The following is a 57,671-nucleotide window of genomic DNA, read 5'->3' on the forward strand; positions in this document are numbered from 1 at the left end:
ATCTATTCTCTGTGGAACCTTAGCGTCCAGTGTTTCCCTCCCTCTGCCAATATTAGCCTAAATGAAGGAGTCGAGGTAGCTAGAAAAAGATCCTCCAAAAAGTGATCAGGTCGCCGAGGCCAGTAGGCTTGTCTGGCTCGGCGTCCTTGGTGGGGAAGGCGGTCCGGGGCGACTGCCCAGGTTTGAGAGAGGCCTCGGTGTGGAAATGTTGGGCCAGCATCTCTTCTTCCCAGAAATCGTAATCGTCCCAGTCGGGAGTTTCCTGAATTGTCGATTCCATCTCGGAGAAGTTAGCTTCCCTAAACAGCTCGTCCATCTCGCGCCATAGCTCGTAATGCTCGCCCAAGCCATGACGAGTCAGAAATGCTTCACGTTCTTGCTCGTTATCGGCGATATCGAGGTACTCTTCCAGGCTGCCAATGATATTGGCGACTTTTTGGAACTCGGCGCGCTCCGATTCGCTTGCTTCGCGGTCGCCCTGCGGGAACTCCAAAAGCTTTGCCCGAATAAAACCGCCAAATGACCGGTCGCTTTCCATATACTGCGCCATCACCTCCGCGAGCGCTTCGTTATGAATAAAAGTGGCCTTGGATTTTGACTCCGGCTGGTTCTGCTCTAGGTAGTTAACATAGTAAGAGACCTGCTCTTTGGGCAGCATGCTGGTGAGCTGGGAAACCTGGAGGAATTTCTCGCGGCTCGAGCTGTTGAGGAAAAATTTAGTCAGACCGTGACTATAGTCGTGGGCGATAATATGCATCTGTTGCTCTGGGTTCAAGAGGTTGAAGCGTTCGTCGCAAATGAGTTCTCGCCCGCGCAAGTGGGCTATCGGCACACGACCGCTCTCGAGTTTGTAAGCCGATAGATCTTCGGTCCGGACGTCGCTAATAAGAGCGTTGAATTCGTTGCGGCCGATCGGCAGTTTTTGACGCTCAAAGTGATTCAGCAAGTCGTCGACGGCTCTTTCTGTCGGCAGCCTCTCCCTAGTAGCCTCGGCTTCGGTCCAGGCTTCAAAACCCATTAGCTACTTGAGGCGTCAGTTGGACCTGGCGGACTTTCTGCTTCCGGTTCGGTTTGGGAAGTTGCCGTAGTTGTTTGCTGACCCTGGGCAGGGTTGGTTTCGACTTTGACGATTAGCTCCTCTGGCTCGGGAACATGTGCGTCGTTGGCCTTGGCGATTGAACGGGCGATGACGTTAGAGACAGAGCGCTGGTCGCGGCCGGCGAATATCTCCCGAATCTTATCTACGCCCATTCGGTTAATCTCTTGTGCCACTTTGCCTAAGGTCTCGGGACTAAAATTCTTGCCCAGGGCCTTAGTCATCTTTTCTAGCTCAGGTCCCAAATGATCGGCGATAACTCGGCCGAGGTCGGCGTTACCAGAAGCAACAGCTTCGCTTAGGGCCTTAGAGAGCTGGTTGTAATCAATATTAGCCGTGCTGTTGGCGGCCTGGTTGTGGAAAGAAGCACTTTGGTTATAGCGATCTCTCGCGACTGATTCGGCCGCTTCTCTGGTGCCGCCACGACGATTGACCTCGCCAGCTTGGAGAACCTGCTCAGCCAATTTTACTAAGCCCTGGGCGTTGGAGTTGAATATCTCCTTGGTCAGCTGGTCGTTACTCATGGGGTTACCACCGGCGGCGCCGATCAGGGCGGTGCGCAATCTTTCCGCTTCGCCACTGCCTTCGAAGGTGGCTGGGTCAAGGGCACCTAAACCGTGGAGTGATTCCATAATCTCTGACTCTAGCTGCTGGTTGAGATGCGGCGCCACCTGGGAGGCTTGGCCGAAGACCTGTTTCACCCAACCCTGGAGGCCATCCTCAGCTACCTGCCGTGCTCGTCTCGGGTCGGCGCCGGCAAAAGGCGGCGGCGTAGCCCCCCTGGCGGCGGGAGGATCAGGCGTTGGCACACCACGATCTCCGTCCGGGTCTACTTTCTTCCTTTTCGCCATAGATAGATCGAGCGGATCCCGTCCCTCTTCTTCCAGCCAGCGAACGCCTTTAGCTACCTCAGTCATTTTTTTCTCGTAACCGGAGACCTTCATGAGGTCATGGATGTGCCAGCGGTTTTCTGTCCCTAAGGTTTTCTCGATGAACTTAACCATGTCCGATTGCGCGCCTATGGAACCAAACTTCTGTCGCAGACGTTCAAATTCCCGCGCGACAAGCCGGTCTTTGTCGGCGGTGAGTGCTGCCTGTTTGGTGGGATCTTTCTCGTTGGTTATTTTTTCTTCCGCTGCCTTCGCGGCGGCCGCTTTCATGTAGGTCATAAGGTTTTGCGAGGCGTCACCCTCGTTGTAGACCGCTTTACGGTGGCCGTCTCCTAGGCCGCCGTAAAACCAATCGCGCAGTTCCTCCATGTTTCGAGCTTCCTTTAGTTCGTCGAGAGCTAGGCCCTTAGCTACAATAGCCTCATCTTCGAAGCCGCGGATATAACTGGGGAGCCGGTGGGTTTTTGTCATTGCGGCGATGTAATCATTTTTAGCGTTACGATCCATGCGCGATTTAATCAAGTTTTGGAGATGTTCCGGGTTGCCGGCCAGCGTGGTGTATCCTCGAACATTTTTCATCCACCCCGGCTGTTTGTAGTCTCTGCTCCTCTCGGTCGCAGGCTTCAAGAAGTTGTCGTCATAGTACTTCGATGCTTGCTTCGCAGCTCCCGTCAGCTCGCGGTATCTCCGTATTTCCTCAGGCGTAAGCGGGATCTTCTTTTTTGCCTTTTCTTTCAGTACATCATGCAATTTTAGTCGTTGCGCCTCGAGCTGACCTTTCTTCATAGCGGCCGGGATACCTTTAAATCTCTCATAGCCACCACCCTTGAAGAACTGGTGCGTATCTTGAACGCCTTGGGCGATTCTCGGTGCTTGGGCGAGCGTTTTCTTTAAAATGTTTGCGGCGTCAATTGTCCCTTTGGTAATCATCTTAGGCAGGTGCAGTGTCAAGTGCGCCGCCCCTAGAACCAAGGCCATTGACAAGATGCCTTCAACGGTCCAGGCAGAGCCAAGCAGCGCTCCGGCGCCCAATAGGTTAGATATGGTTACCGTTATCGCCATCCCAAAGAGCAGAATCGGCCAGACAAATAGGTGCCGCAAAAACATATCCCACCACTGGAAGAAGTATTTTTGGAACTGGGGGACGCCGTAGGCTAAGAAGGCTAGCGGCGAGATCATCGTTAGGAAATAAAGAATGACCGCTCGTTTAAGCATCGCGAAGCAGAAGGCGACGATAATAAAGATGAAGTATATAAATATTCCTATAGCAACAAATAGCACCGCCCAACCCGCGCCAAGAGCGATCGCTGCCCCACCAGCAACGAGCGCCGTGATGCCGACGTCGATGAACTGCTTGCCAATAGCTTGAGGGAAGGCGGCGGTTAAGGAAGCAACCGTGGTAACGCCGGCGAATTCGAGAGCTAAGTGCGACACTGCTTGGGTTACGTCCGCTAAGAAACGGATAATCAGCAAACTGGCATTGGCGCCAATTACTCCTAGAACCAAGCCCGGCAACATCTTTTTAGCAGCGTAAGTATTGATGTTGAGGTGAAGAATGTTGGCGAACGCGATAGCCAGTAAGGCCAAGACGACGACGATATTAAGTAGCGAGCGGGCGTACTTCCAGACAACAACGACGACGTTGTTGTTGTCTCTCAACGCTCCCTCGTAGCCACCCTTCTTAATCTCATCGGCTGGTGGTGATTTGACGGTTTTCACTGGCGGTGTGGGTTGCGCCCAGGCGGTGGGCGCAATAAAGGAGCGGACACTCTCTGTTAGCGAGGATCCGCCTGGCGGTCCGATAGACCGGACGGCAACCGTTGCCGGAACGCTCAGCTCAGAGTAACCGCCAACGGCCTGGAAGAACTGTTCAACAAAACCGGCCACTCCTTTGAAAACCCCCTCGAGCAAGCAAGTGAGTAGTTTCTTTAACATATCGCTAACGCCAAGGCCTAACTCATTCACGATCGAGAGAATGCCGCAGGGGTTGCCGGCATAGACGTCGGTTGTTGTGGCGCGGTGAGTGAAGATGGGGTTTAGGTCTGGCACTGCCTTACTCGTATCCGCATCTATCTTGAATTCGAGGTCAGCGGCCCACAAGTCCTCCCGACCGCGGTTAATTATGCCTAAGTAAAGCGCGTCGGTGGTGTCGCTCTCGGCGTTTCCCAGAGCGTCCTCAAAAGTTCTATCGGAAGTGATGCCGTATTTGGGATGGGCGGTGTAGTTCGGCGTGTCTCCCAAGATGGCACCGTCGTTTGTGAGCGTTAGGAACGAGGTGATGATGCACGATCCGGAGTAAACGCTAACTTTAGGCCACTCCCACTTGCCGTCACTCGGGTTAGTAGCCAAGTCGAACTTGTGCGCGGCAACGAAGAGGTGATCTTTGCCCTGACCTTCGTAAGCGCACCAGAGCTGCATCTCGGCTACTGACTCGTTAAACTCGGGTAGGGTCGTTTGCTTGCCACTGAATTTTTCGTTTTTCGTCGCTGCTTCCGAGCCGGCGTAGTCGATATCGAAATCGGCCTTGATATTAATCTCTCGCTTCTTACCGGTTACGAAGCCTTGGACTTTTTGGCCGCGTAATTCACGCAGGTTTAGCAGCAATTTTACTTTCCACTCGCCAAAACCGCTTGTGGCGTCTCTGCCTACCGAGGCGTTCCAGGAATAGATCGATTCTTCGCTGTCTCCACTTGCCTGGGCGGTTCTTCGGAAGACGACGTCGGCAAAGATGCCGGTCTGTTTGTCGACCGCAATAAAGCCATGCCACGGCTGGCCGCTAGTAGCGACTGAGGTGCCGGTATAATAGAGGACGTAGTCGGTGTTACTTCTTAGGTGAGTCTCGCTGGCCTCGTCCTTAAGGATAACGATTTTTGTTCCCTCTCGAAAATCGAGTTGGGCTGACGTGAAGAAGCAGCGACGGCCGGTGGTGGCGTAACGGATGAATTTAACCTTCTTATTGGGCGCGTCTTTGTCGCCGTCCGTACGGAGAACGCTTTTCGGCTTGTCGAAAGGCAGGTCGGAGTCAGCCTTACCGCAATGTAGTTCTACCTGGGTTAGTTTTGTCTGGGCGCACGCTTGGTGGGTTATGGCTTCTATCTTGGCCGTTATCGTCGTGTGGAAAGTATAAACTCCTCCCTTCATCCGAAGCGAGGCGCCGGTTGTCCAACTAACTTCTTTGTCGCCTTCTTTGCCACGAGTCACGGCCGTTGGGGTGATGGCTGTTTTATCTCCCTTCTCATCCTTGGCGTACATCTCAACTCTATCGATCTTCTTGACGGATTTTGGCGTGACGAAAGCGAGCGAAATACTGACTCCTGTCTCGTCAAAAGTTTGGTCGACAGTGTCCTGAGCGGTAAACTCGGTAATTTTTAACCCAGCTTCGTGGGCCTTACCGGTGGTGGTTGTGTTGCAGGTTTCGTTCTTCGGCGGGTCGGCTGCAGTAACGGATTGTGGCACGAGAGCACCTAGACCAATTAGGCCAAAAGCGGCCATCAAAAGCAAAAGTCGTTTTAATCTAGAAGACAGCCCCTCCCACATCGTCCCTTCTATCTTACTGCAGTTGCCGGGCGAAGCAACTTCGACGCGCCAGGGAAGGATTAGCTGCCAGGCCCCTGCTTGTAAAGCGGGTCCAGAACCTTGAGACGCTCTTCGGCTTCCAGCGAATAAGGGCTCGCTAAAACTGCAATGTCGCGGCTGTCCTTATTCAGCTCAAAAGCTCGTAGCACTACTGCCTTGACTAGCTCGGGGTGGGTTTTGCCGTATAGCTTGGCGAGGCCAACCAGCTTGAAAGCGTCGTCTTGCCGCTCAAGGTAGTCGGTGAGTGTCGCCTGATCGGTCGCGATTGCCTCGGCCTCAAGACGGCCGATCTCATTACTAAGCCGTCGGCTATTGAACAGCCCCCAAGAACCTAACCCGGCGATAATAATGACCGCTGCCAGGTAGAACCAGAACCGGGCCGTCATGGAAGCATCGTGCGCTTTATCTCGTCGGTAACGTAAGGCGCAAAATCCCCAATCATAATGAGCTGGCGCTCAAGCGCTTCCCGCAGAACGTATTGAGCTTTCTGGGTCCGCTCCTCGGAGGCGTTGTCGCGGATATTAGATTTCTCGTATTCGAGTAGCGTTGAAGCAAAATCATTCCAGAAGAACTCGTAGAGCTCATCGAGCGCGAGGTTGAATTGGAACTTCTCGAAGTACTTAAGATTGTTTCTTTCTAGCGTCTCGAGATTTGCCAGGAATTTCTTCTCGGTTTCATCGAGTTCGCCTTGCTTAACTATTTTGGCGCCGTCGCTGACCTCGGCTACGAAACGGCTGGCGTTCCATATTTTGGTGACAAAATTGCGATACTTTAGGATTTTTTGTTCGCTAAAGCGCTGGTTCTGTCCGGCCGCCGAGCTTCCAAGAAGACCCATCCGAACAGCATCGGTGCCATATTTGTCGATTAAGGCCATTAGATCGAGGACGTTACCCTTACTCTTACTCATCTTCTGACCGCTCTCGTCAAGGATTAGGCCATGAAAGTAGACGGCTTTGAAAGGGACGTCTTTCATTAGAGCCTGGCTCATCATGATCATCCGGGCGACCCAGAAGAAAAGAATATCAGCCCCAGTCATCAGGAAGTCGGTTGGGAAAAAGGTTTTTAGGTCCTCTGAGCTCTTGTCAGGCCAGCCGAGTGTTGAGAACGGCCAGATGCCGCTCGAGAACCAGGTATCGAGCACGTCTTCGTCCTGAGTCAGCTCATTGCTGCCACAATGAGGGCAGGTCTTCGGTTTTTCTAAGGCGACGATAGGCTCCTTACACCCGGGCTTACACTGCCCCTTGTCAGTACCAACACAGTACCAAGCAGGGATCGCATGCCCCCACCAGAGTTGGCGACTAATGCACCAGTCGTGCAGATTTTCGAACCAGTGAGAGTACGTTTTCTCAATGCTTTTGGGGTGAAATTTGATAGCGCCTGACTTAACTGCTTTGACGGCCTCATTTTTTAGCTCGGTTGTTTTCATGAACCACTGGGTCGAGAGGCGGGGCTCAATGACGGCGCCGCTGCGCTCGCTAATCGGCTGACGCAAAGTGTAATCGGTGACCTTCTCCATAAGTCCCATCTCTATCATCTCCTTGGCGATCAATTCCCGCGCCTCACCAGCTTTCATGCCGGCAAACTTACCGGCTACCGCGGTCAGCTTACCGTACTGGTCGATGACTTCGATTGAAGGCAGTTTGTGACGTTGACCGATCTCGAAATCGGTTCGGTCGTGAGCCGGCGTGACCTTAACTGCCCCGGTACCAAACTCGGGGTCCACTACGTCGTCGGCGATAACTGGCACCGTTTTCTTCTCGCCAGTCACGAGCGTCACTTCAACTTCTTTGCCGACAAAATCTTTGTAGCGGTGATCGTCGGGATGAACGGCGATCGCGGTATCGCCGAACTTGGTTTCGGGGCGGGTGGTAGCAAGCGTTATCGGGCCGTATTTAATCCAGTAGAGCTTGCCCGGCACTTCTTGATAATTTACTTCGTCGTCGGAAACGGCCGTTTGCAATTTGGGGTCCCAGTTAACCAAATACTTACTGCGGTAGATTAGCCCCTGTTTATGGAGCTCAACAAAAGCCGTCCTGACCGCTTGTTGGGAGTGTTCGTCCATCGTGAATCGCCACCGGCTCCAATCGGCGCCCAAGCCAAGGCGGCGCATCGATTGCTGGAGGCGTGGCATATAGTGGTCGATCCAATCGAGAACTTCTTTCAAGAACGCTTCTCGCCCAAGCTGAGTACGGCTTTGGCCTTTCTCTTTCTGAATCTTTTTCTCCACCAAGGCTTGAACGGCGATGGCGGCGTGGTCGGCGCCTGGCAGAACTAGGACCTTTTTGCCCAAGCGGCGCTGATGACGTCCCATGACGTCTTGAGTGGTGTAGCTTAGGCCGTGACCGAGGTGTAAGTCGCCCGTGACGTTCGGTGGCGGGATAACGATCGAGAATGGTTCGCCGCTGCCTTTAGGCTCAAAATCGCCGGCACGCTCCCACTGCTCGTAGCGTTCGAGTTCGTTGGTGTGGTCGTATCTTGTCGGTATCTCTTTCATCCAATACCTAATTCTAGGTTAGGATCAGCCTCAACACTAGCCCAGTCATCCGCTCGGCCAAAGAGATGGTGATAAACCGCCGCCGCGCCGATCATGGCGGCGTTGTCGGTACAGTATTTAAAATCGGGCACAACGAATCTTATTTGTGGCTGTTCTTGGTTCAAGGCATGCTCAAGCGAATGGCGCAAGTGTTTATTGGCGGCGACACCACCGACAAGGCAGACGGTTTTGACGCCCGGATTTTCCTGCAAGGCCCGTAGCATCTTGCGCTTAATCGTTTCCGAGACAGTTTTTTGAAAACTTGCGGCAATGTCAGCTGCGGTATGGCGCGGCAAAGGGTCGGGGAGTTTGGCGACCTGATGCGCCACGGCGCCCTTAAGGCCAGAGAAAGAGAACTCGAGCGAGTCCTGTTCATTCAGTGAAATGGGAAACGGAAAAGCCAACTCATCGCCGTGAATCGCCAGCTCACTTAACGCCGGACCGCCCGGGTACGGTAAACCAAGTAAGCGGGCAACTTTGTCAAAAGCCTCACCCGCTGCGTCGTCACGCGTTCGGCCAAGATGTTGGTAGTAAAGGTGACGCTCCATCAAAACCAGGTCAGTATGTCCTCCGGAAACGATAATGATGAGTGCCGGCAATTCCGGCGGGGCCTTCTGCTCGAGCCAAGCTGAGTAGATGTGACCTTCTAGGTGGTTAATCGCAAAAAACGGTAATTTCTTCGCCATAGCGATGGTTTTCGCCGCGCTCATGCCAACCAGTAAGCAGCCAACTAGACCAGGCCCAACGGTAACGGCGACAGCGTCGTAGTCCAAGCGCTTGGCTTTGGTCGCTTCGTGCAAAACGCGCGGTAGGTTTTCGGTGTGAAGTCGAGCCGCCGTGTTAGGGACTACTCCACCGGTCTCAGCGTGAACGTCAATCTGCGAGGCAATGACGTTGGTGTGGATAACCGGCTGAAAGTTTTGCGCCTCAATTAGCGCTGCGGCGGTCTCGTCGCAGCTAGTTTCGATCGCCAAGATTCGCATAGGGCCATTTTAACCTGAAGTGCTGACGCAAGCCAGGTTTAAGTCGCGCGGCGTTTCCAGGTAGAATAGGGGGGTGATTAAATCCCTTTTTCAAACAAAACCGTGGGGCGAGTTCAAAGAGAAGTTCGGCTGGAAGGCCGAAAGTACTAGTGGGCTAATTGGCTTGGAAAGAACTATCGGCTTCGGCAAGAGCCTGCTTTATTTCCCGGAGCTGCCGCTAAACGAGCAGACTGCAGGTTTAATCGATGAGATAAAGACTGGCAAAAGGCCAACGGGGAGAATTTTCAGTCGCTTTGAGTTCTTGGAATTATGGACGTCGGAACGAGCCAAGCAGCTCTTGGAGACGGGTCTTGTGAAGGCGTTTGAGGATGTTCAGCCGGATTACCGGCAGTGGGTCGTTCTCGACAAGTCAGAGGCCGAGCTTTTGAAGGATATGAGGCCTAAAGGGCGCTATAACATCAAAGTTGCCGAACGGCACAAATTGAAAGTGGAGTGGGGTACTGAACCAGAAAAGTTGGAGTCGTTCGTGCGCCTCTACCAAGGGACGGCGAAGCGAACGGGTTTTTCTGGCAGGGGCGACGAGTATTTTCGAGCCCTCGTAGCGACTTTAAATGAGTGCGAGTTGGGGGAAGTAGTAACTGTCAGCCATGAGGGCGAGGTCCTGTCGGCGGCGATAATTGCCTATTACGGCGGCGTTGCTAGTTACCTTTACGGAGGAAGCGGCGGCGACCGGGCGTTGATGGCCCCGTACCTCATGCACTGGGAGGCGATAAAGCGCGCGAAGAAGAAGGGTTGCGCCATCTACGACCTGCTGGCGATCGCCCCGCCTGGTGAGGAAAAGCATATTCACGCCGGGCTGACCCGTTTCAAGACTCAATTTGGCGGTCAGTCTGTCCGGATGCTTGGATCCTGGGACTTGGTTCATAACAGGTTATGGTATAGACTGTACAGGTTCGCTGAAACTAGACGTAGGAGAGCAATCTAATGAAAGAACCTGTCCAGTCTCTGCTCACAGCGGTCGCTGTTCGCAGTAAACTTCACGCGTTCGCCGAGAAGCGACGCCGGAGGGCTATTTAACCAATGTTCAACAAGCGGGCCCTCAGGCGCCTGGCGCCAGACTGGCTCATCAATTTTTACCACCTCAGTCGTGGCGTTTTGGCGTGCTACTACTACGGCAATCCGAGCAAGAGCTTACGGGTCATTGGCGTTACCGGCACTAACGGCAAGACCACAACTTGCCATTTAATCACTTCAGTCCTGGAAGCGGACGGTCGCAAAGTGGGCATGGCAACAACAGTTAGCTTTAAGATTGGCCGTGAGCTGACGGAAAATAACCTTAAAATGACAACAGCCAGCCCGTTTCTAATTCAAAAATTACTGCGCGATATGGTTAAGGCCGGCATTAAAGACGTTGTGCTGGAAGTTACCTCAATTGGTCTCGTGCAACACCGTTTGTGGGGAATCAATTTTCAGACGGCAGTTTTCACTAACTTGACCCACGACCACCTGGATTATCACGGCTCAATGGAGCGTTACCGCCGCGCTAAGGAACAACTTTTCTCGCGTCGCCCAACCCTATCGGTGATCAATGTTGACGACCCGGCGGCGGAACATTTCATCCGCCACACCGCCAATAAAACCCTAACTTATAGCGTCAAAAACCGAGCCGACCTAATGGCGAAGAAAATTTACGCCCGGCCTGGCGGCACCGACTTTGTTTTGCTGGCTGGCTCGCGTCAGGCAACTATCAACCTCCCGCTGCCCGGAACCTTCAACGTCTATAACGCCCTCGCCGCCGCCGCGGTTGGATTAGGCCTAGAAGTGCCGCTCGAGCGGGTTGTCGACGGCCTGCGACAGGTTCAGCCGGTGCCTGGCCGAATGGAAGTTATTGAAGCCGGCCAAGCGTTTACGGCAATTGTTGACTACGCTCACACCCCGGACGCGATGCTCAAAGTCTACGAGACGGTCAAGCCGACAGTGCGCGGCAAACTTATTGTGGTTTTTGGCGCCACTGGTAGGCGCGATAAGGCCAAGCGGCCGATACTCGGGGCTTTGGCCGGCAAATTTGCCGACTACGTCGTTTTGACGACCGACGATCCGTACGATGAGGACCCGCACGCGATTATCGATGAAGTTGCTGAAGGTGTGCCGCGAGGGCGCCCGCGACGTGGCGGCCGGCCACGGATTAACCGAGAGAGCGAGATACCTATTAAGTATAAAGACTCTGGTGAAGATATCTGGTGGTGGCGTCTTCCCGACCGACGCGAGGCCATTGCTAAAGCTTGTGAGCTGGCTCGGCCGCAGGACGTAATATTGGTCCTCGGCAAAGGGGCGGAAAAAGTCATGGTTGTCGGCGACCCGAAATCGAGCACTGGCTACAAGTTTATCCCGTGGTCCGACCGGCAGGTATTGGAAGAGCTTCTGGTTAAATACCAGATAGGGTAATTTGTTACAATCGGCACGAATGGCTCATTCGGAAAAAATTCTCCTCCTAGACGCCAATGCCTTAATCCACCGGTCTTATCACGCTCTGCCACCGCTAACGACGCCGAAAGGTGAACAAGTCAACGCCGTTTTTGGCTTCGCCACGGCCTTACTTAAAGCCATTAAGGACGAAAAACCGGATTACGTCGTTGCCTGTTTTGATGTTGGCAAAGAAACCTTCCGCAACGAGATATATGGCGGCTACAAGGCGCACCGCAAGGAGACTGACGAAGCTCTAACGCTGCAAATTCCCCGAGTGAGAGAGATCGTCGAAGTTTTAAACATCCCATTATTTGCCCAGAAGGGCGTTGAGGCGGACGACCTGATCGGTAGCTTGACGAAAATCGCTGCCGACCAAGGGCTCCAGTCGATCATCGTGACTGGGGATAACGACGCGCTCCAGCTCGTGAACGGCTCAACTTCTGTCTACAGTCTTCGGCGCGGCGTGACTGACACGCTGACCTACAACCGTCAAACCGTCTTTGAAAAGATGGGAATTTTCCCCGAGCAGATCGTTGACTATAAAGCTTTAGCCGGAGACTCTTCGGACAACATCCCCGGCGCGCCCGGCATCGGCCCCAAAACCGCCGTTGAGCTACTCCAAAAGTACCGGACCCTCGACAATGTTTATGAGCATTTCGAGGAGCTTAAAGAGCGTACCCGGCAGATTTTAACCGACAATAAAGAGACGGTAATGATGAGCCGAAAACTCGGAGAGATTAAATGCGATCTTGATATCGCCCTCGACCTTAAAGCCGCTGATGTGGCCAATTTTGATTTCACCAAAGTCGTGACCTTGTTCCACGAGCTCGATTTCAAGTCACTCTTGTCCAAGTTACCTCAAGGAAGCTTAGCGACGACCCAGGGCGAACTCTTTGGCACAAAACAACCTAAAGCCACGCGAATTGAGCCCAGCCTACCGTACGAAGCGGTTACGTCTATGGCGCGTTGGCGCGAGTTGCAAGCGGTTCTTACGAAACAGCCCCGCCTCGTGATCGATACCGAGACGGTCACTTTTGACGACGAGCTGATTGGTGTCGCTTTTGCTTGGGGAGATAGCCAAGCAGCCTATCTACCGCTCGCACCAGCATATCCTGGGGGCTTACCGATTGAGGATGTTCGCAGCTCGCTCCAGGCGGTGCTCGGCAGCCCTGAGATAAAAAAGATCGGCCATAACCTGAAGTATGACCTAGCGGCGTTGCGCCGCGCTGGCTTCACGGCCAAGAACGTCTGGTTCGACACCATGCTCGCTTCGCAGCTGGTGAATACGCAACTTTACAGCCACGGCCTAGACGCCTTAGCGTTCTCCGAACTGGGCCTCCGTAAGATCCCAACCAGCCAAATTCTCGACGGTAAAAAGAACGGCCTCATGACCGACGCTTCGCTTGAAGACCTGGCGGCGTATGCCTGTGAAGACGTTATTGTCACCTGGCGACTCTGGGAGAAGCTCTTCCCGAGCCTGGAAGAAGTCAGTCTAAAGCGGGTTTTCTATGAGATTGAGATGCCGCTCGTGCCGGTACTGACCGAGATGGAGCTAGTCGGTATCAAGATAGACAGGCAATACCTGGAAAAATTACGCGGCAAATTGGTTAAAGACTTGGCGAAAATCGAGATAGGTATTCGCAAATTAGCCGGTCGTGATTTCAACGTCGCCTCGCCCTCACAGCTGCAGGAGATATTGTTTACCGACCTAAAGCTCCCAGCGACAGGCATCAAGAAGATTAAGAGCGGTTACTCAACGGACGCCGACTCTTTACTGAAATTGCGCGGCGCCCACCCAATAATCCAACAAATATTGGAGTACAGAGAGCTTGCCAAACTTTTGAACACCTATGTGGAAACGCTACCGAAGATGACCGACGACGCAGGCAGGCTGCATACTTCGTTCGGACAAATTGGTGCCGCGACCGGACGGCTCAGTTCAAATAACCCAAATTTGCAGAATATCCCCATTCGTAGCGAGCCTGGTACCCAGGTCAGGCGGGCATTTGTGGCCGAGAGGGGCAAGGTCTTACTCGGCATCGATTACTCGCAGATTGAGCTTCGTATATTAGCGCACTTGTGTGAAGACCCAGATCTCATTGAAGCTTTTCATAAAGGCGATGATTTTCACGCCGCTGTCGCTGAATCGCTCGGCGTCGACCGGCGGGCGGCCAAAGCGATCAACTTCGGCATAATCTTTGGCCTTGGCGCTAACGCTCTAGCCAATGACCTTGGAATCAGCTCGAATGAAGCGCGGCAGTTTATTGACAGTTACTTCAAGGCCTTCCCGGGCGTTGCTAAATTCATCGAGAAGATGAAGCAGCAGGCTCGTGACCAAGGCTATGTCTCAACAATCTACGGCCGCCGCCGCTACTTACCAGATATTCACGCGCCGAACATGATGTTGCGGAGTGCTGCCGAACGGATGGCGATGAACATGCCGATCCAGGGCACCGAGGCCGACATCATGAAACTAGCGATGGTCGAGGTCGCCGCGAAGCTGCCAAAAGGAGCGTCGATGCTCCTGCAGATTCACGATGAGTTACTTTTCGAGGTTGAACCCGAGGCTGTTGAGGGAGTTGCCACGCTCGTTAAAGACATAATGGGTAGCGTTGTCGAGCTGAAAGTGCCGCTTACCGTTGACGTAAAAACCGGCCCAAACTGGGCCGACTTGAAACCCTTGTCCGCTGAGGACTAATGTAGGGCTATGCGCTTACGGGTGGGGGTGCCGTTGACAGCAAGACTAAGAGGAGCGGCGTTTGTGTTGAAGCCGAAATTGGCCTGGATTCTCCAAACCCGCCGCCGAATCACTGTCTTCGTACTCGCGACGATGATTGTTGTCGCCTCCGTTTCTTACGGCGTTACCGTGCTAAAAAACAACTACCGCGCCTTTGATGGCGATACTGCCGAAGACCTTCCCGGGTACGACTACGTCGAAAACGTCTCGATTGATATGTTCGAGCAGGGTTTTGCGGCGATACCCAGCGATCAGCTTTCAGCTCTCGAAAAGTCCTACATTACCACCGAGCTAGCTGGTGCCGATTACTTTAGATTAGCAACTGCCGCGGAACGTCAGGAGTTTCTTCAGTCTTGGGCTCCCGCAGTTTCCTCTTGGAAACAATTTGTCGAACAGGCCGACACCCCAACATGGGAGTGGCTGGGGTGGCTTCAGGATTATTGCGACGACGGAGAGAAGACCGGTACCCTCCCACCAAGCTTTGTCGGAAAAGCCCAGGCTCAGCTATCAACTTGCGTTAAGTTTGCTCTCACCGAAGCAAAAACGCCAAATCTGGTGGCTGCCCGCAAGGAATTCGAGCTAACGCTCACAGACTTTGAGGTTAACTGGAGCGGATTTTTCAATATCGCTAGAGAAAGATGTATCGCCAGAGGCCAAGAGCCTTTTAATGTGTGCGCCGCCCATGCCAAGTTTCTTAAGGTTAACTGGAGTGATGATCGGCTCGACTTGCTTTACGAACGATACTGGCCTGATCTTGCATCGCGGCGGAATAGCCGATTCTTCAATTACGAAGAAGTCCAACGTATAAAAACGGTCGTAAAATACTTTACCTTGAAGGACGAAAAAGAGCTCAAAGAAGCGTGGATTGAGCTTGGGAAGTTAGAGCTTGAGATGATACTCTGGGCGACGCCTGGGGGAGTCGTATCGAAGGGAATTATGACACCTTTCAGGATTAGCGGAAGAGCAGTAACAGCGTTAGCAGGCAGTCGAACTGCAGCACCTTGGGTGTATGGCGCAGCAATTCAAACTGCCCGGCTTTCGGATAAATTCATCAACGCTGCAACTACTGGATTGAGCAAAATAAACATCACAAAAATGTTTGCCAAATCACATATCCCCACTGTACCGATCAAAAAAGCCGCCAATTCCACGATCAATGTTTCGCCCTACTACTATCAGAACGCGATTGGTTTAAAAATTTCCGAAACACTAGGAAAGTTTCTGGAGGATCAGGCAGTTTATAATGCCGTTAAAGCTAGTGGTAGGGTGGCAAACTTAACAGAATATAAGGCGCTGATTGATAAATTACTCGCTCGCTCGTACGTTGTTTCGCCGAAGCAGATTGCGTACGAAGCAAAGGCAGTTGCTCAAGAATCTTGCCCTCCCTACGGCTTGGCAAGGTCTAAAACCTCGGAGACATTTTATAATGAAACTGTTTGGACTAATCAAATAAAGGGCGGCGCGCTCACGGTGCATGAACCGAAATTAGTAATGCACGAGACGGGGCATCAACTTTCTGCTTGGCAGGCTAGGCCCGCAATCAAGAATAAATACGTATTCGAGACCTCAACTTGTAAATCTTGGAATATTTTCGAGGAATCAGCGGCTAATACTAGTACAGAGCTATTGGCCGAACGGGCCACTTGGTACAGGGGCAATAAGGGAACGTTGGATACCTACGGGGCTGTAGGCTCTATCGAGCGAGCCAGCATGGGCTGGCAAACAGCAACCATCAACGCCCTGGGTAGGAGGTATAATCTTTCCGTTGAGCAGGCCGAAAATCTTTGGCTCAAGTATTATTATGGTTACGGCTTAGATAAACTTGGCAAAGATTTGATGTCAGGTCTACCGAGTAGTATTAGGACTGGACATACGTCAATGCTTGATTTTGCTATGGATTACTTTGAGCGGGGTGATTACCAGGGTGCGATAGATATTATCAATCGGTTGAGATGGAAATGAGAAAGTACCTATCTATCTCGTTGTTCGTAGGGATTTTGGCGCTTGTTGGATTGGCCATTTCACGCTCCCACGCAGACGAGGGCGGAATCTTGACCCCAAAGGTTGAAGTTGCTTATCGTGCTGGCACTACTGAAGAGGCGCCGAGCGAAGAATCAACAGGCGCAACTATTATCGCCACTTTGCCGGATAATGTTGAATGTGAATGCGGCGCTCGTTTTGAAGCAAAAAAACAGAACTCAAACGAATGGATAGTTCTTGGATTGTTTGCGCCGATTGAAGAGGGTGATGAACAGCAGCAATACCAGTGGACGCTCACTACCAATATTTTTGAGTTGGATGCTACTTACGATATACGCGTGCGTTTGTATGATCGTTTCGGCACCGAATCCCCATACGGAACGACGCAGTTTGCGATGAGTCCATTTCAGGAAAGAGCGTGTTCGGACGGAGTCTTCACTAATCTTGAGAAATCAAAAGTGGGGTCTGGCGAGGCAGCAGCGGTAATATTTGCGTGGGATAAACTTTGCAAGAGCCAGAAGGAGGCAAATAAATATAAAGTTTATAAGAACGGGCAACTTGTAGGGGAGACTGATCAGGGAGCGAATAATTTTATCTACCCTGGCACCAACGATGGCTCAACCTGGAAAATTGAGGCTTATGGTGAGGAACCGCCGAACACTGATCCGGGCGTGATTAAAACCTGCGAAGAATTGATCACGAAGCTTCAAACTAGGGGGAGCGGACCGGGCCGGCCAGAATCCTACGATAACTGCCAGGTTCAGGGTAGCTGGCTTAGGGCAATCGTTAAGTTTCAAGCATACCGTGATGATTCTGGGGCGAATCCCGGTGGTTGGCTTACGAGGTTGGTCTATGGTATAGGCAACAATGGAGTCCCGTACTTCAACTTCGTTCCCGGACAATTCCCCGTGCCTGGTTACCCAAACAATCATTTCCTGAACGCATACGTTAACTGTCGTGATGAGGGGCAAAATGGGACAAATGCCAGCGGCTCATCTGTTGACCCATGGAATCAGTTCCCCTGGATCTGCCACAACGAGTGGCATCAATACGTAGTCAATGGCCCAACATACTATACGAATCGCTATTGGATGAACTTTGACTTGAACGCCTCAGGTACTGGCACTGGAACAAGCATCTGGCCAGTCACGACCGAATTTACGTTCTAAGTTCCCAAGCGCTGGGCCGACTTGAAGCTTGTCAGTTAGTAATTGCGTGGCTAGGGACTCTGCTACACTGGGCGCATGTTAGCTGCGAGAGTTGAGCGAGAAGTAACCTTGAGCGAAGCGAAATGTTAATCTTCATTGAGGGTAGTGACTCGTTTTTGGCGCGGGAAGCGATCAACAAAATTAAGGCAAAATACCTCGAGAAGAATCCCGGTGGCGCGGAGTTGATTGAGATTGATGAAACTACTTCGGAGCCGAACCCTTCGACTTCGCTCGGGGTAAACTGGGCTGACCTTTTAACAGTGCCGCTATTCGCTACCTCGCGCCTCATTATCGTCCGGCGTCTAGGCTATTTCCCGCCCACGGTGCACCAACAGCTATCCTTAGTATTAGGACAAGTCCCGGAGTCAACAGTGGTTGTTGTCTGGGACGCCCGCCCGGTTAAGGATACGGCATTAGAGAAACAGCTAGCAGCTGCCTCGAAGACTATTGGTGCGACGACTCCACAAGGTGCGGCACTTTCTCGGTGGCTAACTGCCCGTGCCCGGGAGCTCGGCTTTGAACTAAGCCGAGATCAGCTGCAGGAGCTACAACAGCGGGGGCACAACGAATTATGGGAGCTGGAAACCGAGCTGCAAACACTCTCCACGGGGTTAAGCTCGGCCACGGTGCGTGAGGCAGCCAGCGAACCGTTTGTATTCTTCAATCTGGTGCGACGGAATAATTGGGAGGCGGTTAAGAAAGAGCTCGCCAAAAAGGCTCGTCAGGGCGAGCCGGTCGAGCTAGTAGTCGGTTCCCTTGCAGCGGCGTGTCGGAAAGAGCTACGCGACGAAGACCAACTGAGGGAGCTGGTGGGGCTACTTATCGACATTGATCTGGGTCTAAAAACCGGCTCACTTGATCCCGATAGTGCAATTGCTCTGATGATCGCCCACCTACCGCAACCCCTATCTAACCGGGTACAATGGGAAAACACATGGGGGGAGATAGCGTCTTAGGCGCTTTATTCAAATCAGTCGGCTTTTACTCGAAGTCATTTTCGTTTTTCCTAGTTTTGGCTGTGGTCGGTTTAGGTTGGATTTACTTTCAGCCGCTGCAAGCTGACGAAGTGGTAAGTAATCAGCCACAGGCAAGCGAATCAAACTATGACATCGTTGTCCGGATGATTGAAGATGGGAGTTTCTATATTGGCAACGAGAAGCTTGATATTGAGACAGTGTCCGGCGAACAAACCTACCGCTATCGTTACCAGGTAATTGACCGGCCGAAACAGGAGTTGGAATTTCTGAGCCTGGCGGTGTTACTGCCAAAGCCGTTGCCGGAGGCATCAATTGGTCACCGTTTTATCACTAACGGCGGTGCAACTTCCGTCGAGAGCAGCCTAGTTGACCCACAAACGCTAGTTTTTTCAGCCGCTAGTATCGGTACTCAGGCGCAGCTAACCTTCGAGGTTGAGGTACCGAAGTCGTACGTCACCACAACGGCGCTAAGGGCCCTGCAGAATAAACTGCTGAACTTGCCGCCAATTGTTTGGACCAGTCTCTCGATCGCCTTACCGCTACTGACTGTCCTACTACTACTGCTGATCGGTCTGGCTCGTACGAGGAAAATTCCGACAGAACATCTGGGTACGATAGAGGATCCACCAAGCCGTTTAAGCCCGGCGCTACTTGGTATTCTGATGCGCGGCAAACTTGGCAGCCGGGAGATCGCCGCCACGCTGCTAGATCTAGCTCGGCGCGGGCACTTGGTGATACACCACGTGTCAAATAACGATTTTCGTTTTTCGCGGCGTCCTTCGGCCGACCGGCTAGAAGATTTTGAAGCAGTAATGCTGGATCAGATCTTCGGCCCAGTTTCAGAACGGACCAGTTCCGAGGAAATCAGCTTTGCTTTAGCACAAGAGCTATTCAGCCGACGTCTTAGCGAAGCGTTTATCTTGGCCTACCAAAAAATAAATAACCTTGGCTATTTCTACACTAACCCGTTGACGCTGCACCGTCGTTACCAATTCGCTGCAATTCTCCTCTTTATAATCGGCCTGGCGGGCTTCTTCACCAATCTAATAATCTTTACCCACCTGCAGCTCTTCCTGCTGTTCTGGCTTGGCATGTTGGTGTCGGCGTTATTAATCTATAGCTTCTCGCATAATTTACCGGCGCGGACAGTTTTTGGTGATAGAGAGCTTGCTAAGTGGCTGGTTTTTGGCCGATACCTGACGAGCGCCGACCCGATAAACTTTGCTGCTCACAACCAAGAAAAATACCTCGCCTACCTGCCTTACGCAGTCGTCATGGAATCAGAGGTGGAATGGACCAGGCGTTACTACGAGCTGCCATTTACGCAGCCTAGCTGGTACATCTGTGCTCGAATCACAACAATTGATGAGTTCGCCAATAAAATCTTCCCGCTTTTTGGCTACCTGTCGCACACGCTTGCTGTTAGCGCTCAACCAGCAGCGCGCTAACTAGAGACGGTCGACGTAGCGCATAGCGCCGAGAGGCCAGATGACAAAGCTGGCCCGGCCCTGGATGTCCGCTCGCGCTACCGCGCCCCAAAGCCTGGAGTCGCTACTGCCTGGTCGGTTATCGCCGGCCAAAAAGTACTCGTCGTTTTCCAGAGCTACCGCGCTCAGCTCTTGGTAAGGAGGTTCGCCGAGTCTAGGTTTATATGGCTCAGATAGTTCTGCACCGTTAACGGTTAGTTTGCCTTCGTGCGCACTGATAGTTTCCCCGGGAAGGCCGACAACGCGCTTGATGAGCCGCGTGTGTTTCGGGTCGCCAGGAAAAGTTGCGGCAACTACATCGCCACGCTTAATGGCTTTCGCTCCCCAATAGCTGATTCGTTCGATGATGACCATCTCACCAGTCTCGAAATTAGGCTCCATACTTTTACCTTCAACGAAGAGTGGCACGCCAACCAGAGCGAATAAAACGATAATGGCCGCGATACCAAAAATTAGGTATTTTGTAACCTCAAAAAAAGTTGCCGAAGCTCCTAGAAATTTTCCCGACTGCATAGGTCTACTTTACGTCCTAAGCCGTAGGGTGTGCAATTTACTGCTTAGCTTTGGAGGTTTTGGACTTGGCGACAGCCTTTTTGGCAACGGGCTTTTTAGTCGCCGGAGCTTTTTCGCTCGATGGCTTAGCCTTGCCGGAAGTGCCGATCTCTTTACTGAGGCGGGATTTCAAGCGGGAGGCTTTGTTAGCGGCAATGATTCCCCATTTGGCTGACTTGTCGATTAAGGAGAAAGTTCGAGCCAGTGTCTCGGCAGAAGCGGATTTCAAGGCAACTTTAAGCACCGCCTTGCGACGGCGGTTAACCTCTGTCTTTTTTTCTTGAACACGTAGTGCCTTCTTGGCACTTTTACTTATAGGCATAACGGAGTGATTTTATCAGAAAATCGCCTCGAGTTCAAAGGCCAAATCCCAAAGCCTAAAAATATCCCTCCCACTCCTTGAAAAGAAATCTCCGCCAGGTATAATGGCGAAAGCATGGAAGTAACTCCCAAGGCCCAAACCGTCGAGCTTATCAAGCAGGCGAATAAGATTTTAATCCTTACCCACCGCGACCCGGATGGGGACGCTTTGGGCTCCTCACTCGCTTTATACTTAGCCTTGAAGAAACTCCAGAAAGAAGTCGACGTTGTTTTTCAGGGGACTATTGGCGAGGTATTCTCTTTTCTACCGGCCTTCAACGAAGCCAAGACCAGCTTAGGTGCCAGTAACGACTTAGTATTGACTATCGATACCCGCAACACCGGCGAAGAGCTGAAGCTCGGGTATAAAAAGTTGCCCGAGGAAAAACGAATCAAAATCGTTGTCACGCCGCCCAAAGGCAGTCTGACGCCGGAAGATATCACTGTCGAACGCTCCGTGCCAAAATACGACCTCATTATCCTGCTCGATCTGAATAAGCTCGACCGCGTTGGACCGATCAAAGACCAATTTGCTGACCTATTTTACGAAGTGCCGACGATCGTTATCGATCACCACGCTGACAACAACCAATTCGCCAAGATTAACTGGGTTGATATCACCGCTACTTCCGCCGCGGAGATTCTGGTTTCCCTAATTGAGTCGTTAAGTCGTGACGAGCCGCTGCTTGATGCCGACATCGCCACGGCGCTGCTGACCGGCCTTATCACCGACACTGGCAGCTTCCAGTACCGAGGCACGACGCCAAAATCACTGACAGTCGCAGCCCAGCTAGTTGCGGCTGGCGCTCGCCAGCAGGAAATCATCGAGTGTCTTTATCGCACAATCACCCTGCCAAGAATGAAGCTTTGGGGCCGGATGCTCTCCAAAGTGCAGCTTGACCCAACTCATAAGTTCATTTGGTCAACGCTGACAGAGCAAGATTTAATTGAAACGGGCGGTGACGCGGGAGACGTTTCTGGATTGGCAAGCGAGCTGTCCAAATCTGTCGACGACGCTGATTTCGCCCTACTCTTGAGCGACAGAGACAAGATCATCCGTGGCAACCTGCGCGCCATCAAACCAACCTGTAACGTCGCCGAAATTGCTCACCATTTTGGTGGCGGTGGCCACCAGGCAGCTTCCGGTTTCCGGGTGGACGGCGCCATAGAAGAAAAAGAGCTAGAGATTCTTAATAAAATTCGGGCTTTTCGTACCGGGAACGTGTCAGAAATAGATGCCTTACCTACTGGTAGCTCTACTGAAGGTTGAAGCAGTTACCAAGATTTGATAAGATGAGCAAACGTATGAACGAGAAAGACAAGACTACTAAACCTAAAGCCGCCAAGGCAACTAAGCCGGTTTCAGCAAAAGCTTCAAAAAAAGAAGCCGTTGCGAAAGAGCCGAAGAAAACTAAGGCTAAAGTTGTCATACCCGAAGTCGCTCCAGAGCTAGAGGCGCCAGTAGTCAAGGAACCTGTTAAGGCCGTCGCTAAGTCGAAGCCGAAAACCGTCCATTCTAAGAAAAAAGCGGCCACTATTAAGAAATATCAATCACACGAGGGCGACACCGGGTCGACGGATGTCCAGGTTGCGGTTTTGACCGAGAAAATTAATGCTTTAACAAAGCACCTTCAGGAGCATAAAAAAGATCACGATTCACGCATGGGTCTCTTGAAGATGATCGGCCAGCGTCGCAGCCTACTCAATTACCTTGAGAAGAAGAATAACGAGCGTTACAAGAAGCTCATTGGTTCTCTAGGCCTGCGAAAGTAAAATATCAGTGGCTACTTCGGTAGTAATAAATAAGGGAGTAAAAATAGATGCAAGTTAAGATTCCTTTCGGAAGTGAGGAAATCGTTGTCGAGTCCGGTAAATTGGCCAAACGCGCCAGCGGTGCCGTTACCGTCACCTGGGGCGAAACAGTTATTTTGGTAACGGCGACAATCGCTAAAGAAGCAAAAGAGGGGACAGATTTCTTCCCCCTGACTGTCGATTACGAAGAACGAATGTACGCCGCCGGAAAGATCTCAGGCTCTAAATTTATGAAGCGTGAGAATAAGCCTTCAGATGAGGCCGTGTTGAAGGGCCGCTTAATTGATCGCGCTATCCGGCCGATGTTCCCGAAATCTTTTCGCCGCGATGTACAAATTATCGTGACGACACTTTCCTACGACGAAGAGCACGACCCGGCACCGCTTGCCGTGATCGGCGCCTCTGCAGCACTACTTATGACCGATGCGCCTTTTGAAGGCCCGATTGCCGCAGTACGCGTCGGTTTGCGAGGTGACGAGTTCATCCTCAACCCGACCGGCACTGAACTCGCCGATAGCAACCTTGATTTAGTGGCCGCTGGCTCGTCAGAAAAGATTAACATGATTGAAGCCGCCTCCAACGAAGTTCGAGAGGATAAGATGATCGCCGCACTCGCTTTCGCCCAAAAAAGTCTGGCTGAAATTTGCCAAGCGCAACGCGAATTTGCCAGTAGCGAAAAGGAAAAAGTTGAGTACGCCGAACCAGAATTCTACGCGGAGATAAAAACTAAATATGGCGCCGAGCTCGCTGCCGCCGTGACCGAAACTGATTACGATGCGCGCGAAGCTAAGGTTGCTGAAGTTGCCAAGAAGGCGCTCGAGGAATTTGCCGAAAAGTACGAAGAGCAAGAGATTAAAAGCGCCGTCGAAGCTGCGTATTACAAAGCCATTCGCGCCCTAATCATTGATGATCACAAACGCCCTGACGGCCGCGCTATGGATGAAGTCCGAGCGCTCTCCGGTGAAGTTGGTCTTCTGCCGCGAGTCCACGGCTCAGCCTTGTTCAGTCGCGGTGAAACCTCGGCTCTCACCCTAACCACCCTCGGATCGCCAAGTGAAGAGCAATGGATCGACACGATGGAGGAGTTTGCGAAGAAGCGTTACATCCACCACTACAACTTCCCGCCGTATTCGACCGGTGAAGTCCGCCGGCTTGGTACTGGTCGCCGCGAGATTGGCCACGGGGCGTTAGCGGAAAAAGCTTTAGTCCCCGTGATCCCCGCCAAAGAGGAATTCCCCTACACAATCCGTGTTGTCACCGAGATTATGAGCTCTAACGGCTCAACTTCGATGGCGGCTGTAGTTGGCTCAACGTTATCGCTAATGGACGCGGGCGTTCCTATTAAGAAACCGGTCGCCGGAATTGCCATGGGACTTGTCAGCGGCAAGACAGACGATGACTTCGAGGTTCTGACTGACTTACAAGGCCTGGAAGACTTCGCCGGCGAGATGGATTTCAAAATCGCTGGAACCCGCGAAGGCATCACTGCTATTCAACTTGACGTCAAAAATAAGGGTCTTAGCGCCAAAGTAATTAGTGCGACTTTTGAAAAAGCCCTCACCGCTCGGATGCAGATTATGGATCTAATTGATAAAACCATGCCTGAACCTCGCAAGGAGCTATCCAAATACGCGCCGCGGATCATTGTTACTAAAATTGATCCGGAAAAAATCGGCGAGCTTATCGGCCCCGGCGGTAAAACCATCAACAAAATTATCGACAACGAAGGCGGTCGTGAAGTGTTAAACATCGATATCGACGACGATGGCACGGTGATGATTACTTCGGCCGATGCCGAGAAAGCAGCTCGTGTTAAAGGGATCGTCGAATCGATCGGTATCCCGCTAAAGATCGGCGACGAGCTCGAGGGCGAAATTGTCTCGATCGTTAAAGACCGTACCTCTGGCAAAGAAATTGGGGCGATAGTCCAGCTCGGACCAAATAAAGACGGGATGATTCACGTTTCCGCCCTAGGCAACGGTCAGTTTGTAGAGCGTGTCTCGGACGTCGTAAAAGTCGGTGACGTCGTAAAGGTTAGAGTCAAAGACGTTGACCCGGAACGCGGCCGAATCTCACTGACCAAAATTAACTAGACGAGGCACCGTAAGGCAACAGCCCTGCTTGGGGCAGGGCTGTTTGGATAGATTGGGGCACGTTTACCCCTAGGAGTCGGCGTACATAGCGAATTCCTCGGGGTGGGGTTTCAGGTCGACCCGGTCGCACTCCTCAAGTTTGAGCTTGATGTAGATATCGATCAGGTCTTTCGTGAAGACGTCACCCTGGGTGAGGAAGTCGTTGTCAGCCGCCAGAGCCTCGAGAACAGCCCGGAGGCTGCCCGGAGTCTGCCTGACGAGGCCTTTCTCCTCGGGCGGCAGCTCGTACAGGTCCTTGTCGAGCGGTTTTGGCGGTTCGATGCGGTTCTGGATCCCATCGATGCCGGCCATGACGCAGGCCGCGAATGCCAAGTACGGGTTAGCCGTTGGATCCGGCGCCCGAAACTCGATTCGCTTGCTTTTAGGCGACTTGGAGTACATCGGCACCCTGACGCACGCCGAGCGATTTCGCTGGCTATACATCAGGTTGATCGGTGCTTCGTAGCCCGGAACGAGCCGTCGATACGAGTTCGTCGTCGGGGCACAAAACGCCAGTAGCGCCGGAGCGTGCTTGAGTACGCCGCCGACGAAATACCTTGCCTCATCCGAGAGGCCGGCGTAGCCCTGTTCGTCGTACATCAAGCTCTCGTTGTCTTTCCACAACGAGATATGGATGTGCATGCCGCTGCCGTTGTCTCCCGAGAGAGGTTTTGGCATGAAGCACGCAACCATACCGTTGTCGGCGGCAACGTTGTGGACGATGTACTTGAAGAGCTGGACCTGGTCGGCCATCTCGACGAGCGGCCTGAACCGCATATCGATCTCGCACTGGCCAGCTGAGGCGACCTCATGATGGTGAACCTCAACTTCAATACCGACCCCTTCCAGCTCGTCAACGATCTCCTGCCGGACGAGGTGCAGTTTGTCACGTGGCGGACAGGGGAAATAACCCCCTTTCGCCGGCGTAGTATAGCCGCCGCACTCGCCGTCATGACTCTGCCAGTGCGCTTCATCACTCCTGATGCAGAACCCAGCGCGTTGCGGCGCCGTTTCATACGTCAACTCGTTGAAGACGAAGAACTCCGGCTCCGGGCCAATAAAGGCCTGGTCTGCTACGCCGCTAGAGCGCAAGTACTGAATGCACTTTTCGGCGACGTAGCGTGGATCACGCGAGTAGCGCTCGCGGGTCAGCGGATCCTCGATGCGACAGAACACCACGGCCGCGTCGTTCATGAACGGGTCGAGATGAACTGTTGTAGGGTCGGGGACGAGCAGCATGTCGGACTCGTTGATCGATTGGAATCCTCGAATCGAGGAGCCATCGAAACCAACGCCCTCATCGAAGAGCTCTTCGGTGAAGTCGCGGACACTCATAGTGAAGTGTTGCAGCTTGCCAAACAGGTCGGTAAAACGTACGTCCACGGATCGCACGTTGTGGTTAGTGACGAATTCGACGGCCGACTTGGCGTTGGCGTCGGGGGCTCCTTTGAGGTGACGAGCGGGTCGTTGTTTGTCGGTTTCTTCCATTTCCCCTCCAGGGTGTCTATTGAACTATGAAGATCAGGCCTCGGCGCTACGCCGAGACGACAGGAGGATATTATCATCATCGTGCTGAAATTCAACGCCTGGCGCCTGACATCCAACCAGTTAGGTGGTATATATGACTCATGACTAAGGACGAAGCCTTGGCTGAAGTTGCCAAGCGCATCGCCGAATGTGAGCGCTGTAAGTACGTGCCTGGCCAGCGCGCCGTGCCCGGTGAAGGTAGCTGCGACGCGGAGATTATGTTTATTGGCGAAGCTCCTGGAGCCAAAGAGAACGAAACGGGCCGGCCGTTTGTTGGTGCCGCCGGGCAGTTCCTAACAGAGATGCTTAACTCAATTGGCCTGGAGCGGGGCGATGTTTTTATCGCCAACGTTATTAAATATCAGCCTCCAGGCAACCGCGATCCTTTGCCAGAAGAAATTCGCTTGCAGCTGCCCTTTCTTTTAAAACAGATTGCTATCATCAAGCCGAAACTAATTTGCTTTCTTGGGCGCCACTCAATGTCTGCTTTATTGCCCGATCTCGGTAAAACTATCTCCCAAGTGCACGGTGAGCTTGTCGAGAAAGACAGACAAGCGTACTTGCCGCTCTATCACCCGGCCGCGGCGCTCTACAACGGCGGCATGCGCGAAACTTTGCTCGCCGACTTCGCCAAAATCCCGGAGTATATGGATCGTATAAAGAGCGCTAATTGACTTTCGGTACGATCTCGGCTAAGATTACCAAAGACTAATCAGATATCGCTGTACTCCCCACAAGCGATGTCACCAAGAATACAGAAAGGAAGACATTTTGAATCAAGTTAACCCAGGCCCTGAGCCTACTAAAGAACCGGCTAAACAAGACGGCGTTGTCGACATATCGGACGCCGGTAGTGTTCTGCAGCCCAATTTTCAAGCGCGTTCTAAGCAACGCCCTGGACAGCACCCACCTCGGCAGCAAAAGCGACGTCATCGCGGCCACGGTAGCCCGGCCGGAGCTGTTGCTAACACCCAGAAACCGAATCGCCCCGAGCGGCGCGACCGTCGTAACTATCGACACGCTTCACCTGCTAAGGCCAAAGTTCAGCCCTTAAAGGGCACGATCGTTAGCCGTGGTCACGGACAAAAGCTACGAATTATTCCGCTTGGTGGAAGTGGCGAAACTGGCGACAAAAACATGCTCGTTTTTGAATACGATCGCGATATCCTGGTTGTGGACGCCGGAGTTAAATTTCCGACCCCGGACATGCCAGGCATCGACTACGTCGTCTGCGATACGACCTACCTAGAAGAAAATCGCGACCGAATTCGAGCTTTCTTAATTACGCACGGCCACGAAGACCATATCGGTGGCATGCCGTATATCTGGCCAAAATTCCCTGTACCTATATATACGGCGCCGCTAACGGCTGGGTTCATCAAGGCAAAATTCGAGGAACATGGTATTACAAATGCCGAATTTCGTATTATTAAGTCAGGCGAAAAAATTCAGATCGGTGCCTTTAGTATCGAACCAGTGCAGATGACGCACTCGATCCCGGACATTCTCGGCCTAGCGATCACTTCACCAGCCGGCCTGGTATTTCACGCTACCGACTGGAAAGTCGACTTTACCCCAGCTTTTGGCAAGCCGACCGACTTCGATAAGTTGGCCGAACTCTCCCGGCGCGGCGTGCTTTGCATGCTCACGGACTCAACCGGAGTCTTGGTACCGGGACATACCTTAAGCGAACAGGTAGTAAGTAAATCCCTCGAAGACATCTTCGTTGAAGCTAAGGGGCGACTTATCGTCTCTAGCTTCTCGTCTCGGATCGACCGCCTCCAACACGTCGCCTCGGCTTGCGCCAAGGTTGGCCGCCGTCTCTTTTTGGCCGGGCGCAGCATGGAGCGTAACGCCAACATCGCTATTGATCTCGGTTACCTAAAGGTCCCGCAAGGTGTTCTAGGCGATATCCGGACCGTTAACAGCTTGCCTGACAGTAAGATCGTCGTGATGTGTACCGGCTCGCAGGGCGAGGAAGGCTCAGCGCTAACTCGTATGTCCACCGGCGAGCACCGTCACATCCGAATCAAGCAAGGCGACACAGTTGTCTTGTCGTCCTCGACCGTGCCTGGTAACGAACGGGCCGTCGAGCAGAGTATTAATAACCTATATCGCTGTGGAGCCGAGGTAGTGACTAAATCCGAGCTTGATATTCACTCTAGCGGCCACGGCAGCCGAGAGGAGATCAAGCATATCCTCAATATCGTCAAACCGAAGTACTTAATCCCGATTCACGGCGACTACCGCCGTTTCGTCGAAATGCGCAAACTAGCCGTTACTTTAGACATCAAAGAGGAGAATGTCCTCATTATTGAAAACGGCCAAATTGCTGAGTTTGACTTGCAAGGCAAGGGCACTATTAGTGACGAAAAAGTTCAAGTCGGTTCAGTTCTGATTGACGGCCTGGGCGTTGGCGATGTTGGCGAGATCGTCTTGCGCGACCGCCAGACCATGGCCGCCGACGGCGTCTTTCTGATCATCCTAACGGTAGACGGCCGAAAGGGCACTCTGTTGACCAGCCCTGATATTATCTCGCGCGGCTTTGTCTATATGAAGGAGTCGGAAGACCTTATTAGCGAAACCCGAGCCGCCGTTAAGCGTTCGCACGCCGCCCATATCTCTAGAACCAAAGCGCAAACCAACTGGGAGCTATTCAAAAAAGAGCTCCGCGATGATATTGGACAATTTCTCTTCGACAAAACCCAAAGACGCCCGATGGTAATTCCGGTAGTTATTCAAGTGTAAAGCCGTACCCCGAACGCTTTAAGCGCTCGGGGTAGTTGGCTAGGGTCTCAAAGCTCGCGGATTTCTCGACGGTCCAGTTCGGTTGCCCGACCTGACTTTGGGTCGAAATTGCCAAACATTGAGCCTTGAAGCCCGGATCGGGGAACATCTACGACGCAGATCCCGTGGGCAGCGCCGTAGCCGGCAATAAGGTTGCCGATCGCCTGCTCCTTGGAAGCTCCCGAGTAGGAAGTTCCGTCGTCAAACCACGCTGACCAATTGCAGGCACCAATCTCGGCGACATTGATCTCAACCATTAGTCTTCTCCTCGCCTTGATTAGGCTCTAAGGCTGCGGCAATTTTACGGTTTACGGAGTACGAGAGCAATACCCTAGCAAATTAGTAACAGGTTGGTAGAGTAAAGGCATGGGACTTTTTGGGAGGCGACGACGCTACTCGTCCCGGCGCCGTAAGCGGTTGCCGACAATTTGGGACAATTTAGTCTGGGCTGTCGACCCTGATACAGCGCGAGAGATCACCGCAATCATCCTAGTGGTCTTTGGCTTCCTTTTTGCTCTAGGCCTGTTTGGTCTGGCCGGTGGCTTTGGCGACGCACTGTTTCGCTTGGCGAAAACTCTCTTCGGCGTCCTCGCTTACGTCGTGCCGTTCGCCTTCTTATATCTAGGGGTTAGGCTACTCTTCTTAAAGAGCGATGTATTACGAGCCACGAGCGTTATCGGCATTGTCCTACTTTTTATGCTGGTTCCGGCGATGTTTGGCGCCTCGGGGGGCTCTGTCGGCTCCGGAGCGTTCGGAGTTTTCAGCTCGATCTTTGGTACCGTTGGCGGCTACTTCGCCTTAGTTGCCGCTGTAATTGTGGCGACGCTGCTCGCGCTGAACTCGAGTCTACGTTCCCTCTGGGAGCGCCTGAATTTGCCAATTAAAGCTGGTCAGGGCAAGGGGGTGAAGATCAACGAGAATGCTCGGATACCTGTTAGAAGTATGGCGCCAGAGCGGTTACGACAAGGGGTTCCGTTGATGGGACCGACCGGCAACTGGGAGTTTCCGTCTTTAGATTTGCTCGACTACTCCGCTAGCACCAAGGCGGAGGCCGGCGATATCGGTAAGAACGTTGAGATGATCAAGAAAACGCTCAAGGATTTTGGCGTCGAAGTGGCGATGAACGAAGTTAACGTTGGTCCAGCGCTGACGCAGTACACTTTGAAGCCGTCCGAAGGGGTTAAGTTAAACACGATCACCGCTCGCAGCAACGATATTGCGCTCGCCATTGCGGCTCATCCGATCCGAATCGAAGCGCCAATTCCGGGCAAGTCCTTGGTTGGTATCGAAGTTCCTAATAAAGTCGCCGCTACGGTCAGCTTGCGTGAGGTTTTGGAGGCTCCCGACTATAAATCCGCCGATTCAAACCTGTCCCTAGGCCTGGGCCGCGATGTGGCCGGTAATGTCGCTGTGGCAGACATCAAAAAAATGCCACATCTTTTGATCGCCGGAGCGACAGGCAGCGGTAAATCGGTCTGTATGAACGCGCTATTAATCAACCTCCTCTACAAGAACTCGCCTCAAGATTTACGCCTACTCTTAATTGACCCTAAGCGAGTTGAGTTTACTGAATATAACGGCATCCCTCACCTGCTAACGCCAGTTATCACTGAGACTGACAAAATAATTTCCGCCTTGCGTTGGACCGTTGCGGAAATGGAACGACGCTACCAATTACTCAGCGCCTACAATAGACGCAATATTGACGCCTTCAACGAATCGGTGCCTCAAGGGGAGATACGCTTGCCCTACATCGTAATCGTCGTTGACGAGCTAGCCGATCTTATGACTCAAGCCGCCAACGAGGTCGAATCCTCAATCGTTCGAATTGCCCAAATGGCCCGAGCGGTTGGAATGCACCTCGTCGTAGCGACTCAACGGCCTTCAGTTGATGTCATTACCGGCCTAATCAAGGCTAATATCCCTGCTCGCGTCGCTTTCGCCGTTGCCTCGCAGCCCGACTCCAGGACTATTCTTGACCAGGTAGGGGCAGAAAAACTACTCGGTCGCGGCGACATGCTTTATCTAGCGAGTGACCAGCCGCAACCCAAGCGTATTCAGGGGGTAATGCTTAAGGACTCAGAGATTCACACTGTTACCGAGTTCCTCAAAACTCAAGTTCCGCCAAGCTACGACGAGACTATCACCTCTTACCGCTCGAGTCTGAAACCTGGTCTGGCCGGCGGTGCCCACGACGCCAGCGAGGACGACCTACTGCCGGAAGCCCGCGATTTGGTGATTGCCGCGGGGAAGGCATCGGCATCGCTCCTGCAGCGCCGACTGAAAGTTGGTTACGCCAGAGCGGCCCGCCTGCTTGATTTACTGGAAGCCGAGGGTTCGATCGGTCCAGCTGATGGCGCCAAGCCGCGCGATGTCCTTGTCGACTCCGGCGAGGATTTTGATCAAGGGATAAACGGCTAGCCTAAGGCAGCAACGGATACTGAAACTGTGACGGGGCGTCCTGCACTTCTGTCGCGGGAGTTTTATTGAAGTTGAATACGGGCTCACCAGCTTGCAGATTCTTGAAGATTGACGACATACCGAAAGCAAATGCGGCGATGAGTAGGATGACGAAGACGAAAGTGACCCAAAAAGAATTAGACATTCTTAGCATAATCATACCCGCCGGCGCCAAAGATCCTAGAGGGAGCGACTTGTTGTAGTTCGTGCGTGCCGACCGGCTGGTTTGACCGCGTTTGGCGGGTGCGCTACTCTAAAAGTTACATGACCGGTTTTGTCACGAAAAAAATCCATGTCAGCAAGAGTCGCTCACTTGGTTCGCTGCTTAAAGCTGCTCGGACAAAAGCCAGCGTTACTCTTGAAGAGGCTGAGGCTCAAACCCGCATTCGCCTGAAGTATTTAGAGGCCTTAGAGAACGGTAACTATTCGTCGCTGCCGGCCGAAGCCTATAACGTCGGTTTCGTGCGCTGCTACGCCGAGTTTCTCCATCTCAACCCGGAAAAAATTATTCGCCTCTACCGCGAAGAGCGTTCCCAGAAGCGTTTGCTTCCGGAGCGAGCAGTCAACTTCGCCCCGGCCAAAGTCAGTGACTGGCGATTCCTTATTACGCCGCGAGCAATCGGTATTATAAGCGCCGTGCTGCTTTTTGGTGGCATCCTCGGCTATATCGTCGTCCAACTCAAGCAGTTCACCCGTCCGCCAGAGATTAGCCTGTCGGGCGTTAGTGAAGAATTTACTACTGGCAAAGATACCGTTAGCCTCAACGGCAGCACTACGGAAGGCTCCGTTGTCCTGATGAACAACCAACCCGTTCTTGTTAGTCCCAGCGGCCAGTTCTCTCAAGAAGTCCAGCTCTCCCCAGGTGTCAACCAGGTAGTAATTTCAGCGAAAAACCGAGCCGGTAACGAGCGCCAAAAGGTAGTTAAAGTCTTATATAACCCAAACCTTGCGTTAAATCCGCCTAACTTGTAAAACGGGTTTATGGCCAAGCAAGAAGACAAACCCAAAGCTAGCGCTCCGTCCGGCCGAGACACGGCGCTACGCGCCGCGATTTCCCAGATAGAAAAGCAGTTTGGTGCCGGTTCGATTATGACTATGGGCGAGAATACTCATCTGAACGTTGAGGCGATTTCAACCGGATCATTATCGCTCGATGTCGCGCTTGGCGTTGGTGGGCTGCCGAGGGGACGAATTATTGAGATCTTCGGGCCAGAATCTTCCGGCAAAACCTCACTTGCTTTGTCGGCTATTGCCGCAACCCAGAAAAACGGGGGCTTGGGAGCTCTGGTTGACGCCGAGCACGCCTTTGACCCGAGTTACGCGACTAAACTAGGCGTCGATCTTGACTCGCTACTAATCTCTCAGCCCGACACCGGCGAACAAGCTCTGGAGATAGTAGAAACTTTAGTCCGTTCCAATGCCGTTGACGTTATCGTCGTCGACTCTGTCGCGGCTCTTGTGCCGAGAGCGGAGATCGAAGGCGAGATGGGCGACGCAATGATGGGTGTTCAGGCCAGGCTAATGAGCCAAGCGCTACGTAAGTTAACTGGCGCCGTCTCTAAATCCAAGACCGTTCTCATTTTCATTAATCAAATCCGGATGAAGATCGGTGTTATGTTCGGTAATCCCGAGACTACTCCTGGCGGTAACGCTCTCAAGTTCTATTGCTCAGTACGTCTCGACATCCGACGAGCCGAACAAATCAAGGAAGGCGAGACCGCCATTGGCAACCGTTGTCGGGTTAAAGTCGTCAAAAATAAGGTCGCTCCGCCGTTCAGAACGGCCGAGTTTGACTTAATGTTTGATTCGGGTATATCTAGGGAAGGCGACCTGCTCGAACTCGGAGTCAAGGCAGGTTTGATCGAAAAATCCGGCGCCTGGTTTCAGTATGGAGAAGAAAGGCTTGGGCAGGGACGGGAGGCTGCCAAAGCTTTTCTTAAAGGTGACCAAAAGCTTGCCGCGACCATTGAGACCAAGGTTCGTGAGCTGGCCAAAGAGGGCAAGATCGGCGCCATCCCGCAGCCTGAAGAAGTCTAAACCTAGCGATGCCCAAACAGTCGGCATTGGAGCGGGCTCTGCGCCTGCTGAATTATCGTTCGCGCGGCAAAAAAGAGCTCGAGAAATCTTTATTGGACCGCCAATACGAGCCGGATGACATTAATAATGCCTTGGCACAGCTTGAGGCAATCGGCCTAGTTAACGACGAACGGTTTGCTCAGTCGCTCGCCGAGACGCGGATTCTCGTCAGCCGCCGTGGCCGACACGCCATATTTTTCGAATTAATAAAAAAAGGGATCGATAAAGATCTCATTGAGTCTGTGTTGAATTCCCTAGACGAAGGGGCAGAGCTAGAAGCGGCTAAGTCGTTAGCGGAGAGCAGGTTGAAACGTTGGGGCGATCTTGAGCCGCTTAAACGCAAAATGCGCCTGCTCTCATTACTTCAACGTCGGGGGTTCGGCGCCAAAATTATCCGTCGGGTATTTGACGAACTGGGGGAGCGACTCTAGAGCCCTCCCCCGGATTCCTAGCACCTGATTCCCCCAGGCTCTGTTCGAAGAACGTAAACGCTCTTGGTCGGCACATAGCCCAGTATCTGCTGCAGAAGCTGGTGGCCCACCCTCTCAGCCTTCGTAGCAACTTTATCCGGGATTTGATGGGCCGCGTACTCCTGACAGTCAAGCCCCGAAATCCCGAAACGGCAGTTGAAGAGGTCGACCGTGATCGTACACTCTTTCAGCCTGCCCTCAACCAGAACGACACCCGAGTAATCGAATGGTCCTGGGATGGGCATGAATTCTTGGCGGTAGAACTCGTGAATCTCCTCCATGAGACCACTGTTTTCCACCGACATTCTTCCTGGATAGATCATCAGCATGATGTGAGGTACCTCACATCGAAAAAACCACTAAACCACTCCCATTTCAAGTCGTGTCGGCTTTACTAATAGCTGGTACAGTGGAGAAGAATATGGCTGCAAAAACAAAACAGGTTGTCTGGTTCAGCGAAGTTGGCAAGGAAGATATCCCGCTCGTTGGCGGTAAAGGTGCGAATCTTGGAGAGATGTCTAAAGCCGGCCTACCGGTGCCGCAAGGCTTCATCGTTACCGCCCAAGCGTATTTCCGTTTTATAAAAGAGAAAAAGATTGATGCCTATATCGAGAAGTGGACGAAAGGTTTAGATCCCGAAGACTCCAAAAAACTCAACAAGATTGCCTTGGAACTGCAGAAGGCGATGAAGGAATTTCAGCTGCCTGCCGACTTAGTAAAAGAGATCGAGCGGGCCTACGACGAGATGAAGGGCGGCCCCGTCGCGGTCCGTTCCAGCGCCACAGCTGAAGATTTGCCCGACGCCTCATTTGCTGGCCAGCAAGCAACTTTTCTAAATATTGAAGGCAAACAGGCACTCATTAAAGCTATTCGTGAGTGTTGGGCGTCGCTTTTCGAAGCGCGAGCCATTTATTATCGTACGGTTAATAAATTCGATCACCTCAAAGTGGGCATCGCGGTACCGGTTCAAAAGATGGTTCAAAGCGAAGTCTCCGGCATCATGTTTACTGTCGATCCGGTAACAGAAGATAAAGAGAAAGTCACGATTGACGCCGGACTGGGCTTGGGGGAGGCGATCGTCTCAGGATCAGTAACGCCCGACCACTACGTTGTTAATAAAAAGGACTTCAAAGTCGTTTCCAAGGAAATCGGCGCGCAAGAGTGGCAGATTGTGCGCGATAAAGATGGCAGTAATAAACACATCAACCTCACTAAAGAACAGGAAGAAGGTCAGAAACTGACTGACGAGCAGATTGTCGCACTAGCCAAGATCGGCATGCAAGTCGAAGCTCACTACGGGAAGCCCCAGGACATGGAGTGGGCGTACGAAAATGGCTCGTTCTTTATGGTTCAAGCTCGTCCGGTCACCACGCTCGGCGAGCCAAAAAAAAACGAAACAGCGCCCTCTCTATCACCTAAAACGGCGGGGGAGGAAGTCGACTTAAGTAAGGCGGAGCTCTTGCTCACAGGGGCCGCTGCCTCGGTTGGCTTAAAAAGCGGCCCGGTTAAAGTTATTCACAAACCAACCGAAATTGACCAAGTGTTAGCGGGCGACGTTCTAGTGACCGAGATGACAAGCCCCGATTATGTCCCGGCGATGCGCCGCGCCGCGGCCATTGTGACCGATACCGGCGGGCGGACCAGTCACGCCGCGATCGTCTCGCGCGAACTCGGTATCCCCTGCGTTGTTGGTACCGGTACAGCGACGGCCACTTTGAAAACCGGCCAGGTCGTCACCGTTGATGGCGCCCAGGGCAAAGTTTATAAGGGCAAAGTCGCAGGTAGCGACGTCCCTGCGCCAACTTCGCAGCCGCGTCTTGTCGGCGCCCAAGCGCTCACCACTGTCCCGGTCACAGCGACGAAAGTTTACTTAAATCTAGCCGAACCGACCAAAGCTGAGGAATACGCTCAGCTACCGGTTGACGGCGTCGGCTTACTGCGCGCCGAATTTATTATTGCCGGAATTGGCGAACATCCTAACGCCATGATGGCAGATGGTCGTAGTAACGATTACGTCCATAAGCTCGCCGAAGGCATCGGTATTATCGCCCAAGCGTTCAATCCTCGCCCTGTCGTCTACCGATTCACAGATTTCAAAACTAACGAGTACAAGTCCTTAAAAGGCGGCGAGAAGTACGAACAGCCGGAAAATAACCCGATGATCGGTTACCGCGGCGCGTCACGTTATATCGCCGAACCAGAAGCGTTCGCGCTCGAGATAGAGGCCATTAAAGCCGTCCGCGACGGAATGGATCTTAAAAACTTGCACGTCATGATTCCTTTTGTGCGCACGGTTGACGAGTTCCGTCGGGTGCGCGATCTGATGCACCAAAATAACCTACGCCAGGAAAAAGATTTCAAGCTCTGGATTATGGTCGAAGTGCCATCGACGGTTATCGAGCTTGAGGAGTATATAAATGAAGGCATCGACGGCGTTTCGATCGGCAGTAACGACCTGACGCAGTTGACGCTCGGGATTGACCGAGACTCGGCCAAACTTGCTGCTGAATTCGACGAGCGGTACCCGGCCGTTTTGAATTCTATCCTGCACGTTGTCCGAACTTGTCGTAAGCATCACGTCACTTGCTCGATCTGCGGCCAAGCGCCGTCGGTTTACCCGGAAATCACCGAAGCCATGGTCAAAGCCGGCACTACTTCCGTTTCTGTTGCTCCTGACGTCGCCGTTTCAACCCGCAAACTAATCGCTTCGGTTGAAAAGAAAATATTGCTCGCTAGCGCGATTGGCTCATGAAGGTAGCTGGCAGTCTCTTAGTTATTATTGGCATTTTTGGTTACCTATTTTCCATGGTTGGGTGTGGTATGAGTACCGGAGGCTGTGGTCCTTGGTACTCCTTACTTCCGGCTATACTAATTGGTTTGGGTGTTATAGCCTTTATTCTTCCGGTGGGAAAACGCACAAAAATCAACGACCCCGAGAGTAAATAGTCTGGATTTTGGGTGGCATTTTGCCGTTATCGGTCACGACTCGCCAGTAGGGGGTAATATCTTTTTCACCTAATGCCCGTTGCTCCTCGGCATACTCGGCAATAATCCGCAGGAAAATACCGCTAGTCAGTGGGCAAGTAATGTCAGCACCGTGAGTGCGGGCGTACGCGTCTCGAATGTCCTTGATGTTGCGGGTTTTACCTTCCGGTATTTGGCGGATCATTTTTTCGAGCTCCCAGGCTGAGGGGATGACCATTTTCATCCCTAGCTTGCCGCCAACCCATTGCGGCGGCGCTTCATCAATATGTGGGTTTTTAGGCGCGCTCGCCCGGTCGAGCTTCTCCTTCCAACTCACCCTAGTTTTCATCGGCTATCTCCCAAACATCAATATCGCTGCCGCTCATTAGGTCGTAACCGCCAGAGGCGGCTTTGACTATAACCTTGGCGACCTGTTCCGGTGGCCGCCCGCCCCAGTCGTTCATCTGGGTGTTGATGCCGTCAGGGTTAACGGCGTAGATTTTCAGCGACGGTAACTCTTGTGCGAGGCCTTGAGTAAAACCGCGGACGGCAAACTTGGTAGCGCAGTAAGCTACATGCTCTGCCCCTGCCCGCTTGCCCGCCTGCGAGCCGATATTGATGATCGTTTCTTGGATTTGCGGCAGTAGAGCGTTAGTGAGTTTCATCAGGCCAGTAACATTAACCGCGACCTGCTGGTCGATCTCGTCAAAACTCATATCGCTGAAGAACTTCCAAATCAGAATGCCGGCGTTGTTAACAAGCACGTCAATGCTGCCGAAATCGGTCTTGGTATTTTTTACGAATTCATGAATCTGGTCGTCATTTGTAACGTCGAGCTGGTAGAACATAACTTTCGGCGCGCCAAGTTGACGACATTTATCTTCGACCAGTTTTGCTTCCTCGGGTTTCGAGAGATAAGTCAGGGCCAGCTTGCAGCCCGCTTTGGCGAACTCGTAAGCCGTTACTTCTCCGATACCGCGCGAGGCTCCGGTGATGAGGACAGTTTTGCCGGCAAGCTCATTCATGAGCTGATTGTAGCACTTCACAAGGGAAGTTTTTGGGGTAAAGTAACGTTTGCGTACCCAACTTGAAGGAGTGAACATGCTCTGGGACATTCTCATAATCGCTGCACTTGCCCTGGGCGGCGGCTACTTTATCTACTGGTTTCTTGTCGGTAGAGAAGCAGTCGGTGCCCCGGAGGAAGCTGAAAGATAAGCAGGACGTGACGGCGGCAACCGTCGATAAACTCCTGCAAGACGCCCACGTTAAGCCGGCCTCTGACTTCAAGGTCGTTACCTCGGGATCAAATCTCGACAGTACGGCCTCGGATGATGAGATTGCCGGTAGCGCTAAAGCGACTCTCGACAAGCTTCAACGCCCCAACTCGTAGCCACGCCCTACTTCCTAGCGAAGTGGGGCGTCCGTCTACCCGCCTTCATTTTTAGCTCGACTATTGCTAGAATGGCGCAACATCTGGGAGGAACCGATGACGTACCTATACTCTTTTCTTGGCCAACTCGTCACTGTGCTGGTTTTCGCCGGCGTGACCTACATTCTTGGTGTCAGGCGACACCGCGCGGCTCATATCGCGTGGGCGATCGTCACGACTTTGGTGCTGCTGTGGGTTATTCACCTGGCCGAAAGTCTGGGGCGCCAGCTTGCCTTCGACCGGACGGCGTATCTCGTCCACATGCCCTCAGTGGCGCTGACCTCGCTGAGCTTTATCTTCGTGGTGGGCTTTGGCGTCGCGCTGGCTCGGGGCAAACACGTTAGGTCAAAGCACCGAACATCGGTGCTAACCTTCCTGTTCAGCCTCATCCCAACCGCAATCAGCGGCATTTGGCTCGTTTCTACCGCCAAGCCGCTCTAAGCGGAAAATCCAGTAAGCCCCTCATGGTCGATCATGCGGGGCTTGTCTGTTTTCATAGGCAGCTTTCCCTATTAAATAGACCGCCCACCCTACGACAATCACGGCCATCAGTTGCACTGTGCCGAGCGCTAATAACTGCGGACCGAAAAAGTAAACAATTACGCCCCAAATTATGCCCCACACAAAGTAGGCAATCGCCGAATAGAGCAGGAAGTGCTGAAAATTCGCTTGAATAATGCCGGCGCTTGTGGCAGTGAGGGCGCCGATATTGGGGTGAAAGTAGCTCGATAGAATAATGGGCAATCCCTTTTTCTCCAGGCGTAGCCGCGAATTTTCGAGCGGCGTCTTCAAACCGAAGCGCAAGAACAGCCGATACCAGCCGTAGCGGCCGATTAAGTAATTAATGACGGCTGTAAGCAGGAAAGCTAGCATAATCAGGAATATTACCAGCGGCACGCTTTGGTTGTTCTCGCGGGCAAACACTACGCCCAAAACCGCAACCGCCGACCCTGGCAAGTACCAGTTGATAAACAACAGCCCTTCGCCGAGCGCTGCTAAAAAGACTACCCAGTAACCGTACTGGGCGTAGTAAGAACGGGCGATGCTAATAAATTCGTCAGCTTCCGGCAACCCAAGCAAGCGGTAAATGAAGCCAAACAGGACGAAGGAAACTACGGCGATCAATAAGACTGTTACCAGGCGTTTCGTCGGTGTACGCACCTAGGAATTGTAACAGATAGTGAGACGGGCTCCCTTTTCAGGGAGCCCGTTGACGAGGTAACTCGCTTAGACGTTCGTAGTTGCCAAGGTGACGCAGGGTCACCAGTACCGCAATGAGCCCACTGACAAGCAGGTTGTCTAGTACAAGCGACTTGCTGATTACCGCGTCAGCGATAAAGAGCCCGACACTTAACCAGACGCCTGCTGTTGAGGCAACAGCGGTCCGCTCGGGGAGCCACCAGCTTCCAAACGCCTTAGCCCAGAGCTTGACAAGCAACCAGACAACAAAGCAGATCAGCCCAACTGCCCAATTTAGGGCGAGGGTGATGCCGAAGCCCGTCGCGACGCCTTTACCGCCCCGGCCGCGCATGAAGGGCGAGAACATGTGGCCCGTAAGTGCCGCAATGGCGACCCAGACAAGCCAGATGTGATCGAACCCGCCGTAAAGCGGATAGAGAAATACCGGCAGGAACCCTTTGGCGGCGTCGAGGAGCATGACTGCTGTTCCCCAACCTTTGGCCTTCTTGGGGCCGAAAACCGCTTCCAGTGCCCGCTCGACGTTTGTGGCGCCGATATTGCCGCTACCGTAGCGACGGATATCGATGCCGTGGACGAGACAGACTAGGTAGCCGAACGGGATCGACCCGATCACAAAGCCGCCTAGGATAAACGCACGATCGTATGTAGAGAACACAGTTTCAAACCTCCCCCTAAGGGTACTAGCGCGAATTTTACGCATTTTAAACCTTATAATCAAGTCCTTACGGTGCAAAAATCGCGGCTTTGTACTAGTATGACAGCATGAACGAAGTAACTCTGCGTTTTGATTTCAGAATCATCACTATCCTGTTGTTGGTCGTGATTGGCGTCATGCTGGCGCTGTGGCAACCGTGGGCAGAAGCTGACAAACGTACCGTCACCGTTAGCGGCGAGGCCACAGTTAAAGCCGAGCCAGATGAATTTATCTTCTACCCGTCGTATCAAAAAACCGGTAAAGACAGCGCGGAAGCGATCTCGGCAGTTTCAGCATTCGGTAACGCAGTCGTCGATAAACTCAAGGAACTGGGCGTCGAGGACAAAGAGATCGTTGTGAATAGCTCCGCCAATAAAGATTACGAAGTCATGTTGGGTCGGCCAGATCCGGCGCCGACAGGTGACGGCACTTACACGGCGTACTACTCGCTGACAATAACCCTCAACGACAAAACGTTGGCGCAGAAAGTATTAGACTATATCGTTACAACCTCGCCGCTAAGCGGTGTATCCCCCCAAAGCACCTTCGCAACGCAAACCAGAAAAGACCTAGAGTCGCGAGCTCGCGCCGCGGCACTCAAGGACGCACGCACCAAAGCGGAGCAAACTGCTAACGAGCTTGAGGCCAGTATCAGACAGGTGGTCTCAGTCTCGGAGCCACAATGGGGTGGTGTGGTACCAATGGCGCTTGATAGCCGAGCGATGGCTACCGATCCGGCCGAAACCTTGAGCGCTCCGAAACTGCTTGTTGGCGAGCAAGATGTGACGTACGCCGTACAAGTAGTCTTCCGCTTGCGCTAGTTGATGACGGCCGGAATAAAGACAGAACGTAAGTGGTTGGTGAGCGCTCTTACCCTCGAGAGTTTCGCTGTCAAGAAAATCATTCTGCAAGAGCAGGGGTATATCGCGCCGCCCTCTGGTAAAAGGGGTTTTCTGCGGCTTCGACTCGAAGAAGACATAGATGGTAAAGGCGCGCCGCGTTACCTATTAACTATCAAGAGCGCTGACGTCTTAAACGAAGATCCGCCCGATCATGAGATTTCGAAGCGAGAATTTACAATATTATGGCCCTGGACCGAAGGCCGCCGAGTCAAAAAACGCCGGCAGGTAATTGAGCTTGACGGCCGGCTTTATGATTACGATACCTATATATTCGCTTCGGACCCGGAGCTATACATTCTCGAGTCAGAATTCGATGACGAAGAGGCAGCGGCTAGCTTTGTCTTGCCAGAGGCGTTTGGTAAAAGTCGAGACGTTAGTAATGATCCGCGCTATAAAGCGAACAGTATCGCCACCAATGGACGTCCGCTAGATTGACGGCGCTTTTCATCAGGCAAAATAGGACTACAATTATTTTGATGGATTTCAAAAAGCGCGCCCCCCTATTTATAGGGATCGGTCTGCCAGTACTTATGGTGCTTGTAGTCTGGGCCAGCATCTCGCTTCCGAAACTGTTCGTTGACGCCCCGCAGCATAACTTCATTTATAGCGTTGACGTTGGCAGCTACTACGGCGGATCATCAGTTTACTACGCGGTTGAAAACAACCAGTTGGTCAGTCATCCAGTTCCGAAATATGCAAGCGACGCGTCGCAGCCAACGATGCCCCCGCCAACATTATATTTGCACGACCTTGCCACAAACCAGAGCGAGGAGCTTAGTTTGGCTGACGCCCAAAAATACAAACTCAGTTCCGGACCAAAATCTGCCGACGGTTTCGAGGTTGTGCCGGGCAGCTACGGCGGTGGCTTTCCACTGTTTTACGACGGCGGCTCCGGCCCAAAGTATTTTTTGAAAAAAGGCAGCTACACCAAAGAGATTGCGGTTCAGCAGTCTGGTAGCTACTACACTCCATATAGTTTTCACTTCTTAGGGTGGATCGAGTAGATGGATCGGGAGACCTTGCTTCAAGCAATTCGGGAAGCCGCAGCGCAAAATACACTCACTCGAGAGGAAGTCGTTAGCGCTTACGACCAGACTACTTCTGTAATACCAGTACCCGTATCAGCTACTAAACATCTTGGTGCCTCGGAGATGCTCTACTATATCGGCGGAGCGATCGTGTTCTTGGGTATCGCCATTATGATCGGTGGCAGCTGGCAGACTTTATCGGTGCTCTCCCGACTGCTTGTCACACTTGGCTCGGGTGTTGTTGCTTACGTCTTGGGGGCGATGTTTATCCGCGAACAACGTTGGGGCGGGCTCTCCAACGCCTTCTTCCTTATAAGCGCCCTAGTCCTGCCGGTTGGGTTACTTACTGTCTATGACGCCGCCGGTTTGTCGCTTAGCGAGAGTATGACGCAGTTGACGATTACGGCGATCCTAACGGCCCTATTCGGCATCTCTTACTGGTATTACCGTAAGGTTATTTTCACTCTTTTTACGGTTATCTTCTCAACGGCGTTATACTTCAGCGCCCTTTACGCAATCTTAGGTAGCAGCCCAGCGTTTAGCGCCGATGTCTTTCTTTACGGATTCCTGGTTGCCGGCCTGACGTACGGCCTGCTCGCCTACCACTTCACTACTGATGCTGAAAATCGCGTCCTTACTCCCTGGCTGTACACCGGTGGCTCGTTGGCGTTTTTCGGTTCGGCGTTAGGCCTTGGGGGATTCTCGCCGAGCGCGAATGCGTTCTGGGAAATTATCTATCCGGGCTTGGTCTTTGGGGCAATGTTCCTGGGGATTAATCTGAAAATCCGGGCGCTACTAATTTGGGGCGCCATATTCTTAATGGCTTATATCGTCAAAATTACTGCCGAGTATTTCAGCCAGGGCCTAGGCTGGCCGTTAGCGCTGGTGATTGCCGGCTTGTCGCTGATTGGCGTTGGATACTATATGTTCTACCTCAACCGCAAATACCTTTCGGTTAAGTAGCTACTCTATCAGCTTGTCGTCGCCATTTATAACTGTCGGTTTCATGGCGATAATTTCGCTCGAATAAAGCATCTCGGGAATCGGATTAAGTAAGAAAATTTTCTGCTCCCAAAAGTAAGCCATGGCCATATCCATTAGAGTATTGCCGCCGATGTAGTTTTTGATGCCGCGCTTGTCGTAGTTCAGAACCAGTAAGGCGTCGGCCCCATCCATCCTCTGCCAAAAGTGTTTTATCGCGTCCTGGTTGAACTTGAGCTCTAGCTTGATCGCTTCTTTTTCCTCGTCCGTCTTGCCGGCCATTTTGGCAGTTTCCATCGAGACTTCGGCCTGATGACCGAGCTGCTCTAATTGATGTTTCCACTCCATCATCTGATCCGCGAACTGCATACTGCCGGCGATGACTATCTTCATCTCTTTTTGAAGTCCAAGCTCGTTGAGTTGACGCAATAACGCAGTCCAGTTTTGTCGCTAGGTCCGTCATCAAACACGTGTCCCAGATGACCGCCGCAATTAGCGCAGACAACTTCGGTTCGAGTCATGCCGTGCGAGGAGTCAGTTTTTAGCTCGACATTACCCTTGCTTAAAACGTCGTAAAAGCTCGGCCAACCAGAGTGCGACTCGAATTTGGTGCCGGAATCAAACAGCGGCTTACCGCAGGCGGCGCAGTTGTATGTGCCGTCTTCGTGATGGTCGACAAACTTACCTAAGAATGGCGCGTCGGTGCCGCCCTCGCGCAAGACGCGATACTGCTCGGGCGTCAGCTTATTTTTCCACTCATCGCTTGCCATTATTGACGGTATTGTAGCGGAAACAACTTACTAAATGGTCATTGACTAGCCCAGCGCCCTGCATGAAAGCGTAGCAGATCGTTGAACCACAGAACTTGAAGCCGCGTTTCTTTAAGTCTTTGCTCATCTCATCTGACTCGGGGGAGGTGGAACCGATATCGGAATCATGGGTGTGGCGATTTACCACTGGCTGACCGTTCACAAACTGCCAAATATAATGATCGAAACTACCGAACTCTTTTTGAACTTCCAAGAAAGCTTTGGCGTTACTGATTGTGCCAAGAATCTTCAGGCGATTGCGGATAATGCCCGTATCGTTCAACAGCCGCTCAAAATCTTCATCATCAAAACTAGCAATTTTTTGAATAGCAAAATCGGCAAATGCTTGGCGCAATCCCTCCCGCTTTTTGAGGATGATTGCCCAACTGAGGCCGGCCTGAAATGTATCAAGCAAAATGTACTCAAAAAGTTTTTGGTCGTCGTGACAAGGCACGCCCCACTCCTCGTCGTGGTACTTTAACATGAGCGGGTCGGTTCCCGGCCAACTACAGCGCTGCATTATTCATCAATAGCAAAAAGTGGCGGGGCGCACGAGGCGCCCCAGTCGAGATTCACTTGTCGTATACCGCGACGTAACAGTTGCCGGTACGCCTGATCAGCCACGGTCCCAGGAATGGGATCCAGCCGACCAGCAAGTTAAAGCGCCAACGGCGGTCGAGTTTGCGGAAAGCCGGATCTTTGGGATCGGCTGCTTCCACGGAGACAGAAAGTACCTTCATGAGCCACCTCCAGGGGTGCTGGGGTTATCTTAAGCTTTTTCCTTCAGTGCCGCTATGGTTTTCTCAATCCTACGCATCCGGGTCTCGGGTTTTTTCGCCTCGACAATATAACCCAGGTGTTCGCGCTGATGCGAGAAGGGAAGCTGGAAGAATCTTTCTAGCAATTCGGCCTTTTCGAAGGCCGACCGAACGTCTGACTCTAGCTCGACGTTACGTTTACCAGCATCTAGCCAAACGGTCACTTGAACACTTTGGCCTGGCTCTTTGGCTAACTGCTCACGGACGTCTTTGCGCAGCAATAGCATCGCACGATCACCGCCCATCATCGCTAAACTGCCGCGGTAATCGACTTTATCGTCAAAGCGCGCTTTTACGGGCACTAAGTTGCCTTTGCCGTAGGTTTCCTTGAGGTTGAAGGGAAAATCCACCCAGGCACCCCCGTTGTCTGTAGAGCCCTTTTGAATTTCAGCTTCAAATTCGATCGGGCCGGGGTCCCTAAGCGCCGACATTAACTTCTACTTGGCGGTCTTAAGCATCTGCATCAAGCCGAAGACGTTACCTTGCGGATCCTCACAATAGCACCAGCGCATAATATCTTCCGGCCCCATCGGCATATCGGCCAATGGTTTAACGACTTTGCCCCCATTCTTTTCGACTTCGGCGATGGTGGCCTCGATATTTTCGGTTTCGATGGTGTTTGTAGTCTTTTCCTGCTGAAACCGCTTCATGATGCCACCAAAGATTGCCCCAACGGCTCGATCCTCTTCTTTGCCGACCATCCAATAGCCGGAATCTCCCCACTGGTTGATCTCCCAGCCGAGCGCCTTTTGATAGAACTCTGATAATTTTTCTGGGTCCTCTGCTCCAATTTCAAAGTGAACAACTCGATTTTTCATGGTTTTTTGACACAGCTAACAGCTGCAATTAACTTGGGCTTCGTTGCAACCAGCACACTTGGGCATGCAGTGCTCGCCACCGTGCTCATGAGCATCGTCGTGCTCATCAGACTCGGCTCCACAGATATCGCATTTAAATCCCACTGTCTCGTTGTCGCATTTAATGCATTTAGCCATCATCGCCTCCTTTATTTAGCTTTTCATCAGGCTAGCAGAAATGCGGGGTTTTTTGAACTAATTTTCCCCCAACCGGCGGAAGAGGTGGGATTTGAACCCACGATTTCGACCAACGGGAGAACTCACGGGTTCTTACCCGTTTCCAGAAACCAATTCTTTAATGCGCACTCTGTCGCGGAAGAGGTGGGATTTGAACCCACGATACCCTTGCGGGTAAACCGCCTTTCCAAGGCGGCGCCATAGGCCACTAGGCGACTCTTCCATAACGAACGTACGCGCGTGAGTTTTCTGAACGCACGCGATGATTTTGCCAACTGGCCTTCTTTCGCAATGCTCAAGACAGGCCACTAGGCGACTCTTCCAAGACAAACTCTCAAAGTCCTTTGTATTCTAACCTATTTTCAGGTTAAAATGCAGCCCAGGAGCGCCACTGAACGAAATTGAGGAAGTTAAATCTCGAATTGACATCGTTGACCTAATTGGCCAATACGTTGCCTTGCGCAAAGCTGGGGCAAATTACAAGTGTATCTGCCCGTTCCATCAGGAGAAAACTCCTTCGATGATGGTTAGCCCGCAAAAACAGATATGGAAATGTTTTGGCTGCGGCCGTGGCGGCGACCACTATAAATTCATAATGGAGGCGGAACACCTTGAGTTTGGTGACGCTCTGCGCTTGCTTGCAAGTAAAGCTGGAGTTGCATTGCAGCCACGCACTCAAGCCGAGCACCAAACCCGGGATAACAAAGAAACGCTTTATACGATTAATAATTTGTCGTCGAGAGTCTTCCACAAAATTTTAACAGAGCAGCCAGCGGCCAAAAAAGCACTTGAGTACTTGAAGAAGCGTAGGTTGAGCGATGAAACGATCAGAAAATTTCAAATCGGCTTTGCGCCCCGCCGTTTTGATCTGCGGGGATTTTTAATAAAGCGGGGCTACAAGACGACGGATATCGCTAAAGCCGGAAATCCGGACAAGTTCTTCGAGCGCATTACCTTCCCGATTTACGACGTGCTTGGCCATACGATTGCGTTTACGGGTCGGGCGCTCGGCGATACTCAGCCGAAGTATCTGAACTCACCCGACACGCCGCTTTTCAGTAAGAGTCGGACAATTTATGGTCTAAATTTTGCTAAAGGTGCCATCAAAGACAGGGATTACGTTGTCCTAGTTGAGGGACAGATGGATGTTATCGCCTTGCATCAAGCGGGCGTCGAGCAGACGGTTGCCTCTTCTGGAACGGCTATTACCGAAACACAAATTCAGACCTTGAGTAAATACACGCCGAACTTCTTACTCGCGTTCGATAACGACGAAGCGGGTCGAACAACGACCAAGAAAGTTATCGAGATGCTCCTGCGCCTGGACTTGAATGGTAAAGTCGTTGAGTTTGGTGACTATAAAGATGCGGGCGAGCTGTTCGAGGGTGATGGCGGTAAGCACTGGGCGGAATTTGTTAAAAATGCCAAGGAAGGTTTGGAGTGGTTTCTCAGTCAAGAAATCAAACGGGCCGGGGATATGAAATTTATCGAGAATAAAAAGAAAGTCGTCAAAGCGATGCTGCCGATTCTCACTCTTGTCACGGAGCCGACGCGCCTCGATCATTACACTCAACGCTTATCGGTGGCACTGGGAATTAAGACGGAGGCCGTCTATGAGGCGCTGAAGAAAGCAGCGGCCCCTAAAGAGACAAGTCCGGTTTCGCCTAACCCGAAAGTCGCAGACATTCATCTGACAAACGAAGATCAGCTACTGGCAGTAGCGCTAGCTAGAATAGATTTACTGATGCCGTACAAGGAGAAATTCGACAACGTTTCATGGCAGAGTGAGGATGCTTCAAAGATCGCGGATGAGATAAAAAAGCTGTTTGCCAAACCCGCGGGGCTTGGAAAGTCATCCAAGGAAGACTATACTGATAAAACTTTGACGAAAACCCCGTCTCAGTTTCTCTCTCGGGTGAAAACAAGCCTTGACTCACGATTAAGTGAGAAGATCGATTCGTGGCAATTTTGGCACTCTAACCAGTGGGGCGAGATGAGTGACGAGCTTGGGCGCGAATTGATCGAAGAAAAACTTGGTCAGTTATCGACGCTGGATTATGAACGACGAAAAGTTGAGCTTGCCCTACAAATTCGTCGTGCCCAGGAGAAGAACGATCTTGAAGGGGTCAAAAATTTAATGAAACAACTAAGTGAATTGGCAAAGGAGCGCGGGTGAGATGTCGACAATAACTTTTCGGCCGCGTCAAAAATCCGCTAATTTTTGCGCTCCCGCTCGACTAGTCGTCTCGGCGAAGCCGAAAAATTATTGCCAACTATAGAAGGAAATAAAAGGAGCTAAATTATGGCAAAAGCTGTGCCGAAAAAAATAAAACAAGACGCCGGGGTAAGTTTCCCGGAGGAATTAATGTACTTAATCCGAAAGGGCCGACAGCACGGCTTTGTGACTTATAAAGAAATTGTCCAAGCTTATCCAGAGCCGGAAAAAGACTTGGAGATGATCGACGCTTTCATCCGTTACTTAGCGACAATTGGTGTGGAGATACGCGAGGCAAAACCGCTGCTCGAGATTCCAGCCGAAGGGGACGCGAAGAAAAAGCACGACAAAGATGACGATCTGACTGGTCTCGGCGAAGATTCGGTGCGTATGTACCTACGCGAGATTGGCCAATACCCGCTACTTACACCGGACGAAGAAGTGCGGCTGGCAAAACGTATCGAACGCGGCGACAAAGCTGCCAAGCGCCGTCTGACCGAAGCAAACTTGCGTCTGGTAGTTTCGATTGCCAAGAAATACATCGGCCGCGGTTTATCGCTCTTGGATCTAGTGCAAGAAGGTAACTTAGGTCTCCAGAGGGCAGTGGAAAAATTTGATTACAAGAAAGGTTTTAAATTCTCGACGTACGCAACATGGTGGATTCGCCAGGCGATTACCCGCGCCATCGCCGACCAAGCCCGTGTCATTCGTATCCCGGTTCACATGGTGGAAACAATCAACCGCTACATGAGGGTCCAGCGCGAGCTGCAGCAAGAACTTGGTCGCGAGCCGACCTACGATGAGCTGGCTAAAAAGCTCGGCATTGAGGTCGAGAAATTGGAACATATTATGAAGATCTCGCAAGATATTGTTTCGCTTGAAGCGCCAGTTGGCGAAGAGAACGACTCAACGCTTGGTGAGTTCATCGAAGACAAGCAGCAGATGTCGCCCGAGGAGCAGGCTATTTATCAATTAATGAAAGGCCACGTTCAGGAATCCTTATCAATCCTAACGCCCCGCGAGCAAAAGATCTTGCGAATGCGTTTTGGGCTGGATGACGGCGGCAAAACCCATACTCTGGAAGAAGTCGGCAAGGAATTCGGTGTCACCCGCGAACGTATCCGTCAGATTGAAGCAAAAGCTTTGCAAAAATTAAAGAAAAACGAAGAGTCCTCGCGTCTGCGTGACTATTTGACCTAAGCTATCGCTCTCGCTTTTGCTTCACTTCTTGCCCTACGGCTCGCAGTTGCAGCGAAAGCCTTGCAGAAACTAAAAAAGCACGAGGAATCCTCGCGCTTGCGTGACTACTTAACTTAAATCTAGGCAAAAGAAGAGGCGGCCCCTTGCGGGGCCGCCCATTCGGACGTGGCAGCCGAAACACTAGGAGTGTCGCGGTTGCATTAGGTGTAGTCGAAGGTGCCAGCGAGGGCGCTCGTGCCGTCACGATTGACGACGTGGACCCTGTAGGTTCCCGGGTGGGCTACGAGAGGAGTCTTGCCCTCGATCGCGTCGGCGTAGTACTTGAGGTTGGTTGCCTGGTAAACGGCACCAGTCCCAGCACCGACAATCTCCTCGAAGACCACCTTCGTTCGGCGGCCGTGGCCGGTGACCATGATCGAGAAGGCGTCACCGCCCGCGATCGGTCCGGTTATTGTGTCGATGTTCCTCGTGACCGTCGGCGGCGGCGCAGGCGTGTTGCGTGCTGCCATCCAACCTCCGATGAACGGAACGCCAACCTTGAGGATAAACCACGCAAGGCCAAGGCTGAGGATTACGACGACGAACCAAAGCCAATTGGCGACGAGCCAGTTGATGGCGATGTCGTACCAGGCCGGGCCCGAAGGCTCGGTCGGCTGCTCCTCGGTTGGCGTGCTGGTTGTTCCGCCAGTGCTTTCCTCGGTCGTCGGTACCGACGTGGTGGTGTAGTCAATGTTCGAGTCGTAGCCGCCTTTGGCGAGATACGCTTCGACGTTTGACTGCCGGTTGTTCAGGCGCTGGATCGGCTTCTCGCCGAGCGTGTCCTTGGCAACCGACCAATCGTCGATCATCGCTGGCATCGGGCCGGTGCCGTTTTTGCCGTACTGCTCGTTTAGCCACTTGATGGCGTTGCGAGCACCGGCGATCTCGGATAGCGCTTCATGGTTCGTTTTGTACCACTGGGCGATATCTTTGATCTTGGCGACCTTCTCGACCTCACCGAGCCACGCAGAGAGCTTAAGACCCTCCTTAGTGGTGGCGGCGCGGTTACCGGACGACTTAGCGGACTTGTAAGCGCTGCTTCGCCGGTTCACTTCCCGCTTGATGCGGTTAGAGACTCGGGCGCGTTCGCGCTCGGCAGCAAGGCGTTCGGCCTCGTTCCGGGCATCGACGGCCGCCTTCTCAGCAGCTCTCAGACGCTCGATCTCGTTCTTGGCGCTTTCGAGCTCGAAGCGGATGCTCTCGATATCGCTTTTGCCAAGTCCGTTGCCCTCGCCGGTACCGCCTTTGGTGTGGTCGATGACGCAGTCCTCTTGACCGCACGTCTCGCACATCTTGTGAGCTTTCTCACAGTCCCAGTGCCCTTGCGAGCACTGCGAGTGCATTTTTGTGCAGTCGGGGACCGGGCAGTCCGGTCGGTTGCAAGCGTGAGTCTGCTTGGTTGGAGGCGGAGTCTGCTGTTGCTGACCCCACTCATCGGGGATTTTCTGGGCTGTCGCGAAAGTCGCGACGAGCACGATGACGAATAGAGCGATTAACTTTCGCATGTTCTGTTTCTCCTAGTTTTTGGCTGTGTGCCACGCTGCGCTTCCCGTCGGGTTACGCAGTGTCGGGCGCGAGTATAACAGGTATAGCCCCAGAAGTCAACGGTTTAGGGCGGGGAAATTAATAGCTATTTCAGGATGCCAATGAGGCAACCAAACCGACCTTCGGGCGTTTTATCTTGCTCACTGCGACGATGCGAATAGAATTTTTTGTTTTTACGGGTGTCGATACCGCTGTTTTCGATATTTTTCGGGTCAATCCCGGCTTCAGCTAGCTGATCGAGAGCGAATTTAATCCAATCGGCTTGGAACTGGTTGCCCACCTTCTTTATATACGGCTTCCAGGCTTTCAGCCGTTCAGGGCTAATCTCATGAAAATCTTTAAAAAGTGAGGACTCTTTCTGCAGTGCGGGCGAGAGACCGACGATGATCTTCGAGGCGTCGCAGTTGAACTTTTTAACCATATATTCTACGGCCAACTGAGGAACTTCTTTGTCTACGCCCCGCCAACCGCAGTGAACCAAGCCGCAAACCCGTTTTTCAGGTTCAAACAGAAAAAGCGCCAGACAATCGCCCACAATGACGAACAGGTAAGTACCCGGAGAAGTGGTGAAAAAGCCGTCGCCAGCAATTCCCTCGGAGGGGCTATCTATCCCCCGTCCTCGATCTGTTGCGTCTAAATCATAAAACTTCTTACCACCAACAACCTGCGTGGCGACGACGTCGTGTTCGTTAATCCCTAAATCCTTAAAAAATAGACGTCGTTTGTCTCGTACATCCTTGGCGGTTTGCTGATTGTTTTCGGCCCATTTATAGGACAAATTACCGTAATCTGTCGTCGAGATGCCATGCACAATATTCGGTAGTTTTGAGAACTGCTTAAAACGAAGAAGGCCCATCATGCTTCGTAGTGTAGCAGATGGGCCTTCGGTTTGGGTCAGTCACCTGAACCCAAAGTCATGACTTCTCGTAGCTCGCTCTCAAGCGTCGCCTTCTCCTGCGGGTTGGTTTCCCGCTTGATTGCCTCGACGAGGCAGTCGCGGGCGTCGCCGTATTGGCAACGCTCGAAGTTGTGACGCGCGAGCAACGAATGAAAGATCGATTCGTTCGGACATTGTTTGGCAGCGTGACGCAGCCACTTGCTGTCGAACGGTACTTCTCCCTGGGCCATGCCTTGGGCTCGGTAAACGAAAGGTACGGAACCAGCTAATCCTGCCATGTTCATCTCCTGTAACTGCTCGACTTAGGCAGTGGTGGCGTTACTCTACCAAGTTTAGCGTATTTTGTCGAGACGATATGCTCTACTTTTTTGGTCGAAGAGTCGGGAACGGGATTACTTCCTTGATCGAATGTTGGTCGGTTAGCAGCATTACCAGGCGCTCAATGCCTAAGCCCCACCCGGCCGTCGGCGGCATGCCGAATTTCAAGGCTTCAATAAAGTTCTCGTCGAGCATCTGTGCCTCTTCCCAGCCGGCGTCTCTCATCTTCATCTGTTCGCGGAAACGGGCCTCTTGGTCGATCGGGTCGTTCAGCTCTGAATAGGCCTTCACTAACTCAAAGCCGCCCGCGGCGATTAGTTGAAATTGTTCGGCCAGTTCTGGATTGGCACGATGGCGTTTAGCGAGCGGCTGCAAGGCGATTGGGTAATCAATGACGAAAGTTGGCTGCATTATCTTGTCGCGGCAGACTTTTTTGAATAACTCGTCGACAAGCTCACTCCACACGCTAATTTTTTGATTCTCAAAAGTTATTTTTTTCTCATCGACGGCTTTTTTGAGGTCTTTAAAATCAGTCAGTTTTTCGATATCAATCCCGGTGTCTTCACGGACAATCTCAACGTATTTTCTGACAGCGAAGTCACGAGAGAAATCGATCGTCTGGCCTTGGTATTTGACTTTGAGCGAACCCGTAACTTTTTTGACTAACTCTTGGACTAGCGTCTGAGTCGCTGCCATAAAGCCCACATAATCCTGATACGCCCAGTACGCCTCGGCTGAATAGAACTCCGGGTTATGAATGTGAGACAGGCCTTCGTTACGAAAACTTGGCCCGATCTCAAAAACTCGGTTAAACCCACCGGCCACCAGTCGTTTTAAGTAAAGTTCAGGCGCAATACGTAAATAAAAATCTGCCTCCAAAGCGTTATAGCGTGTCTTGAATGGTTTGGCGGCCGCTCCGCCGGGGATTGGTTGCAGAATCGGTGTGTGGACTTCCAAAAATCCGTGACGGATAAAAAACTCGCGAATGAGTTCAACGACCTTGCCACGAACCTCGATCAAATGACGAGCGTTTTCGTTGATCTTGAAATCGAGCGCCCGCGAGCGATAACGCGTTTCAACGTCCGACAAGCCATGCCAGTGTTCCGGAATAGGCAGCAGGGATTTTGAGAGCAGCGCATATTCTTTAACTTTTAGGGTCATCTCCCCAGCTTTTGTGGTAAATAATTCGCCGCTGGCCCAGAGAAAATCGCCGACGTCGAGTAGCGCTAAATGTGAGTAGTCTTTATCCCCAATCTCATCCTGCTTGAAGTAAGCCTGCAGTTTGTCGCCTTCGTCAACGAGGTCAAAAAATGTTGATTTGCCGTGGCCACGGATGCCGGAGACGCGTCCAACGATTGCTACCTTGGCGCCATCTTTTTTTTGCCTGGCTTCGTTAAGGGTTAGGTGTTCTGGCACGACGGCAGGGTATGGGTTAACGCCGAGCTTTTGCAGCTGCTGAAGTTTGTCTAGACGTATCTCGCTTTCCGGCCGTGCCTGCTGATTCATCCCTGTTAGTTTACCAAACCTAGAAACTGGCGGCTAATTAGTTAGCGGCTACGGCTGGCTTTTTCTGCCAGTCGCCGGTCTGGGTGTTGAGAAGGGCGAAGAGAGAGACGGCCCGAATGTCTGGCGTCGCGAAGGCATACTGCATCACTCGGTCGTTACCAATTCCGTAACCAGCGTGAGGGTTAGTCTTTTGCGCCTTCATGATATTTAGGTACCAGGCAAAATCTTCGTAGGTGCCGCCCCGCTCGAGGTGAAGCTTAAACATTGTCGAGGCCTTCAGTCTCTCATCGAGGCGTTCAAACTCGTGCTCTCGCACCGCTGAGCCAACGCCTTCGCCGGAATACGGGAGGATGAGATCGGCAGACAGGGCAACCCTAGAGTCTTTGGAGGAAGTTTTCATGTTGAAGAACTTTATTTCTTTTGGGTATTTCATGATGAAGACTGGCAATTCCTCTCCCGCGGCGTTAAGTAGCGCCACGACTTTTGCCTCTTCATTTGATTCGAGATCGTCCCCGAATTTTAAGTTTGGAAAGCCATTATCCTTGAGCAGCGCAATTGCTTCCTCGTACTCTATTCTAAGGAACGGTTTACTCAGCGCTTGCTCGAGTTTTTTTACGTTGCGACCGTAGCGAGCGAGAGTGTTAGATTCGGCTTGAAGCGCGCTTGCGACCATGGCGCGAATCGCGTTCTGGATGTGCTCAAGTAACGCCTCGTACATTCTGTCCTCGTCGTAGCTCTCCCTAGCCATTCCAGCCAAGGTGCAGTCAAACTCTTCCTCAATTAGCCGAAACTGTCTCAAATGACGACTGTCTTCCTTCTCTTCGTCGCGACCGGAATGAATAATCGTGCAAACACCAGGCAGCGTTTGAAGTGCTTGCTCTAAAGATAATTGGCCAGTTTGGGCGAAAAATAGCGGCACTTCGGTTCGGCTGCCCACCCGAAAAAGCGTGTCGATATTCTCGCAGGCTCCTGTGATGCCAACGATTGCCGGCACGTCGACGTACGTTAAGCCACATTTTCGGTAATGCTCGAGCACGCCACTTGTCATCGCTTCGTTAACCTTTGCCAGCGCGCGAAAGTGCTCGTTGAAATCAACCTCGATCTTCTTTCCCCCGACCCGTAGGCCAATCTTGTTCATCTTCCTCCTCCTAAAATTGGGTAAAAAAAAGAGGCCAAAAGCCTCAAATTGTCTCGCCCTTATTTTTCTTATGTCTATTCATAATTCTTATTGCACCCTTGTAGACGCTACGCATTTGGGTTGCGGCTGTCAAGCGTCGCTCCCCTTGATTGGCAGCGGAAATTATTCGAGGGTACGCTGCTCGTCGACTGGCGAGCCGCCGGCTTCACTGAAGACCTTCTGGTTGTCAATCTGGTCCATAACTCGTCCTAACTGCCGGCTCCTAGTTGAAGACACAACCTGGAACTGTTTTGAAGTCGAGTCGAGTCGGGCTCCTAAGGTGTCAAGCTCGCCGGAGAACTTATCGTACTCAGCGCGGAACTTCTGAACTAATTGAATGATCTGATGGATGTTAGATTGTAAACGGAAGTTAGAGTGGGCCTGTTTGACTAGTCTTAATAGGGCGACGAACGAATACGGCCCGGCTAGTACGACCTTTTTCTGCATCGCCTCTTCCCAGATGTCGTTAGAGTGCTCATATATATAACTAAAAATCATCTCATTAGGGATAAAGGCGATGGCGAAATCAACGGTGTTGTCCTCTTGATTAATATAGTCGCGAGTCGCGATTTGTTTAATTTTTTCCCTAACGTCGCGTTGAAATTGAGCGAAATGGCGCTTCTTTTCTTCGGCGTCGCTTGCCTCGACGAATTTCTGCAGGTTTTGATACGGAAACTTAACGTCGATATTAACCTTGGTTTTGTCAGGCAGTACCAGAGTGAAGTCCGGCCGTCCCTCGCCAGCCTGTGTTTGAGAGAAATAGTCTTGGTTAATAACGAAGCCCGCCATTTTCAACAGGTCCTCGGCAATGCGCTCGCCAAAAGCGCCGCGCATTTGGTTGTTGCTGAGAATATTTTTCAGCTGATCTGTTGAACCGCGTAACTCACTGGCAAGCTGCTTGTGGGTTTCGAGCTCTTTTTTGAGTTCCGAAAATGACGAGATACGCTCTTTCTCGCTCTCCATGAATTGGCGGTTTGTTTCGGTGACGTGTTTGCGTAACTCGTCGACAATACCCTTGATAACGTCTTTCTTGCCCTCAAGGTCAGTCTTCATCTCTTCTTTATCGCTCGACAGCTTTTCTTTAGCGATGGCGATAATTTGCTCAGTATCGTGGCGACGGGATCGTAAGAAAAAATAAGTCAGAGCTGCGCCGACGAAAACACCGACGGCAACTCCGCCAACAGCAACGTAAACAATGGGATTCATGCTCCCATCATTCTACCTAATATTGGCTAGTGGTAAACTCTACGAACCTATTTCTTGCGCAACAAGCCCAGCTCGAGCTGGATGTATCCCAGGCCAATAATTACCAAGCCGCCCATTACTTTGAGCGACGGAAAAGCGACGATCAGCTCATTCGCGCTAACGTTAGTGAGCCAACCGACTAATCCAAAAGCCAAGATCGCTGCGCCGAGAATGATCATTGTCATCGCGACGGCAACGAACGGCTTATCCTCTCTTTTATGCCAAAACATTTTCCCTCCTTATACTATAAGTAAAGCACCCCATCGCGCTTCGGCGCAACAGGGTGCTTAGAGACGAGCTCAAACGGCTTCAAGGAAGGACTTGATATCTTCCTCTCTGACGTCCGGCTCGCCGGGGGAGACATTGTCGAGACGACCTTCTTCAAGCCAACGAGCAAGGACTGCAAGTTGTTCAAAGAGGTGATCGAAGTTCTCGACGAAGAACAGCAGCGGCTGGAAGTGGTGAATCTCAAAGTACTGGTTGATCACCCACCTTAGGTCAAGCGGAAAGCGCTGAACCTGCGGCGAAACGATACTGTGGCGAATCTCAGCGTGGGAGCTAAGCAAGCCACTACCGTAAACTTTGAGACGACCGTCTCGATCCGATTCCATCAGGCCGAATTCCACCGTGAACCAAAAGACCCGAGCCAGCGCCTTGATGTTCGAGGCGACAACATCGATCTGCTCGTCGCCTCGAAACTCGCTTTGAGAGCGCTTGGCAGCTCGCTGAGCCACCTTGCCGAATTGAACCAAGTTGTCGGCAAAACGCCGGTTAGTGTGCATCGGTACGTGTCCGGCAATGTCGTGAAACATGTCCGGCTCCGGCAGATAGCCGAGCTTTTTGCCATCGCGAACGGTGACAGTAGTTGGAAACTCCCGATTCCTTAGACATTGAAAGAATAAGAAAGCAGGAACGTAGCCGCTCACCCCTTTGGCTTGGAAGCCGGTCAGGGGTTCGAGGAAACGGTTGATGTCTCCAAAGTTCGGCACTTGGTCCGGCTGGAGGTTCAAGGCCGTTACACCTTCCAGAAACTCCGGGACGGCGAACTGCCGCCAGCGCGGCATTTGCCGCAGGTAAAGTCGTCGCCAGGTATCGTGGTTAGCCTGGCTATAGCATTCGTAAGGTTGACGCGGCAGGTAGAACTCACCATTTTCATTAGCTTGTTCTAGCCAGGGCGTCTTGGTCGTGGTTAGGCCTGAGCCAGGGGTACCAAACTCCATTATCCGATAGCCTCCGATATGTCGAGGAGCGATTCCTCAATCTGGGGGAATTTTAGCACGTGTTTAAATCAAAAGAAGTATTTATTGTTCAAGCAGAACAGTCGTTAATTATAAAAAGCGAACAGGCCCGCGGAGGAATCCCCACGGGCCTGGATGGTTGCGTTGAAGCTAGAAGCCGCGAGCTAAAAGAAGCTTTCGGTCATCTTGGCAACGCGCTGGTAGTTGTCGCTGATCTTGGCCATGGCTTCGGCCTTGGCCTCCGGGTCATCGGTGCTGAGGTTTCGGTAAACCTGCTTGTCCAACATTCCATCGGGCTGACCGTAGTGCCAAATGCGCCACG

General features: G+C 52.2%; 55 protein-coding genes and 1 tRNA gene (1 of these 56 running past the window's edge). 25 read left to right on the top strand and 31 right to left on the bottom strand.

Translation table 11 applies throughout. From position 1 onward, the window contains the following. Positions 1–79: 79 nt before the first annotated feature. Genes HY845_00005 through tsaD form a run of 5 tightly spaced genes read right to left on the bottom strand, consistent with a single transcriptional unit; the run spans position 80 to position 9,078 of the window. The gene (locus tag HY845_00005; GenBank protein ID QQG51729.1) at positions 80–1,018 is read right to left on the bottom strand and encodes a hypothetical protein; all 939 of its coding nucleotides are present in this window, start codon (positions 1,016–1,018) and stop codon (positions 80–82) included. Further along, the gene (locus HY845_00010; GenBank protein QQG51730.1) at positions 1,018–5,523 is read right to left on the bottom strand and encodes a hypothetical protein; all 4,506 of its coding nucleotides are present in this window, start codon (positions 5,521–5,523) and stop codon (positions 1,018–1,020) included. Before HY845_00010 ends, HY845_00005 begins: the two co-directional genes overlap by 1 nt. Before the next feature lie 59 nt (positions 5,524–5,582). Then, a complete protein-coding gene (locus HY845_00015; protein QQG51731.1) occupies positions 5,583–5,948 on the bottom strand; it encodes a hypothetical protein in 366 nt (121 codons plus the stop codon). Then, complete coding sequence (locus HY845_00020; protein QQG51732.1) at positions 5,945–8,056, bottom strand: valine--tRNA ligase; 2,112 nt, start codon at positions 8,054–8,056, stop codon at positions 5,945–5,947. Before HY845_00020 ends, HY845_00015 begins: the two co-directional genes overlap by 4 nt. Then, the gene (tsaD, locus tag HY845_00025) at positions 8,053–9,078 is read right to left on the bottom strand and encodes a tRNA (adenosine(37)-N6)-threonylcarbamoyltransferase complex transferase subunit TsaD (protein ID QQG51733.1); all 1,026 of its coding nucleotides are present in this window, start codon (positions 9,076–9,078) and stop codon (positions 8,053–8,055) included. Before tsaD ends, HY845_00020 begins: the two co-directional genes overlap by 4 nt. Before the next feature lie 73 nt (positions 9,079–9,151). Between tsaD and HY845_00030 the strand changes: the two genes are divergently transcribed. From HY845_00030 to HY845_00060, 7 genes are all read left to right on the top strand, one after another. Next, positions 9,152–10,063: a peptidoglycan bridge formation glycyltransferase FemA/FemB family protein gene (locus HY845_00030; protein ID QQG51734.1), complete on the top strand. Its 912-nt coding sequence runs from the start codon at positions 9,152–9,154 to the stop codon at positions 10,061–10,063. A 95-nt stretch (positions 10,064–10,158) separates the two neighbouring features. After that, a complete protein-coding gene (locus tag HY845_00035) occupies positions 10,159–11,523 on the top strand; it encodes a UDP-N-acetylmuramoyl-L-alanyl-D-glutamate--2,6-diaminopimelate ligase (protein ID QQG51735.1) in 1,365 nt (454 codons plus the stop codon). Positions 11,524–11,542: 19 nt separating this feature from the next. Beyond that, positions 11,543–14,242: a DNA polymerase I gene (polA, locus tag HY845_00040; GenBank protein ID QQG51736.1), complete on the top strand. Its 2,700-nt coding sequence runs from the start codon at positions 11,543–11,545 to the stop codon at positions 14,240–14,242. Positions 14,243–14,251: 9 nt separating this feature from the next. Further along, a complete protein-coding gene (locus HY845_00045; protein ID QQG51737.1) occupies positions 14,252–16,243 on the top strand; it encodes a hypothetical protein in 1,992 nt (663 codons plus the stop codon). After that, positions 16,234–17,430 carry a hypothetical protein gene (locus HY845_00050; GenBank protein ID QQG51738.1) on the top strand — a complete coding sequence of 399 codons (1,197 nt, stop codon included), beginning with the start codon at positions 16,234–16,236 and terminating at the stop codon, positions 17,428–17,430. The genes HY845_00045 and HY845_00050 overlap by 10 nt, the downstream gene beginning before the upstream one ends. Before the next feature lie 122 nt (positions 17,431–17,552). After that, a complete protein-coding gene (locus HY845_00055) occupies positions 17,553–18,425 on the top strand; it encodes a hypothetical protein (GenBank protein QQG51739.1) in 873 nt (290 codons plus the stop codon). Continuing rightward, entirely contained in the window at positions 18,404–19,894 is a 1,491-nt protein-coding gene (locus HY845_00060; protein ID QQG51740.1) for a DUF2207 domain-containing protein, read from the top strand. Before HY845_00055 ends, HY845_00060 begins: the two co-directional genes overlap by 22 nt. Here the strand turns inward: HY845_00060 and lepB are convergent, their stop codons facing one another. After that, positions 19,895–20,446, bottom strand: a complete 552-nt coding sequence (gene lepB / locus HY845_00065) for a signal peptidase I (GenBank protein ID QQG51741.1) — start codon at positions 20,444–20,446, stop codon at positions 19,895–19,897. 37 nt (positions 20,447–20,483) lie between these two features. Further along, positions 20,484–20,807 (bottom strand): 30S ribosomal protein S20, encoded by a 324-nt coding sequence (locus tag HY845_00070; protein QQG51742.1) that lies wholly within the window; start codon positions 20,805–20,807, stop codon positions 20,484–20,486. Positions 20,808–20,921: 114 nt separating this feature from the next. Between HY845_00070 and HY845_00075 the strand changes: the two genes are divergently transcribed. The 3 genes from HY845_00075 to HY845_00085 are packed head-to-tail and all read left to right on the top strand — an operon-like array spanning position 20,922 to position 24,750. After that, a complete protein-coding gene (locus tag HY845_00075; GenBank protein QQG51743.1) occupies positions 20,922–22,115 on the top strand; it encodes a bifunctional oligoribonuclease/PAP phosphatase NrnA in 1,194 nt (397 codons plus the stop codon). A gap of 35 nt (positions 22,116–22,150) precedes the next feature. Beyond that, positions 22,151–22,618 carry a 30S ribosomal protein S15 gene (gene rpsO, locus HY845_00080; protein QQG52142.1) on the top strand — a complete coding sequence of 156 codons (468 nt, stop codon included), beginning with the start codon at positions 22,151–22,153 and terminating at the stop codon, positions 22,616–22,618. Between the two features lie 47 nt (positions 22,619–22,665). Then, positions 22,666–24,750, top strand: coding sequence for a polyribonucleotide nucleotidyltransferase (locus HY845_00085; GenBank protein QQG51744.1), 2,085 nt, complete (start codon positions 22,666–22,668; stop codon positions 24,748–24,750). Between the two features lie 69 nt (positions 24,751–24,819). Here HY845_00085 and glnA read toward each other — a convergent pair whose 3' ends face one another. After that, a complete protein-coding gene (gene glnA, locus HY845_00090; GenBank protein QQG51745.1) occupies positions 24,820–26,277 on the bottom strand; it encodes a type I glutamate--ammonia ligase in 1,458 nt (485 codons plus the stop codon). A gap of 140 nt (positions 26,278–26,417) precedes the next feature. On the opposite strand from glnA, the gene HY845_00095 reads away from it, so the two are divergent. Beyond that, positions 26,418–26,990, top strand: coding sequence for a uracil-DNA glycosylase (locus HY845_00095; protein ID QQG51746.1), 573 nt, complete (start codon positions 26,418–26,420; stop codon positions 26,988–26,990). A gap of 97 nt (positions 26,991–27,087) precedes the next feature. Next, on the top strand, positions 27,088–29,064 hold the full coding sequence (locus tag HY845_00100) for a ribonuclease J (GenBank protein ID QQG51747.1): 1,977 nt from the start codon (positions 27,088–27,090) through the stop codon (positions 29,062–29,064). 47 nt (positions 29,065–29,111) lie between these two features. On the opposite strand, the gene HY845_00105 is transcribed toward HY845_00100, so the two are convergent. Beyond that, on the bottom strand, positions 29,112–29,360 hold the full coding sequence (locus HY845_00105) for a hypothetical protein (protein ID QQG51748.1): 249 nt from the start codon (positions 29,358–29,360) through the stop codon (positions 29,112–29,114). A 109-nt stretch (positions 29,361–29,469) separates the two neighbouring features. Between HY845_00105 and HY845_00110 the strand changes: the two genes are divergently transcribed. Then, the gene (locus tag HY845_00110) at positions 29,470–31,524 is read left to right on the top strand and encodes a DUF87 domain-containing protein (protein QQG51749.1); all 2,055 of its coding nucleotides are present in this window, start codon (positions 29,470–29,472) and stop codon (positions 31,522–31,524) included. 1 nt (position 31,525) lies between these two features. Here HY845_00110 and HY845_00115 read toward each other — a convergent pair whose 3' ends face one another. Continuing rightward, on the bottom strand, positions 31,526–31,708 hold the full coding sequence (locus HY845_00115) for a hypothetical protein (GenBank protein ID QQG51750.1): 183 nt from the start codon (positions 31,706–31,708) through the stop codon (positions 31,526–31,528). Between the two features lie 119 nt (positions 31,709–31,827). Here HY845_00115 and HY845_00120 point away from each other — a divergent pair, with 119 nt between their 5' ends. The 3 genes from HY845_00120 to HY845_00130 are packed head-to-tail and all read left to right on the top strand — an operon-like array spanning position 31,828 to position 34,070. Beyond that, positions 31,828–32,535 (top strand): helix-turn-helix domain-containing protein, encoded by a 708-nt coding sequence (locus HY845_00120; GenBank protein QQG51751.1) that lies wholly within the window; start codon positions 31,828–31,830, stop codon positions 32,533–32,535. Between the two features lie 9 nt (positions 32,536–32,544). Continuing rightward, positions 32,545–33,600, top strand: coding sequence for a recombinase RecA (gene recA, locus HY845_00125; GenBank protein ID QQG51752.1), 1,056 nt, complete (start codon positions 32,545–32,547; stop codon positions 33,598–33,600). Positions 33,601–33,608: 8 nt separating this feature from the next. Then, the gene (locus HY845_00130) at positions 33,609–34,070 is read left to right on the top strand and encodes a regulatory protein RecX (protein ID QQG51753.1); all 462 of its coding nucleotides are present in this window, start codon (positions 33,609–33,611) and stop codon (positions 34,068–34,070) included. Positions 34,071–34,087: 17 nt separating this feature from the next. Here the strand turns inward: HY845_00130 and HY845_00135 are convergent, their stop codons facing one another. After that, complete coding sequence (locus HY845_00135; GenBank protein QQG51754.1) at positions 34,088–34,438, bottom strand: hypothetical protein; 351 nt, start codon at positions 34,436–34,438, stop codon at positions 34,088–34,090. A 92-nt stretch (positions 34,439–34,530) separates the two neighbouring features. Here HY845_00135 and ppsA point away from each other — a divergent pair, with 92 nt between their 5' ends. Continuing rightward, entirely contained in the window at positions 34,531–36,861 is a 2,331-nt protein-coding gene (gene ppsA, locus HY845_00140; GenBank protein QQG51755.1) for a phosphoenolpyruvate synthase, read from the top strand. 171 nt (positions 36,862–37,032) lie between these two features. Here the strand turns inward: ppsA and HY845_00145 are convergent, their stop codons facing one another. Further along, a complete protein-coding gene (locus HY845_00145; GenBank protein ID QQG51756.1) occupies positions 37,033–37,422 on the bottom strand; it encodes a hypothetical protein in 390 nt (129 codons plus the stop codon). Beyond that, positions 37,412–38,098, bottom strand: coding sequence for an SDR family oxidoreductase (locus HY845_00150; GenBank protein ID QQG51757.1), 687 nt, complete (start codon positions 38,096–38,098; stop codon positions 37,412–37,414). Before HY845_00150 ends, HY845_00145 begins: the two co-directional genes overlap by 11 nt. A gap of 143 nt (positions 38,099–38,241) precedes the next feature. On the opposite strand from HY845_00150, the gene HY845_00155 reads away from it, so the two are divergent. Then, positions 38,242–38,463, top strand: a complete 222-nt coding sequence (locus HY845_00155; protein ID QQG51758.1) for a hypothetical protein — start codon at positions 38,242–38,244, stop codon at positions 38,461–38,463. A gap of 96 nt (positions 38,464–38,559) precedes the next feature. Next, on the top strand, positions 38,560–38,943 hold the full coding sequence (locus HY845_00160; protein QQG51759.1) for a hypothetical protein: 384 nt from the start codon (positions 38,560–38,562) through the stop codon (positions 38,941–38,943). Between the two features lie 21 nt (positions 38,944–38,964). Here the strand turns inward: HY845_00160 and HY845_00165 are convergent, their stop codons facing one another. Then, on the bottom strand, positions 38,965–39,663 hold the full coding sequence (locus HY845_00165) for a VTT domain-containing protein (protein QQG51760.1): 699 nt from the start codon (positions 39,661–39,663) through the stop codon (positions 38,965–38,967). Positions 39,664–39,700: 37 nt separating this feature from the next. Then, positions 39,701–40,357, bottom strand: a complete 657-nt coding sequence (locus tag HY845_00170) for a glycerol-3-phosphate acyltransferase (GenBank protein ID QQG51761.1) — start codon at positions 40,355–40,357, stop codon at positions 39,701–39,703. Positions 40,358–40,464: 107 nt separating this feature from the next. Between HY845_00170 and HY845_00175 the strand changes: the two genes are divergently transcribed. From HY845_00175 to HY845_00190, 4 genes are read left to right on the top strand one after another with little or no spacing between them, the layout of a single operon-like run. Further along, positions 40,465–41,217, top strand: coding sequence for an SIMPL domain-containing protein (locus HY845_00175; protein QQG51762.1), 753 nt, complete (start codon positions 40,465–40,467; stop codon positions 41,215–41,217). A 3-nt stretch (positions 41,218–41,220) separates the two neighbouring features. Beyond that, complete coding sequence (locus HY845_00180) at positions 41,221–41,733, top strand: hypothetical protein (protein QQG51763.1); 513 nt, start codon at positions 41,221–41,223, stop codon at positions 41,731–41,733. Positions 41,734–41,774: 41 nt separating this feature from the next. Further along, a complete protein-coding gene (locus HY845_00185) occupies positions 41,775–42,302 on the top strand; it encodes a hypothetical protein (GenBank protein QQG51764.1) in 528 nt (175 codons plus the stop codon). Next, positions 42,303–43,289, top strand: a complete 987-nt coding sequence (locus tag HY845_00190; GenBank protein ID QQG51765.1) for a hypothetical protein — start codon at positions 42,303–42,305, stop codon at positions 43,287–43,289. On the opposite strand, the gene HY845_00195 is transcribed toward HY845_00190, so the two are convergent. From HY845_00195 to HY845_00225, 7 genes are all read right to left on the bottom strand, one after another. Further along, positions 43,290–43,736 (bottom strand): hypothetical protein, encoded by a 447-nt coding sequence (locus HY845_00195; protein QQG51766.1) that lies wholly within the window; start codon positions 43,734–43,736, stop codon positions 43,290–43,292. Further along, positions 43,697–44,077 (bottom strand): peptide-methionine (R)-S-oxide reductase MsrB, encoded by a 381-nt coding sequence (gene msrB / locus HY845_00200; GenBank protein QQG51767.1) that lies wholly within the window; start codon positions 44,075–44,077, stop codon positions 43,697–43,699. Before msrB ends, HY845_00195 begins: the two co-directional genes overlap by 40 nt. Next, positions 44,064–44,636, bottom strand: a complete 573-nt coding sequence (locus HY845_00205; GenBank protein QQG51768.1) for a DNA-3-methyladenine glycosylase I — start codon at positions 44,634–44,636, stop codon at positions 44,064–44,066. Before HY845_00205 ends, msrB begins: the two co-directional genes overlap by 14 nt. 52 nt (positions 44,637–44,688) lie before the next feature. Beyond that, entirely contained in the window at positions 44,689–44,856 is a 168-nt protein-coding gene (locus HY845_00210; GenBank protein QQG51769.1) for a hypothetical protein, read from the bottom strand. A 29-nt stretch (positions 44,857–44,885) separates the two neighbouring features. Then, positions 44,886–45,365 carry a DUF1905 domain-containing protein gene (locus HY845_00215; GenBank protein ID QQG51770.1) on the bottom strand — a complete coding sequence of 160 codons (480 nt, stop codon included), beginning with the start codon at positions 45,363–45,365 and terminating at the stop codon, positions 44,886–44,888. A 6-nt stretch (positions 45,366–45,371) separates the two neighbouring features. Then, positions 45,372–45,752, bottom strand: a complete 381-nt coding sequence (locus HY845_00220; protein ID QQG51771.1) for a VOC family protein — start codon at positions 45,750–45,752, stop codon at positions 45,372–45,374. A 352-nt stretch (positions 45,753–46,104) separates the two neighbouring features. Further along, positions 46,105–46,191: transfer RNA gene (locus tag HY845_00225), tRNA-Ser, on the bottom strand. Between the two features lie 135 nt (positions 46,192–46,326). Here HY845_00225 and HY845_00230 point away from each other — a divergent pair. Beyond that, positions 46,327–48,144, top strand: a complete 1,818-nt coding sequence (locus HY845_00230) for a DNA primase (protein QQG52143.1) — start codon at positions 46,327–46,329, stop codon at positions 48,142–48,144. A gap of 126 nt (positions 48,145–48,270) precedes the next feature. Next, positions 48,271–49,383: an RNA polymerase sigma factor RpoD gene (rpoD, locus tag HY845_00235; GenBank protein ID QQG51772.1), complete on the top strand. Its 1,113-nt coding sequence runs from the start codon at positions 48,271–48,273 to the stop codon at positions 49,381–49,383. Positions 49,384–49,583: 200 nt separating this feature from the next. On the opposite strand, the gene HY845_00240 is transcribed toward rpoD, so the two are convergent. The 9 genes from HY845_00240 to HY845_00280 all read right to left on the bottom strand — a co-directional run. Continuing rightward, positions 49,584–50,927: a hypothetical protein gene (locus HY845_00240; protein ID QQG51773.1), complete on the bottom strand. Its 1,344-nt coding sequence runs from the start codon at positions 50,925–50,927 to the stop codon at positions 49,584–49,586. A gap of 125 nt (positions 50,928–51,052) precedes the next feature. Further along, positions 51,053–51,826, bottom strand: a complete 774-nt coding sequence (locus tag HY845_00245; protein QQG51774.1) for a polyphenol oxidase family protein — start codon at positions 51,824–51,826, stop codon at positions 51,053–51,055. A gap of 35 nt (positions 51,827–51,861) precedes the next feature. Continuing rightward, entirely contained in the window at positions 51,862–52,143 is a 282-nt protein-coding gene (locus HY845_00250) for a hypothetical protein (protein QQG51775.1), read from the bottom strand. A gap of 82 nt (positions 52,144–52,225) precedes the next feature. Beyond that, on the bottom strand, positions 52,226–53,689 hold the full coding sequence (gene lysS / locus HY845_00255) for a lysine--tRNA ligase (protein ID QQG51776.1): 1,464 nt from the start codon (positions 53,687–53,689) through the stop codon (positions 52,226–52,228). Positions 53,690–53,726: 37 nt separating this feature from the next. After that, positions 53,727–54,827 carry a hypothetical protein gene (locus HY845_00260; GenBank protein QQG51777.1) on the bottom strand — a complete coding sequence of 367 codons (1,101 nt, stop codon included), beginning with the start codon at positions 54,825–54,827 and terminating at the stop codon, positions 53,727–53,729. A 162-nt stretch (positions 54,828–54,989) separates the two neighbouring features. Continuing rightward, on the bottom strand, positions 54,990–56,072 hold the full coding sequence (locus HY845_00265; protein QQG51778.1) for a DNA recombination protein RmuC: 1,083 nt from the start codon (positions 56,070–56,072) through the stop codon (positions 54,990–54,992). 47 nt (positions 56,073–56,119) lie between these two features. Next, complete coding sequence (locus HY845_00270) at positions 56,120–56,341, bottom strand: hypothetical protein (GenBank protein QQG51779.1); 222 nt, start codon at positions 56,339–56,341, stop codon at positions 56,120–56,122. Positions 56,342–56,410: 69 nt separating this feature from the next. Then, on the bottom strand, positions 56,411–57,331 hold the full coding sequence (locus tag HY845_00275) for a phenylalanine 4-monooxygenase (GenBank protein QQG51780.1): 921 nt from the start codon (positions 57,329–57,331) through the stop codon (positions 56,411–56,413). A gap of 182 nt (positions 57,332–57,513) precedes the next feature. Then, positions 57,514–57,671 carry the 3' end of a phosphoribosylaminoimidazolesuccinocarboxamide synthase gene (locus HY845_00280; protein QQG51781.1) on the bottom strand. The gene runs 703 nt beyond the window's last position, so 158 of the gene's 861 nt are visible here — the last part of the coding sequence; the start codon falls outside the window, past its right edge; its stop codon occupies positions 57,514–57,516.

This window comes from Candidatus Berkelbacteria bacterium (assembly GCA_016432625.1).
GTDB lineage: Bacteria > Patescibacteriota > UBA1384 > 2-12-FULL-50-11 > 2-12-FULL-50-11.

Bases quoted from the DNA above. Each gene is read 5' to 3' on its own strand.
- HY845_00220 (QQG51771.1), bottom strand. From the start codon at position 45,752: ATGAAAAATCGAGTTGTTCACTTTGAAATTGGAGCAGAGGACCCAGAA.
- HY845_00075 (QQG51743.1), top strand. From the start codon at position 20,922: ATGGAAGTAACTCCCAAGGCCCAAACCGTCGAGCTTATCAAGCAGGCG.
- HY845_00070 (QQG51742.1), bottom strand. From the start codon at position 20,807: ATGCCTATAAGTAAAAGTGCCAAGAAGGCACTACGTGTTCAAGAAAAA.
- HY845_00135 (QQG51754.1), bottom strand. From the start codon at position 34,438: ATGCTGATGATCTATCCAGGAAGAATGTCGGTGGAAAACAGTGGTCTC.
- HY845_00060 (QQG51740.1), top strand. From the start codon at position 18,404: ATGGGGGGAGATAGCGTCTTAGGCGCTTTATTCAAATCAGTCGGCTTT.
- HY845_00190 (QQG51765.1), top strand. From the start codon at position 42,303: ATGGATCGGGAGACCTTGCTTCAAGCAATTCGGGAAGCCGCAGCGCAA.
- HY845_00015 (QQG51731.1), bottom strand. From the start codon at position 5,948: ATGACGGCCCGGTTCTGGTTCTACCTGGCAGCGGTCATTATTATCGCC.
- HY845_00180 (QQG51763.1), top strand. From the start codon at position 41,221: ATGACGGCCGGAATAAAGACAGAACGTAAGTGGTTGGTGAGCGCTCTT.
- tsaD (QQG51733.1), bottom strand. From the start codon at position 9,078: ATGCGAATCTTGGCGATCGAAACTAGCTGCGACGAGACCGCCGCAGCG.
- HY845_00210 (QQG51769.1), bottom strand. From the start codon at position 44,856: ATGAAGGTACTTTCTGTCTCCGTGGAAGCAGCCGATCCCAAAGATCCG.
- HY845_00270 (QQG51779.1), bottom strand. From the start codon at position 56,341: ATGTTTTGGCATAAAAGAGAGGATAAGCCGTTCGTTGCCGTCGCGATG.
- recA (QQG51752.1), top strand. From the start codon at position 32,545: ATGGCCAAGCAAGAAGACAAACCCAAAGCTAGCGCTCCGTCCGGCCGA.
- HY845_00010 (QQG51730.1), bottom strand. From the start codon at position 5,523: ATGTGGGAGGGGCTGTCTTCTAGATTAAAACGACTTTTGCTTTTGATG.
- HY845_00185 (QQG51764.1), top strand. From the start codon at position 41,775: ATGGATTTCAAAAAGCGCGCCCCCCTATTTATAGGGATCGGTCTGCCA.
- HY845_00265 (QQG51778.1), bottom strand. From the start codon at position 56,072: ATGAATCCCATTGTTTACGTTGCTGTTGGCGGAGTTGCCGTCGGTGTT.
- HY845_00130 (QQG51753.1), top strand. From the start codon at position 33,609: ATGCCCAAACAGTCGGCATTGGAGCGGGCTCTGCGCCTGCTGAATTAT.
- HY845_00260 (QQG51777.1), bottom strand. From the start codon at position 54,827: ATGAACAAGATTGGCCTACGGGTCGGGGGAAAGAAGATCGAGGTTGAT.
- HY845_00205 (QQG51768.1), bottom strand. From the start codon at position 44,636: ATGCAGCGCTGTAGTTGGCCGGGAACCGACCCGCTCATGTTAAAGTAC.
- HY845_00055 (QQG51739.1), top strand. From the start codon at position 17,553: ATGTTAATCTTCATTGAGGGTAGTGACTCGTTTTTGGCGCGGGAAGCG.
- HY845_00240 (QQG51773.1), bottom strand. From the start codon at position 50,927: ATGCGAAAGTTAATCGCTCTATTCGTCATCGTGCTCGTCGCGACTTTC.
- HY845_00145 (QQG51756.1), bottom strand. From the start codon at position 37,422: ATGAAAACTAGGGTGAGTTGGAAGGAGAAGCTCGACCGGGCGAGCGCG.
- HY845_00215 (QQG51770.1), bottom strand. From the start codon at position 45,365: ATGTCGGCGCTTAGGGACCCCGGCCCGATCGAATTTGAAGCTGAAATT.
- HY845_00005 (QQG51729.1), bottom strand. From the start codon at position 1,018: ATGGGTTTTGAAGCCTGGACCGAAGCCGAGGCTACTAGGGAGAGGCTG.
- HY845_00105 (QQG51748.1), bottom strand. From the start codon at position 29,360: ATGGTTGAGATCAATGTCGCCGAGATTGGTGCCTGCAATTGGTCAGCG.
- HY845_00035 (QQG51735.1), top strand. From the start codon at position 10,159: ATGTTCAACAAGCGGGCCCTCAGGCGCCTGGCGCCAGACTGGCTCATC.
- glnA (QQG51745.1), bottom strand. From the start codon at position 26,277: ATGGAAGAAACCGACAAACAACGACCCGCTCGTCACCTCAAAGGAGCC.
- HY845_00115 (QQG51750.1), bottom strand. From the start codon at position 31,708: ATGTCTAATTCTTTTTGGGTCACTTTCGTCTTCGTCATCCTACTCATC.
- HY845_00085 (QQG51744.1), top strand. From the start codon at position 22,666: ATGCAAGTTAAGATTCCTTTCGGAAGTGAGGAAATCGTTGTCGAGTCC.
- polA (QQG51736.1), top strand. From the start codon at position 11,543: ATGGCTCATTCGGAAAAAATTCTCCTCCTAGACGCCAATGCCTTAATC.
- HY845_00045 (QQG51737.1), top strand. From the start codon at position 14,252: ATGCGCTTACGGGTGGGGGTGCCGTTGACAGCAAGACTAAGAGGAGCG.
- HY845_00020 (QQG51732.1), bottom strand. From the start codon at position 8,056: ATGAAAGAGATACCGACAAGATACGACCACACCAACGAACTCGAACGC.
- rpsO (QQG52142.1), top strand. From the start codon at position 22,151: ATGAACGAGAAAGACAAGACTACTAAACCTAAAGCCGCCAAGGCAACT.
- HY845_00160 (QQG51759.1), top strand. From the start codon at position 38,560: ATGACGTACCTATACTCTTTTCTTGGCCAACTCGTCACTGTGCTGGTT.
- HY845_00110 (QQG51749.1), top strand. From the start codon at position 29,470: ATGGGACTTTTTGGGAGGCGACGACGCTACTCGTCCCGGCGCCGTAAG.
- msrB (QQG51767.1), bottom strand. From the start codon at position 44,077: ATGGCAAGCGATGAGTGGAAAAATAAGCTGACGCCCGAGCAGTATCGC.
- HY845_00275 (QQG51780.1), bottom strand. From the start codon at position 57,331: ATGGAGTTTGGTACCCCTGGCTCAGGCCTAACCACGACCAAGACGCCC.
- HY845_00120 (QQG51751.1), top strand. From the start codon at position 31,828: ATGACCGGTTTTGTCACGAAAAAAATCCATGTCAGCAAGAGTCGCTCA.
- HY845_00095 (QQG51746.1), top strand. From the start codon at position 26,418: ATGACTAAGGACGAAGCCTTGGCTGAAGTTGCCAAGCGCATCGCCGAA.
- HY845_00050 (QQG51738.1), top strand. From the start codon at position 16,234: ATGGAAATGAGAAAGTACCTATCTATCTCGTTGTTCGTAGGGATTTTG.
- rpoD (QQG51772.1), top strand. From the start codon at position 48,271: ATGGCAAAAGCTGTGCCGAAAAAAATAAAACAAGACGCCGGGGTAAGT.
- HY845_00150 (QQG51757.1), bottom strand. From the start codon at position 38,098: ATGAATGAGCTTGCCGGCAAAACTGTCCTCATCACCGGAGCCTCGCGC.
- HY845_00245 (QQG51774.1), bottom strand. From the start codon at position 51,826: ATGATGGGCCTTCTTCGTTTTAAGCAGTTCTCAAAACTACCGAATATT.
- HY845_00250 (QQG51775.1), bottom strand. From the start codon at position 52,143: ATGGCAGGATTAGCTGGTTCCGTACCTTTCGTTTACCGAGCCCAAGGC.
- lysS (QQG51776.1), bottom strand. From the start codon at position 53,689: ATGAATCAGCAGGCACGGCCGGAAAGCGAGATACGTCTAGACAAACTT.
- lepB (QQG51741.1), bottom strand. From the start codon at position 20,446: ATGCAGTCGGGAAAATTTCTAGGAGCTTCGGCAACTTTTTTTGAGGTT.
- HY845_00175 (QQG51762.1), top strand. From the start codon at position 40,465: ATGAACGAAGTAACTCTGCGTTTTGATTTCAGAATCATCACTATCCTG.
- ppsA (QQG51755.1), top strand. From the start codon at position 34,531: ATGGCTGCAAAAACAAAACAGGTTGTCTGGTTCAGCGAAGTTGGCAAG.